The sequence below is a fragment of the Nocardia sp. genome (assembly GCF_025465275.1).
Classification (GTDB): Bacteria; Actinomycetota; Actinomycetes; order Mycobacteriales; family Mycobacteriaceae; genus Nocardia.
Window position 1 is genome coordinate 1 of sequence record NZ_JAODNK010000097.1, and the last position, 57,671, is coordinate 57,671.

50 protein-coding genes and 2 pseudogenes (1 of these 52 running past the window's edge) are annotated in these 57,671 nt (G+C 63.8%); 21 read left to right on the forward strand and 31 right to left on the reverse strand.

Annotation, left to right across the window (positions count from 1 at the left end; all coding sequences use genetic code 11):
• On the forward strand, positions 1-570 hold a 570-nt coding region (locus tag JWN03_RS22905; RefSeq protein ID WP_297618598.1), incomplete at its 5' end, for a GntR family transcriptional regulator.
• Here the strand turns inward: JWN03_RS22905 and JWN03_RS22910 are convergent.
• A complete protein-coding gene (locus JWN03_RS22910; RefSeq protein ID WP_297618791.1) occupies positions 567-1,760 on the reverse strand; it encodes an acyl-CoA dehydrogenase family protein in 1,194 nt (397 codons plus the stop codon). The genes JWN03_RS22905 and JWN03_RS22910 overlap by 4 nt on opposite strands.
• A gap of 208 nt (positions 1,761-1,968) precedes the next feature.
• Between JWN03_RS22910 and JWN03_RS22915 the strand changes: the two genes are divergently transcribed.
• The 4 genes from JWN03_RS22915 to JWN03_RS22930 all read left to right on the forward strand — a co-directional run bounded on the left by JWN03_RS22915 (position 1,969) and on the right by JWN03_RS22930 (position 5,859).
• Positions 1,969-3,186, forward strand: coding sequence for an NAD(P)/FAD-dependent oxidoreductase (locus JWN03_RS22915; protein WP_297618601.1), 1,218 nt, complete (start codon positions 1,969-1,971; stop codon positions 3,184-3,186).
• 95 nt (positions 3,187-3,281) lie between these two features.
• The gene (locus JWN03_RS22920; RefSeq protein ID WP_297618603.1) at positions 3,282-4,187 is read left to right on the forward strand and encodes an AraC family transcriptional regulator; all 906 of its coding nucleotides are present in this window, start codon (positions 3,282-3,284) and stop codon (positions 4,185-4,187) included.
• A gap of 183 nt (positions 4,188-4,370) precedes the next feature.
• Positions 4,371-4,787 (forward strand): nitroreductase/quinone reductase family protein, encoded by a 417-nt coding sequence (locus tag JWN03_RS22925; protein ID WP_297618606.1) that lies wholly within the window; start codon positions 4,371-4,373, stop codon positions 4,785-4,787.
• 43 nt (positions 4,788-4,830) lie between these two features.
• Positions 4,831-5,859, forward strand: a complete 1,029-nt coding sequence (locus JWN03_RS22930) for an aldo/keto reductase (RefSeq protein ID WP_297618608.1) — start codon at positions 4,831-4,833, stop codon at positions 5,857-5,859.
• Positions 5,860-5,928: 69 nt separating this feature from the next.
• On the opposite strand, the gene JWN03_RS22935 is transcribed toward JWN03_RS22930, so the two are convergent.
• Positions 5,929-6,918: a threo-3-hydroxy-L-aspartate ammonia-lyase gene (locus JWN03_RS22935; protein ID WP_297618611.1), complete on the reverse strand. Its 990-nt coding sequence runs from the start codon at positions 6,916-6,918 to the stop codon at positions 5,929-5,931.
• A gap of 142 nt (positions 6,919-7,060) precedes the next feature.
• Between JWN03_RS22935 and JWN03_RS22940 the strand changes: the two genes are divergently transcribed.
• The 4 genes from JWN03_RS22940 to JWN03_RS22955 all read left to right on the forward strand — a co-directional run bounded on the left by JWN03_RS22940 (position 7,061) and on the right by JWN03_RS22955 (position 11,642).
• Positions 7,061-8,125: an enoyl-CoA hydratase/isomerase family protein gene (locus JWN03_RS22940; RefSeq protein WP_297618614.1), complete on the forward strand. Its 1,065-nt coding sequence runs from the start codon at positions 7,061-7,063 to the stop codon at positions 8,123-8,125.
• Positions 8,122-9,420 carry a CoA transferase gene (locus JWN03_RS22945; protein WP_297618616.1) on the forward strand — a complete coding sequence of 433 codons (1,299 nt, stop codon included), beginning with the start codon at positions 8,122-8,124 and terminating at the stop codon, positions 9,418-9,420. Before JWN03_RS22940 ends, JWN03_RS22945 begins: the two co-directional genes overlap by 4 nt.
• Complete coding sequence (locus tag JWN03_RS22950) at positions 9,414-10,805, forward strand: amidohydrolase family protein (protein ID WP_297618618.1); 1,392 nt, start codon at positions 9,414-9,416, stop codon at positions 10,803-10,805. Before JWN03_RS22945 ends, JWN03_RS22950 begins: the two co-directional genes overlap by 7 nt.
• A 120-nt stretch (positions 10,806-10,925) precedes the next feature.
• Complete coding sequence (locus tag JWN03_RS22955) at positions 10,926-11,642, forward strand: TetR/AcrR family transcriptional regulator (protein ID WP_297618620.1); 717 nt, start codon at positions 10,926-10,928, stop codon at positions 11,640-11,642.
• 2 nt (positions 11,643-11,644) lie between these two features.
• Here the strand turns inward: JWN03_RS22955 and JWN03_RS22960 are convergent, their stop codons facing one another.
• Entirely contained in the window at positions 11,645-12,859 is a 1,215-nt protein-coding gene (locus tag JWN03_RS22960) for an acyl-CoA dehydrogenase family protein (RefSeq protein ID WP_297618621.1), read from the reverse strand.
• Positions 12,860-13,001: 142 nt separating this feature from the next.
• Between JWN03_RS22960 and JWN03_RS22965 the strand changes: the two genes are divergently transcribed.
• On the forward strand, positions 13,002-13,469 hold the full coding sequence (locus JWN03_RS22965) for a MaoC family dehydratase (RefSeq protein ID WP_297618623.1): 468 nt from the start codon (positions 13,002-13,004) through the stop codon (positions 13,467-13,469).
• 85 nt (positions 13,470-13,554) lie between these two features.
• On the opposite strand, the gene JWN03_RS22970 is transcribed toward JWN03_RS22965, so the two are convergent.
• From JWN03_RS22970 to JWN03_RS23030, 13 genes are all read right to left on the reverse strand, one after another.
• Positions 13,555-14,295 (reverse strand): ABC transporter ATP-binding protein, encoded by a 741-nt coding sequence (locus tag JWN03_RS22970; protein WP_297618626.1) that lies wholly within the window; start codon positions 14,293-14,295, stop codon positions 13,555-13,557.
• Positions 14,282-16,966 carry an ABC transporter permease subunit gene (locus JWN03_RS22975; protein ID WP_297618629.1) on the reverse strand — a complete coding sequence of 895 codons (2,685 nt, stop codon included), beginning with the start codon at positions 16,964-16,966 and terminating at the stop codon, positions 14,282-14,284. Before JWN03_RS22975 ends, JWN03_RS22970 begins: the two co-directional genes overlap by 14 nt.
• Before the next feature lie 59 nt (positions 16,967-17,025).
• Complete coding sequence (locus tag JWN03_RS22980) at positions 17,026-18,288, reverse strand: ABC transporter substrate-binding protein (protein ID WP_297618632.1); 1,263 nt, start codon at positions 18,286-18,288, stop codon at positions 17,026-17,028.
• A 30-nt stretch (positions 18,289-18,318) separates the two neighbouring features.
• Positions 18,319-18,633: a hypothetical protein gene (locus JWN03_RS22985; protein ID WP_297618635.1), complete on the reverse strand. Its 315-nt coding sequence runs from the start codon at positions 18,631-18,633 to the stop codon at positions 18,319-18,321.
• 20 nt (positions 18,634-18,653) lie between these two features.
• Positions 18,654-20,309 (reverse strand): thiolase C-terminal domain-containing protein, encoded by a 1,656-nt coding sequence (locus JWN03_RS22990; protein ID WP_297618638.1) that lies wholly within the window; start codon positions 20,307-20,309, stop codon positions 18,654-18,656.
• 33 nt (positions 20,310-20,342) lie between these two features.
• On the reverse strand, positions 20,343-21,152 hold the full coding sequence (locus JWN03_RS22995; RefSeq protein WP_297618640.1) for an SDR family NAD(P)-dependent oxidoreductase: 810 nt from the start codon (positions 21,150-21,152) through the stop codon (positions 20,343-20,345).
• Positions 21,153-21,196: 44 nt separating this feature from the next.
• The gene (locus tag JWN03_RS23000) at positions 21,197-21,394 is read right to left on the reverse strand and encodes a ferredoxin (protein ID WP_297618794.1); all 198 of its coding nucleotides are present in this window, start codon (positions 21,392-21,394) and stop codon (positions 21,197-21,199) included.
• A 31-nt stretch (positions 21,395-21,425) separates the two neighbouring features.
• Positions 21,426-22,286, reverse strand: a complete 861-nt coding sequence (locus JWN03_RS23005; protein WP_297618642.1) for a mycofactocin-coupled SDR family oxidoreductase — start codon at positions 22,284-22,286, stop codon at positions 21,426-21,428.
• Between the two features lie 51 nt (positions 22,287-22,337).
• Entirely contained in the window at positions 22,338-23,789 is a 1,452-nt protein-coding gene (locus tag JWN03_RS23010) for an aldehyde dehydrogenase family protein (protein ID WP_297618644.1), read from the reverse strand.
• Positions 23,786-25,027, reverse strand: a complete 1,242-nt coding sequence (locus JWN03_RS23015; protein WP_297618646.1) for a cytochrome P450 — start codon at positions 25,025-25,027, stop codon at positions 23,786-23,788. Before JWN03_RS23015 ends, JWN03_RS23010 begins: the two co-directional genes overlap by 4 nt.
• A 7-nt stretch (positions 25,028-25,034) precedes the next feature.
• A complete protein-coding gene (locus JWN03_RS23020; RefSeq protein WP_297618649.1) occupies positions 25,035-25,922 on the reverse strand; it encodes an NAD(P)-dependent oxidoreductase in 888 nt (295 codons plus the stop codon).
• 344 nt (positions 25,923-26,266) lie between these two features.
• Entirely contained in the window at positions 26,267-27,496 is a 1,230-nt protein-coding gene (locus tag JWN03_RS23025) for a CaiB/BaiF CoA transferase family protein (protein WP_297618652.1), read from the reverse strand.
• A 244-nt stretch (positions 27,497-27,740) separates the two neighbouring features.
• Positions 27,741-28,481: a TetR/AcrR family transcriptional regulator gene (locus JWN03_RS23030; protein ID WP_297618655.1), complete on the reverse strand. Its 741-nt coding sequence runs from the start codon at positions 28,479-28,481 to the stop codon at positions 27,741-27,743.
• Positions 28,482-28,683: 202 nt separating this feature from the next.
• Between JWN03_RS23030 and JWN03_RS23035 the strand changes: the two genes are divergently transcribed.
• On the forward strand, positions 28,684-29,463 hold the full coding sequence (locus tag JWN03_RS23035; protein WP_297618658.1) for an enoyl-CoA hydratase-related protein: 780 nt from the start codon (positions 28,684-28,686) through the stop codon (positions 29,461-29,463).
• 75 nt (positions 29,464-29,538) lie between these two features.
• On the opposite strand, the gene JWN03_RS23040 is transcribed toward JWN03_RS23035, so the two are convergent.
• Together JWN03_RS23040 and JWN03_RS23045 are read right to left on the reverse strand one after the other, a co-directional pair.
• Positions 29,539-30,450, reverse strand: coding sequence for an SDR family NAD(P)-dependent oxidoreductase (locus JWN03_RS23040; protein ID WP_297618660.1), 912 nt, complete (start codon positions 30,448-30,450; stop codon positions 29,539-29,541).
• Between the two features lie 117 nt (positions 30,451-30,567).
• A complete protein-coding gene (locus JWN03_RS23045) occupies positions 30,568-31,821 on the reverse strand; it encodes a CaiB/BaiF CoA transferase family protein (protein ID WP_366914465.1) in 1,254 nt (417 codons plus the stop codon).
• Between the two features lie 343 nt (positions 31,822-32,164).
• Here JWN03_RS23045 and JWN03_RS23050 point away from each other — a divergent pair.
• The 3 genes and pseudogenes from JWN03_RS23050 to JWN03_RS23060 all read left to right on the forward strand — a co-directional run.
• A pseudogene (locus tag JWN03_RS23050) lies at positions 32,165-32,257 on the forward strand (GntR family transcriptional regulator); the annotation flags it as partial.
• Between the two features lie 30 nt (positions 32,258-32,287).
• Complete coding sequence (locus tag JWN03_RS23055; RefSeq protein WP_297618662.1) at positions 32,288-32,773, forward strand: FCD domain-containing protein; 486 nt, start codon at positions 32,288-32,290, stop codon at positions 32,771-32,773.
• Positions 32,774-32,874: 101 nt separating this feature from the next.
• Positions 32,875-34,425, forward strand: a complete 1,551-nt coding sequence (locus JWN03_RS23060; RefSeq protein WP_297618665.1) for a class I adenylate-forming enzyme family protein — start codon at positions 32,875-32,877, stop codon at positions 34,423-34,425.
• Here JWN03_RS23060 and JWN03_RS23065 read toward each other — a convergent pair.
• Together JWN03_RS23065 and JWN03_RS23070 are read right to left on the reverse strand one after the other, a co-directional pair.
• Positions 34,408-35,388, reverse strand: a complete 981-nt coding sequence (locus JWN03_RS23065) for an acyl-CoA dehydrogenase family protein (protein ID WP_297618668.1) — start codon at positions 35,386-35,388, stop codon at positions 34,408-34,410. The two genes, JWN03_RS23060 and JWN03_RS23065, sit on opposite strands and share 18 nt — an antisense overlap.
• 77 nt (positions 35,389-35,465) lie before the next feature.
• Positions 35,466-36,296, reverse strand: a complete 831-nt coding sequence (locus tag JWN03_RS23070) for an enoyl-CoA hydratase/isomerase family protein (protein ID WP_297618671.1) — start codon at positions 36,294-36,296, stop codon at positions 35,466-35,468.
• Between the two features lie 116 nt (positions 36,297-36,412).
• Between JWN03_RS23070 and JWN03_RS23075 the strand changes: the two genes are divergently transcribed.
• Positions 36,413-37,141 carry a hypothetical protein gene (locus JWN03_RS23075; RefSeq protein ID WP_297618674.1) on the forward strand — a complete coding sequence of 243 codons (729 nt, stop codon included), beginning with the start codon at positions 36,413-36,415 and terminating at the stop codon, positions 37,139-37,141.
• Positions 37,142-37,238: 97 nt separating this feature from the next.
• Here the strand turns inward: JWN03_RS23075 and JWN03_RS23080 are convergent, their stop codons facing one another.
• Positions 37,239-38,429 carry an acetyl-CoA acetyltransferase gene (locus tag JWN03_RS23080; protein WP_297618677.1) on the reverse strand — a complete coding sequence of 397 codons (1,191 nt, stop codon included), beginning with the start codon at positions 38,427-38,429 and terminating at the stop codon, positions 37,239-37,241.
• Between the two features lies 1 nt (position 38,430).
• On the reverse strand, positions 38,431-39,825 hold the full coding sequence (locus tag JWN03_RS23085; RefSeq protein ID WP_297618680.1) for an OB-fold domain-containing protein: 1,395 nt from the start codon (positions 39,823-39,825) through the stop codon (positions 38,431-38,433).
• 63 nt (positions 39,826-39,888) lie between these two features.
• On the opposite strand from JWN03_RS23085, the gene JWN03_RS23090 reads away from it, so the two are divergent.
• Complete coding sequence (locus JWN03_RS23090; RefSeq protein WP_297618682.1) at positions 39,889-41,133, forward strand: CaiB/BaiF CoA transferase family protein; 1,245 nt, start codon at positions 39,889-39,891, stop codon at positions 41,131-41,133.
• 105 nt (positions 41,134-41,238) lie between these two features.
• Positions 41,239-42,519, forward strand: a complete 1,281-nt coding sequence (locus JWN03_RS23095) for an amidohydrolase family protein (RefSeq protein ID WP_297618684.1) — start codon at positions 41,239-41,241, stop codon at positions 42,517-42,519.
• 95 nt (positions 42,520-42,614) lie between these two features.
• Here JWN03_RS23095 and JWN03_RS23100 read toward each other — a convergent pair whose 3' ends face one another.
• On the reverse strand, positions 42,615-44,285 hold the full coding sequence (locus JWN03_RS23100) for a GMC oxidoreductase (protein ID WP_297618686.1): 1,671 nt from the start codon (positions 44,283-44,285) through the stop codon (positions 42,615-42,617).
• Positions 44,286-45,295: 1,010 nt separating this feature from the next.
• Here JWN03_RS23100 and JWN03_RS23105 point away from each other — a divergent pair.
• Positions 45,296-45,988 (forward strand): annotated as a pseudogene (locus tag JWN03_RS23105) (SDR family NAD(P)-dependent oxidoreductase).
• 4 nt (positions 45,989-45,992) lie between these two features.
• Here JWN03_RS23105 and JWN03_RS23110 read toward each other — a convergent pair.
• From JWN03_RS23110 to JWN03_RS23135, 6 genes are all read right to left on the reverse strand, one after another.
• Positions 45,993-46,916 (reverse strand): tyrosine-protein phosphatase, encoded by a 924-nt coding sequence (locus tag JWN03_RS23110; protein ID WP_297618688.1) that lies wholly within the window; start codon positions 46,914-46,916, stop codon positions 45,993-45,995.
• A 77-nt stretch (positions 46,917-46,993) separates the two neighbouring features.
• Entirely contained in the window at positions 46,994-48,604 is a 1,611-nt protein-coding gene (locus JWN03_RS23115; RefSeq protein WP_297618691.1) for a GMC oxidoreductase, read from the reverse strand.
• A 175-nt stretch (positions 48,605-48,779) separates the two neighbouring features.
• Positions 48,780-49,877 carry a PucR family transcriptional regulator gene (locus JWN03_RS23120; protein ID WP_297618694.1) on the reverse strand — a complete coding sequence of 366 codons (1,098 nt, stop codon included), beginning with the start codon at positions 49,875-49,877 and terminating at the stop codon, positions 48,780-48,782.
• Positions 49,878-49,893: 16 nt separating this feature from the next.
• Entirely contained in the window at positions 49,894-51,129 is a 1,236-nt protein-coding gene (locus JWN03_RS23125; protein ID WP_297618697.1) for an amidohydrolase family protein, read from the reverse strand.
• A 78-nt stretch (positions 51,130-51,207) separates the two neighbouring features.
• The gene (locus tag JWN03_RS23130; RefSeq protein ID WP_297618700.1) at positions 51,208-52,398 is read right to left on the reverse strand and encodes a CaiB/BaiF CoA transferase family protein; all 1,191 of its coding nucleotides are present in this window, start codon (positions 52,396-52,398) and stop codon (positions 51,208-51,210) included.
• 8 nt (positions 52,399-52,406) lie between these two features.
• Complete coding sequence (locus tag JWN03_RS23135) at positions 52,407-53,174, reverse strand: SDR family NAD(P)-dependent oxidoreductase (RefSeq protein ID WP_297618703.1); 768 nt, start codon at positions 53,172-53,174, stop codon at positions 52,407-52,409.
• Positions 53,175-53,284: 110 nt separating this feature from the next.
• Here JWN03_RS23135 and JWN03_RS23140 point away from each other — a divergent pair, with 110 nt between their 5' ends.
• The gene (locus JWN03_RS23140) at positions 53,285-54,499 is read left to right on the forward strand and encodes an acetyl-CoA C-acetyltransferase (RefSeq protein ID WP_297618706.1); all 1,215 of its coding nucleotides are present in this window, start codon (positions 53,285-53,287) and stop codon (positions 54,497-54,499) included.
• Positions 54,500-54,549: 50 nt separating this feature from the next.
• Here the strand turns inward: JWN03_RS23140 and JWN03_RS23145 are convergent, their stop codons facing one another.
• Positions 54,550-54,969 (reverse strand): nuclear transport factor 2 family protein, encoded by a 420-nt coding sequence (locus JWN03_RS23145; protein WP_297618709.1) that lies wholly within the window; start codon positions 54,967-54,969, stop codon positions 54,550-54,552.
• A gap of 56 nt (positions 54,970-55,025) precedes the next feature.
• On the opposite strand from JWN03_RS23145, the gene JWN03_RS23150 reads away from it, so the two are divergent.
• Complete coding sequence (locus tag JWN03_RS23150; RefSeq protein ID WP_297618712.1) at positions 55,026-56,693, forward strand: FadD3 family acyl-CoA ligase; 1,668 nt, start codon at positions 55,026-55,028, stop codon at positions 56,691-56,693.
• A gap of 2 nt (positions 56,694-56,695) precedes the next feature.
• A complete protein-coding gene (locus JWN03_RS23155) occupies positions 56,696-57,511 on the forward strand; it encodes an enoyl-CoA hydratase/isomerase family protein (RefSeq protein ID WP_297618715.1) in 816 nt (271 codons plus the stop codon).
• Here JWN03_RS23155 and JWN03_RS23160 read toward each other — a convergent pair.
• A protein-coding gene (locus JWN03_RS23160) for a GntR family transcriptional regulator (protein ID WP_297618718.1) crosses the window boundary here: on the reverse strand, positions 57,508-57,671 show its 3' portion. 592 nt of this gene lie beyond the right edge of the window; only the last 164 of its 756 coding nucleotides appear in the window; the start codon falls outside the window, past its right edge; its stop codon occupies positions 57,508-57,510. The genes JWN03_RS23155 and JWN03_RS23160 overlap by 4 nt on opposite strands.

Genomic DNA, 57,671 nt, shown 5'->3' on the forward strand with positions numbered 1-57,671 from the left:
GCCGAAGGCATGGTCTATCGGGTTCCGGGCCGGGGCACCTTCACCCAGACGGCGCACAGCGGCTACGTCCGCCAGGTCGGTTCGATCGATGACCTGATGGGCCTGTCCGAAGACACCCGGATGGCCATCGTGACGCCGCTGACCAGACGGGTCGATCTGATCAATGCCGGCAGGCTGCGGCTGGACTCCGATTCGGTCTACGCGCTGGAGCTCGTACGCACTCACGACGGAACCCGCTTCTGCCTGACGAAGGTCTTCCTCCCGCCGAATCTGGGCAAGCAGTTCATGACCCGGCCCGAGCTGACCACGCTCGGCAGCGAAAGCGATCTGACAGTCATCGGACTGATCGACGCCGCGGTCGACAAGCCCATATCCGAAGCGCGCCAAAGCATTACAGTCGAGGTGGCGGGCCCGCACGAGGCTCAGCATCTGGGCTGCGCGGTCGGGCACCCGCTGCTGCGAATTGATCGCCTCTACCTCGATACCGAAGGGAGCGCGGTTGAGCTGGCCACCAGTCACTTTCTCCCCGAGCACTACTCCTACCGCATCAACCTGCGCCGCGGCGGTTAGATCCGGTAGTCCTCGAGCAGTCGCCGGCCGATGATCATCCGCTGAATGTCGGCGGTTCCTTCGCCGATCAGCAGCATGGGCGCCTCACGGTAGAGACGTTCGATCTCGAATTCCTTGCTGTAGCCATAGCCGCCGTGGATGCGGAACGCAGCCTCGACGACCTCTTTGCAGTACTCTGCCGCAAGGTATTTCGCCATTCCGGCCTCGAGGTCGTTCCGCTGGCCCGCGTCCTTCTTGCGCGCGGCATTGACCACCATCGCGTGCGCTGCCTCGATCTTGGTCGCCATCTCGGCGATCCGGAACAGCACCGCTTGGTGCTCAGAGATCGGCTTGCCGAAGGTTTCTCGCTGCTGGGCGTACTTGATGCCGAGTTCGAACGCCCGGTTGGCCAGCCCGGCAGCTCGCGCGGCGACGTTGACACGTCCGACCTCCACGCCGTCCATCATCTGATAGAAGCCGCGACCTGGAGCGCCGCCGAGGATTTGACCGGCGCCGATCCGGAAATCGTCGAGAAGCATCTCGGTGGTATCCACCCCCTTGTAGCCCATCTTCTCGATCTTGCCCGGGATCGTCAGCCCAGGCGCGACCTCGCCGAACCCGGGCTCCTTCTCGACCAGAAACGTCGTCAGATTCCGGTACGCCGATGCCGAACCTTCGTCGGTTCGCACCAGCGTGGCAACCAGATTGGCCGAAGCGCCGTTCGTCAGCCACATCTTCTGGCCGCTGATCGCATAGCTGCCATCGGCCTGGACAGTCGCGGCGGTCCGGATAGCGGCGACATCGGACCCCAGGCCCGGCTCGGACATGGAGAACGCACCGCGTATCTCGCCCACAGCCATTCCGGGCAGGTATCTCGCCCGCTGTGCCTCGGTGCCGTGCTGCATCAGTAGGTAGGCGACGATGAAATGCGTGTTGATCACCCCCGACACACTCATCCAGCCGCGGGAGATCTCTTCGACGACCAGCGCGTACGTCAGCAGCGACTCACCCAGCCCGCCGTACTGCTCCGGGATCGTCAGGCCGAAGACACCGAGCTTCTTGAGTCCTTCGACAATCTCAGTCGGATAGTGGTCCTGGCGTTCCAGATCGCCGACCACCGGCAAGATCTCCTTGTCGACAAAGCCGCGCACCAGGGCGAGGATCTCCACCTGCACATCACTCAGACCCTCGGTCTGCATGAGTCGACCCATAGCCACGAACTCCAAATCTCTTCGACACACCACCACGCCACAGTATTCACTAAATGTATGTACAAATCCATATTTGTACGCAAAGGAGCGACCGGGCGGCAGCTGCCGGCCCACCGATCCCCGACCCCGCCACGGCCCGCCGACCCGTCCAGCGGTCTGATATTGTGCATATTATATACTATGTACTGGCAAGTGAAAGGTAGCTCGGATGGACAGCGTCGTCGTAGTCGGTGCCGGCCTCGGCGGAGTGAGTACCGCCAAGGCCCTACGAACCAAGGGGTTCCGCGGAACCCTGACGCTGCTGGGCGACGAATCGGAGGCGCCGTACGACCGGCCGCCGCTGTCCAAGGACGTCCTGCTCGGCACCATCGACCACCAGCCGCTGGCGCTGGATGCGGAGCGATTCGGCATAGATCTGCGGGCCGGAGTCGAGGCTGTCGGCCTCGCTCGGGCCGGCGACCGGTGGGCGGTGCGATGCGGGAACGGCGAGGAGATTCGAGCGGACCGCGTTGTCATAGCCACCGGCGCTCATCCGATAAAGCTGCGGGCGCTCGACGCCCATCCGAACGTCTATTCGCTGCGCACGCTGCAGGACGCACACGGACTGCGTGGCGTCCTGCGCCGGCCGATGGACGTGGTGGTGATCGGCGCAGGGTGGATCGGCGCGGAGGTTGCTTCGGCGGCGGCGGCGATCGGCTGCACGGTACACGTGGTCGACCGGGAAACCGCGCCGCAGTCCGGCACATTCGGAAGTGAGGTCGGCCGGCGATTCCTGCCGTGGTACGGCGAAGCGGGAGTGGAGCTGCTCCTTGGACGTCAGGTCGTGAACACCGGCGCACGGCACATCGAATTGGACGACGGCACAGTGGTACCCGCCGAAGTAATCGTCAGTGGAGTAGGGGTAGCACCCAGCACCAGCTGGCTGAATTCGGCCTCGATCGAGCTGGATCGCCGGGGCGCCGTACTAGTCGACCGCTACCTGGAAAGTATTTCGGCCCCTGGGGTTTACGCGGTCGGCGACTGCGCCAGCTATCCCACAGACCGATATTCGACCCGTCTGCGGCCGGAGCATTGGACCAACGCTCAGCAATCCGGTGCGGCCGCGGCGGCGAACACGCTCGGACATGCGACAGCGTACGACCCTGTCCCGTACTTCTGGTCCAAGCAGTTCGGCAGAATGCTGCAGTACGTCGGCCATCACGACCACCAGGACACCCTGGTCTGGCGAAGCGATCCAGCGAATCCCGATTGGTCCGCCTATTGGGTGCGGCGGGGCCAGCCCACTGCCTTTCTCGCTGTCAATCGTCCACGCGAGGTAGTCGACGTACGGCGACTACTTGCACAGAGTGCGCCATTCGACCTGGCTCGACTGGCCGATGAGGCAAATCCGGTGGCCACGTGCGTTCCCGAGCCGAGCGCTCGATGATCTAGTCAGGAAGCTCACTTTCACGGAACTCGCGACTCCTTGCACGATACTCTCGCTGCGGGTGATAATCCCGAATCTTGTGTTGCAATGGGGACATGTCTCTCGACGAGCTTCGCGGGCTGTTGGAACGGCATGCACGGCCCGATTTGAGCACGGCCATCGACGGCGTCCGCATCTGCAAAGTCGCCCATACCGCTGCGCCGGAGTCCTCGATGTCCGGCACGGTGCTGGCGCTCGTCGCCCAGGGTGGCAAACGTCTCGCGCTGGGGGACCACGTGTACGAATATCGCGCCGGTCAATATCTCGTCGCCTCGGTCGACCTCCCGGTGACGGGGCATGTCATCGAGGCCGCCCCCGACCATCCCACGCTCGGTTTCGGGATGACCCTGGAACCTGCCGCCGTCGCGGAGCTGCTGTTGCAGGCCGGGCCGGGGGATCTCCCGAGATCCCCGGGCACCACAGGGCCGGGAATCTCAGTCAGTGACGCCCCGGACGAGTTACTCGACGCGATCGCGCGGCTGCTGCGCCTGCTCGACCGGCCACGGGACCGCAAGGCGCTGGTCCCGCTGGTCAAGCGAGAGATCCTGTGGCGGTTGATGACTGGGGAACAAGGTGAGGTCGTCCGTCAGCTCGGCCTCGCGGACAGCAGCCAGAGCCACATCCGACGTGCGGTGCGGTGGATCCAGGAGAATTACACCCGGCCGTTCCGCGTCGAGGAAGTCGCACAGCTTTCGGGGATGAGTGTTTCGGCGTTCCACCGGAACTTCCAGGCGGTGACGGCGATGAGCCCGATCCAGTTCCAGAAACATATCCGGCTGCAGGCGGCGAGATTGCTGCTGGCAACCAACCCGAACGACGTCACCGGCGTCGGCAATCGCGTCGGATACGACAGTCCATCCCAGTTCAGCCGGGAGTACCGGCGCCTATTCGGTGCTCCGCCCAGCCTCGATGCGGTGCGCATGCGTGGTGGAGCCGGTCCGGCTGCTGCGGCGCTGCCCTGAAAGTTGCTTTGGCCGAGCAGGATTGTGCAACGAGACAAGACGATCTTTCTAGCCGCGGATTCGCAGTGCTGTTTGTATGGAGATACCGAAACGTGGAGGGAGAGTTATGAAGTACCGCACGCTGGACCGACCCGGAATCGAGAACGGCGACCTGCTCTCGACGACGACACGGCAGGCCGGGCTGTGACCGTGGATGACGCCGTCGCGCGCGCCCTCGCCATCGGACCGGACTCCTCCGCGGGCGAACACACCATCGACATCACCACGCTGGGCGCACGCACCGGCGTCCCGCGCCGCATCGAGATCTGGTTCCACCGCGTCGAGGGCCGCTGGTATCTGACCGGCATGCCCGTACCCCGCAACTGGTATGCGAACCTACGCGCCCACCCACGGTTCATCGTTCATCTCAAACACGGGGTCACGGCCGACATGCCGGCGACGGCGATGCCGGTCGACGAACCGACCCGGCGGCGGGTGATCACCGCCGTCGTCGACCTGCAAAACCGGCCCGAGATCGCGGCCCGGGTCAGCCGGCGCCAGAACCTCGATGACTGGCTCGCGCACAGCCCGCTGGTCGAGATCGTGTTCGACGACGTGTAGCTGGGTTCCCGACCACCACCGAACGCATCCGAGGAGGAGAACCATGAAGTACCGCCCACTGGGCCGGACCGGAATCCAGGTCAGCCCATATTGCTTGGGCACCATGATGTTCGGGGCCGTGGGGAACCCCGATCACGACGACTCAATCCGGATCATCCACAGGGCCCTGGACGCAGGAATCAATTTCATCGACACCGCCGACGTGTACTCCCACGGCGAATCCGAGGAGATCGTGGGCAAGGCGCTCGCGGGTCGCCGCGATGATGTCGTGCTCGCCAGCAAGATGCATTACCCGATGGGCGAGGATCCGAATCACCGGGGCAATTCACGGCGCTGGATCATCACAGCAGTCGAAAACTCCCTGCGCCGCCTACAGACCGATCACCTCGACCTCTACCAGGTTCATCGCCCCGACCCGACGGTCGATGTGGAAGAGACACTCTCAGCCCTGTCCGATCTGATCCACAGTGGCAAGGTGCGCGCGATTGGTACGTCGTCCTTCCCTGCCTCGGAGATCGTGGAAGCGCAGTGGGTCGCCGAACGGCGCGGCCTCGAGCGCTTCCGGACCGAGCAACCGCCGTACTCGATCCTCAACCGGAGCATCGAACGTGAGGTACTGCCGATCTGTCAGCGCTACGGGATGGGCACGCTGGTCTGGAGCCCATTGGGCCAGGGCATGCTCACCGGCCGACACCGTAGGGGCCGACAGAGTGACACTCATCGATCCGGCGGCATGCCCCAACACTTCAACGACGAGCGCAAACTCGACGTGGTCGAGCAGCTCATCCCACTCGCCGAGAAGGCTGGCTTGCCGATGACCCACCTCGCGATGGCGTTCGCGATCGCCCACCCCGTAGTTACCTCGGCGATCGTCGGACCGCGCACGATGGAGCAGCTCGACGACCTGATGGCCGGCGCCGAGGTCACCCTGGACGACGAGGTCCTCGACCGGATCGACGAGATCGCCGAGCCCGGTACCGATACCGGCCCGAACGACGTGGCCTATACACCGCCTGCCGTCTCGACCGTAAGCCTGCGTCGACGACCACCCGCCGAGCGCTCCGCCGCCTGAACCACGGCTCGAGGAGCCCATCGCGTGAAGATCGAACGCGTCGGGTCGGCCGTTAGGTCGGGTCGGCCGTTAGACGGTCTCGAAGTCGGCGGCCCCTTCGATGAGCCGGCAGAAGGAGGCGCTACTGATATTGCCTCCTGAGATAACCAGGCCCACTCGTTTACCCCGCAGCCGCACTTGTCCTGAAAGCAAGGCCGCCACGGGTCCCGCACCGGTCGGCTCGACTACCAGCTTCATCCGGTCGAACAAGAAGCGCATCGCGGCCACCATGTCCGCGTCACTGACAAGAACGATCTCGTCGACGAGCCGTTGATTCACGCTGAACGTCAATTCGCCGGGTATCTCGGCGGCTTGGGCGTCGGCGATGGTGTGCGGCACCGGGATCCGCACTCGATGCCCCGCTTGCATGGACAGCGCTGTGTCGTTGCCGTCGACCGGCTCGACACCGATCATCGCCACGCCGGGCGACAGCACTGTCGCGGCGGTGGCGCAGCCGGCCATCAAACCTCCGCCGCCGATCGGCACGATCAGCGCATCGAGCGGACCGGTCTCCTCGAGGAGTTCCAGTGCCACGGTGCCCTGACCCGCCATCACCGCCGGATGCTCATACGGAGGTATCGCCACCCTCCCACGTCCGCGGGCCAGCGTCTCACCGAGCACCGTTCGATCCTCGGCGTAACGGTCGTAGGTGATGGCTTCGGCTCCATAGCCTTTCGTCGCCGCAAGCTTGGCCGCGGGCGCGTCGTCAGGCATGAGGATCGCCGCCTCGGTGCCGAGCATCCGTGCCGCGAGCGCGACGGCTTGGGCGTGATTACCCGATGACCACGCCACGACGCCTCGGGCTCGCTGTTCGGCGGTCAGCTGGGCGATGGCGTTGTAGGCCCCTCGAAACTTGAATGCACCGACACGTTGAAAGTTCTCGCATTTCAGAAAGACGGTGGCGCCGGTCCGCTCGTCGAGAGTGCGGGAGGTGAACACCGGCGTGCGGTGTGCCACCCCTGCGAGCCGTGCGGCCGAGGCTCGGATGTCGTCGAGGGTGATCACCGGATCGGAGGGCATTCCCGAATTCTCACACGTGCACCCGGCTACATCACGGCTTGCACGGCGCGTGGCGCACCGGTGGATGCGGCCAATGCCTGCATGTATAGTACTTACAATGTAGAGGTCGGTGTCCGCAGATCCGAATGGAGGCACAGGACCCATGTCACCAACGCTGGCATTCGAGCCGGATCTGAAGATCGCACCGACCGGACAGCCGGACCAGCCGATGGTGCTCATCCCACTCGATGATCTGATCGGTCGGCCTCCGGAGTACATCGACACTGCGGCCGAGCTACTACGCCGAAGCCTTCCCCTCACCGTCGGCATCCTGCACTCCCCCGCACCTCAGCAACTGCAACCAGTTCTGGACGCGTTGACCTGCAGCCTCACCGCGGCGCCGAACTCGGGAAACCGACGCCTCGTGCATGTGCCCGACGTAGATGCCGCAGTGTCTACCCTGGGTAAGGCCGTCGACAGGTCGCCGCGAGCATCAGTCGCCTGCGGGCAACTGCTTCGGCAGACCAGCGCATTGGATACCGCGGGAGCCTTGGCCGCAGAGGCGGCCGTGTACTCGATGCTGTTGGGCGGCACCGAATTCCACCGTTGGCTCGCAGAGCGCGGCACACCGCGCACCAGAGTGGCACCGAACCGGCCACTGGTCCGGCTGACCCGCGCCGACGACCATCTCTCGATTGTGCTGGACCATCCGGAACGACGGAACGCCTTGAGTTTTCGGCTGCGGGAGGAGCTTCTGGAAGCGCTCAAGTTCGCCGCAGCCGACCCGACTGTCTCCGATCTCGAGATCAGCGGGACCGGTCCCTCCTTCTGCAGCGGTGGGGACCTCGACGAATTCGGCACTGCGAGTGACATTGTGGCGGCATACCTGGTTCGCTTGGCCCGCGCACCGTGGCGGGTCCTCGAACAGCTGTCGAGCCGGGCGATCATCCAAGTGCACGGTGGCTGCATCGGAGCTGGTGCGGAGCTGGCGTCGTTCGGCGGCAAGGTAATCGCGGCGCCGGACACCTTCTTCGAATTCCCCGAGGTGCATATGGGGCTCGTGCCGGGTGCGGGTGGGACCGTGGGGGTTCCGCGCCGGATCGGCCGATGGCGTGCGGCATGGCTGCTGCTGACCGGAGAGCGCCTCGATGCGCCCGCCGCCCTGGACTGGGGGCTCGTCGACGCGATCGCTGTCAGCCAATTCGAAACGAGTGGTAATCCAGCGTGACGAATGAGGCGGCCGATGCGGTCGTGCGGAGCTGGACATCGGCATTCGGGACCATGGCGCCGGTCGGCCCATCCCCCGCGCTGCCGGACTGCGCTGCGCTCGCCTGGGCGGCCTCCGGTGGCATGGCGTTGACCGGGCATCCTGATCAGGCCCCATCGCTCTCCCCCGCTGCTGCCCTCGGACTCCTGTTCGCGGTCGGACGCGCATTGTCCGCGTGCACCGGCCGGATAGGTGCGGAGGTACGAATCGACCCCGCCGAGATCCTTTTCGGCAGAGCGGGTTTGCTCGGATATCGGCGCGCGGGACGGGTGTCCGCAGGCGGTCATACCCGGCTGCTGGCCGCGCATGACGGTTGGTGTGCGATCACAATCAGTCGGCCGGACGATATCGAACTGGTTCCCGCCATCGTCGAGTCGGACGCTGTCACCGACCCCTGGATTGCATTGGGCGCGAGGGCCGATCGATGGTCGGCAAGCCAGCTGGTGAACCGAGCGCAGTTGCTCGGCTTGCCGAGTGCGGTACTCCCGGCACGTCCGCTGCCCGGCATCCCCTGGCACCTCAGCCGGATTGCCGAAAGTGCCGGATCTCCAAGCCTTTCGGGTGCCCGAGTTGTCGATCTGTCGGCAATGTGGGCAGGTCCGCTGTGCGCACGGCTACTCAGCGCGGCAGGCGCCGACATCATCAAAGTGGAGAGCACGCACCGACCCGACGGTGCGCGGCAAGGCGATCCGCGCTTCTACGAGTGGCTGCATGCCGGGCATGCCGGCCGCACACTGGATTTCCGTAGCCGGCATGGCCGCCGTACTCTGGCCGAACTGATCGACAGTGCGGATGTGGTCATCGAAGCCTCGCGGCCACGCGCACTACGGCAACTCGGCCTCGCACCCGGAACCCGGCCGCATCGGGCAGGGCAAGTGTGGCTCAGTATCACCGGTTACGGGCGTGATGTGCCGGATCGCGTGGCCTTCGGCGACGACGCCGCGGTTTCGGGTGGACTTGTCGGCCGGGACGAGGCGGGCGCGCCGGTATTCTGCGGTGACGCGATAGCCGACCCCTTGACGGGAGTGTGCGCCGCCCTCGCGGTCTCCGCGGCCGTCCTGGCCGGTGGCGGACAACTCATCGACCTGTCCATGTCCCGGACGGCCGCTGCCTTCGCCGCCGCCCCTGCCGTGAAACATGGTCCGCACCAAGTCCATCGGGTCGGTCCCGATTGGCTGGTCGACTGCCCGCATCTCGGGACCACTCAGCAGGTGCTCGGGCCACCCGTCCTGCGAGAGAACCTGAACCTGTGTTGATCCGCGACGCCGACGTGCTCGGCCGAGGCCGATGCGACGTCCGAATCACCGGCGGCCGAATCGCCGACTGCGGGCCTGGGCTGGACCCGCTGCCGGGGGAAGATGAACTGAGCGCGCGGGGTGGTTGGTTATTGCCCGGTCTCCATGATCATCACATCCATCTGCGCGCATTGGCTGCGCAGGATGGATCGGTGCGGCTCGGCCCACCCGAAGTCGGTGATCCCGAGACATTGATCGCCGTACTACGCCAGGTTGATCGAGCACTCGATCCTGGGAGCTGGATCCGTGCGGTCGGCTATCACGAATCCGTTTTCGGTGAACTCGACCGCTGGGCGCTGGATCGGGTGCTACCCAATAGGCCTGTGCGAGTACAACATCGATCGGGAGCACTCTGGATTCTCAATTCGCGTGCGGCCGCACTGGTCTCACTCGACGACTGCGACCTGCCCGGCGTGGAGCGTGACGACGCGGGACAGCCCACCGGCCGACTGTGGCGACTGGATTCCTGGCTGGCCGAGCGACTGCCGCGGCGCTCTGTCAGCCTGTCCGCGATCAGCGCTCGCGCTCTTCGCATGGGAATCGTCGGATTCACCGATGCCACACCGGAATTGCCTGATGAGAGCATCAGCGATCTCGCCGAGGCGGTGCGACGGGGCGAGATATCGCAACGCCTCGTGTGCATGGCCCCCGCCAAGGCCCGGGACCCGGAAGTCGCCCGCTTCACACTGGGCCCGATCAAGATCATCCTCGATGATGAAACACTACCGGGCATATACGACTTCGCGGCGGATATCACCGCCGCGCATGCGGCAGGGAGGCCGGTCGCGGTGCACTGCGTCACTCGAACGCAGCTCGCACTCACCCAATCGGCGCTGGATATCGCCGGAATCGCCCCTGGTGATCGAATCGAGCATGCCGCGATCGTTCCAGAGGAATCGATTCCCTGGTTGCGTGAGCACGGAGTGCAGGTGGTCACCCAGCCGCATTTCGTCACCGAGCGTGGTGCGCAATACCGGCGCGACGTTCCCGCATATGAGCATTCCGACCTCTGGCGGCTGCGGTCGCTGCTCGACGGCGGTGTCGCGGTAGCGGCCGGCACCGATGCCCCGTTCGGAAACACCGATCCATGGGCGGCTATTCGAGCTGCAGTGCACCGACCGAGTTGGCTGCCTGTAAACGATTGCGTCCCTGCGGGTCGCGCCCTGGCGCTATTCCTCGGCAAGCCGATGGCTCCCGGCGTACCGCGGACGATTGCTCCCGGTCACGCCGCCGATATGACGCTACTTCGGGTCCCGCGGGCCGAGGCGCTGCGCAATCCGACGGCAGAACTTGTCGCCGCGACCTGGGTCGACGGGGAGCTGGCCTACCTGACCAGCAGATACTAGGGACCGCCATGCTGCACCGCGGCTGAAAGTGTTGCAGCACTGCAATTCTCGGCACGACACGATCCCGGTGAGCGAGCAGCGCTCGCCCACGCCCCGGGGGAGGCAGTAGTGTATATCCTCATGCAGGCGAAGGAAAGCCCGGCAATCGGCCAGGAGTCCGATGACCGTAATCGCGGGCGAAGTCGACACGAGGAGAGCACCGTCAACATGGCAGCACGGGACAAGAACGGCACCCGGCAGCATGTCGTTGAAGCGGCCATTCGATGCATCCTGGAAAAGGGCTTTTACCGGGCAAGTTCGAATGCGATCGCGGAGCGGGCCGGCCTCACATGGGGAGTGATCCAGTATCACTTCGGCAACCGGGAGAATCTGATGCTCGCGGTACTCGAGGAGGGCAGTCGCCGACTCGCGGGCGAGCTCATATCCGCCAAAATCACCGGTCCCACACTGACCGAACGGATGGAGGAATTCTTCGACATCCTCGCCGAGTACTACGCCTCCCCCGACTACCTGGCCTTCATTCAAGTGCTGGTCAATCTCGGCCACGATCCGAGCACGTCCGATCGGACCCGGCAAACGCTGGCCGAACTGAATGATCAGGCGAATCCGGAGTTGAAACGACTACTGTCCCAAGTCTTCGCGGGCACCGGGACCAGGCAACGCGACCTGAGGACGCTGGTATTTCACGCGCTACGCGGTCTGTCGATCAGCCACGTGATGCTGACAACGGTCGAACCCTATATTTATGCGAACGCGCAACGTGAATTCCTCGCCGAGCGCAAACTGCTGGCTCGAGCGCTAACGCTGCTCGTCGAGAATCCGGACGGCAAGAAATAGCGTCAGCCAGCGGTAATCCGCGGCTCTTTCGGCAGGCCGAGCGCTCGCTCGGCAAGAATGTTCTTCTGGATCTGCGAGGTGCCCGCGGCGATGGTGTAGGCCAGCGTGGTGATTCTGTCCTCCACCAGGTGCCCGGTATCGACACCGGGCACTCGGGAGGGTCCACCGATCGACAACCCCTGCCGGCCCAGCACCGAGGCGGCGAGATCGCCTATGCGCTGCCTGTTTTCAGTGAAACCCAGCTTGAATACCGAGGCTCCCTGAACGGGAACCTGTCCCGCGGACGCCTCCGAGACGTTCTTGCGGATCAATGCCCACAATCCGTGCAATTCGGCGGAGAGCCTGCCGACGTCACGACGCAGTCCGGCGTCGTCCCACAGCGTGCCGCCACCCTGCACCGGCGTCGATTGCGCGATCTTGACGATGTCCGCCAGCATATTTCGTGACTCGACCGTCTCTCCGATGAATGCGGTGCCTCGTTCGAATGAGAACGTCACCATCGCGATCCGCCAGCCGTCGTTTTCCGCGCCTACTCGATTGGCGACCGGAATTCGAACGTCATCGAGCACGAGTTCACAAAACTCCGAACTACCGGATGCTGTTCGCAAGGGCCGAACTTGGACCCCCGGCGTATCCATCGGCATGATCAACCAGGTCAAACCCTGATGTTTCGGCGCCGTGGGATCGGTCCGCACCAGGAGTTCGCAGTAGTCGGCTATCTGCGCCATCGACGTCCAGATCTTGCGTCCGTTGACGACATAATGGTCACCGTCCACTACCGCCGACGTTCGCAGCGAGGCGAGGTCGGATCCGGCATCAGGCTCGGAGAACCCCTGACACCACACTTCATCTCCACGCAAGATGCGTGGAAGATGCTGTGCCCGTTGCTCTTCCGTTCCCACCACACTGAGCGTCGGGCCGGCATGGAGTAGGCCGACGAAGTTGGCGCCCACGTAGGGAGCGCGCGCCACCGCGGTCTCCTCCAGATAGATCAACTGTTCGGTCGGCGTAGCGCCGACGCCGCCATGATCCGCGGGCCAATCGACTCCGGCGTACCCGGCGTCGAACAGCATTCGCTGCCAGGCCGTGTCGTACCGACGCCGCGCCGGCCAGTCATCGCGGTCAGGGGTGGGCGGCAAAGCGGGTATCGCCTCAGCAAGCCAGCCACGCAGCCGATCCCGAAAAGCCAGTTCGGACTCATCGAAGCGCAGATCCACACGGGCTCCTCATTGTCGCAACATGGTTCGACCGAGACACGATCGAAGGTACACCGTGTGGAGAAGCTCCTGATACATCAGAGTGTTCCTCACGGAGACAATGTATTATATATAACATATCAAATCGGGAGAATGGGAACCTATGAGAATCATCAACGGACTTGCCGAGCTCGAGGCAGCGGCCGGTGAACACCTCGGCTACAGCGAATACCAGTCAGTGACCCAGGACGACATTAACAAGTTCGCAGAGATCACCGCCGACCACCAATGGATCCATGTCGATGTCGAACGGGCGGCCTCCGGCCCCTTCGGCAGCACCATCGCGCACGGCCTCTTGACCCTCTCTCTCGGCCCGCATCTTGCCTACACCATCTATCGAATCGATGGAATGAAGATGGGCGTCAACTACGGGTACGACAAGATCCGGTTCCCCTCACCCGTTCCAGTGAATAGCAAGATACGTCTCGGCGCCACGCTATCGTCGGTCCAGGCCGTTCCCGGCGGAGTGCAGGTCGGCATCACCTTCGTCTGGGAAATCGCCGACAAGCCGAAGCCTGCCTGTGTCGCGGAAATGCTGCTTCGGTACGCGACCGAGGAACAACCTGCCTGACACGCTCTGCAACGCAACAGAACCCCGGTCCGGAGCAGATCGGAATCATCTCCGGACGGGGGTTCCAGCACCACACGGCTGCCGTTCAGCCGAGATAGGCGGTTCGCACCACCGGATCTGCGCGGATCTGCGCGGGCGGGGCATCGGCGATGACCTTGCCGAGGTCGAGGACGACCACACGTTCACAGATGTCCATCACGAAGGGAACGTCGTGCTCAACGAGCAGCACGGTCGTATTCAGCGAGCGAACAACGTCGGCGAAGAGCGCGGTCTGACCTACGTCGAGGCCGGATGTCGGCTCGTCCAGCAGCAGGACCGCCGGGTCATCCGCTATGGCACGCGCAAGTTCCACCATGCGACGCTGGCCGATCGGAAGATCGGCAGCGTAGGCGTTGGCGAGGTCGGCCACACCGCACCGGTCCAAGGCAATAGCGGCCCGTCCACGGCGCTCACTTTCCAGGCGCCGCCGGGCGGGCCAGCCGAGCATGTCGGCGGTCAGGCCGCCGCCTCCCCCACGCCATTCGATGGCAGCCAGCACATTGTCGAGAACGCTTAGCCGACCGAAGACCTGGGGGCGTTGAAAGGTCCGCCGCAGACCGAGGCGGGACCTGCGGACGGCACTGATCCTGGTTACGTCCCGGCCGTCCAACCGGACGGCACCGGAACTAGGCCTCCGCAGACCGCTGAGCACATCGAACAGTGTCGTTTTTCCGGCGCCGTTGGGGCCGATGACTCCGCAGATCGTTCCCTTGTGCACCGTGAAGCTGACTCCGCTGAGCGCCTGTATGCCGCCGAATCGCACGCTCACATCGTCAATACTGATCACCGTTCGGCTCCGTTTCCGCTAGACCCAGATACGCGGAGGCGAGGCGCTCACCGTCGAACTCCGCACGAGGACCCGACCACATCACCCGTCCCAGGCTCATGAACGCCACGCTGTCGGCTATCGAAAGCACCTCGGTGGCCTTCTCCTCGACGACGACCAGAGCGACGCCGCGTGACCGCAACTCGCCGAACAGGCCGAAGACCTGCTCGACCACCCGCGGAGCCAGTCCGAGGGACGGCTCGTCCGCGATCAGCACCCGAGGGGGCCGGACCAGTGCGGGAGCCAGGGCCAGGATCTGTTGCTCGCCACCGGACATCGTGCCCGCCGGTATCATCCTGCGCTCCGCCAGCCGAGGCAAGCGGTCGTAGACCTGCTCCCGATCATCGCGTCGCGGCAACCAAATGGTCAGGTTCTCCTCGACGGTCAGCGCGGGAAAGACGCCTCTGCCTTCCGGGGCCAGGAAGACTCCCGCGCGCGCCCGCCGGTGCGCTGACCAGGAGCTGACATCGTCACCGTCGAGCGTGACCGCGCCGCTGGTAGGACGGACCGTACCCGCCAGCACGCCACAGATGGTCGACTTCCCCGCACCGTTCGCACCGAGCAAGGCCACAACCGAGCCCGCCGGCACGGCGAGGTCGACTCCGCGCAGCACGGTCGTGTCTCCGTACCCGGCCACAATGCCGTCGAGCCGCAGCAGTGCGGCCGATCCGGTCTGTGGCGCTGGCGCGCGCCGTTCAGCGGTGACGGCGATGGTCGGGCGCTCGCGGTGACGCTGCTGGTACCGGCGCTCGGCAAACTGTGCCAGCACCCCGTCCGGGTGCCTGGCCAGCAGCACGCCGCCGAGCCCGAACAGCGCCGAGCCCAGCTGCTGCGATTCGGTGAATATTGCCAGGAGCTGCGGTAACAGCACGACCATGAGCCCAGCGAGAACCGCACCACCGATGCGTCGCACGCCCTGCAAGACCACGACGGCAAGCCAGATGAACCCCGAGAAGGCCGGAAGGTCGGTCACCGTGATCTGGCCGGCGAACGTCCCATACAGCACGCCGCCGATGCCGGCAATGCCCGCGGACAGCGCGAACAGCGTCAGCTTGGCCCGGGTTGGTGAGATTCCGACCGAGAGCGCCGCTGTCGGCGCTGACCGTACGGCCAGGATCGCCCGTCCTGAACTGGATCGCTCGAGGTTGCGCACCAGCACCATGACTAGGCCGATCAGAGCCAGCAACAGGACAATCTGAACTCTGGGATCCGCGGTGTCCGCGAAGCCCAGCGACAGCGGGGGAAGAACCCAGCCCGCGGTTCCATTGCTGAAGGAGTTGATCTGGAAGAGCATCTGATCTGCGAGCAGAGCCAGCGCGAAGGTGGCCAGCGCGAGCACCCTGCCGCCCAGCCGCAGCGCGGGCAGTGCGACGAGCACTCCCGCTGCCACCGAGGCAAGTACGCCGAGTACGAGTGCGAACGCGAACGGTAGGCCGCTGTGGAGGGCGTAACCGACCGTCAGCGCGGCAATGGCGGCGAACGACGCCTGAGCGAGATTGACCATTCCGCCGATGCCGGTGACCACGACGAACGAGCAGAAGATCAAGCCGAGCACGAGCCCCTTGGCAACCAGCCCCGTCCAGTACAGGTCACCGAGCGTGAAGACCCAAATCAGCAGGCCCACAACACCGGCCGCCCACGGCAGCGTTCGTCGTAGCCGCGGCAGGTCGGCGAGATAGTCGGGTAGGGGCGGGTCCTCCGCGATCGATCCGGCGATCCGCTCCTTCGACCTGTTGAACAACAGCAGGCCGACGAACAACAGGATCGCCGGAACAGCGCTGCGCAGTCCGGTGATCTGTGCGGCGAAGTCGGCGTAACCCGCCACGAGATTCTGGATTACGCCGAGGGCCAGGCCGGCGGCGAACGTCACGGGAATGGACCGCAATCGTCCGAAGACCGCCGCCGTCGCCGACGCGAAGAGCAGCAGGGTGAACGATGGGGAGTCGACACCGAGGGCCGGAATTGCCAGCACACCGGCGAGCCCTGCGAGTGTGGAGCTGAGCATCCAGGCCTGAGCCGAGGCCGCGTCGGCATCGATGCCGCGCAGCGTGGCCAGCGTCCGCCGGTCGACGGTGGCGCGCATCCGCAGACCGAGCGGTGTGTGACGCATGACCAGCCAGAGCGCCACGACAGCCAAGACGGCGAACACGAACGTCGTGATCTGGTCGGAGTCCAGCGTGAGCCAGGAGAACGGATGCCAACTATCGGCAGGGCTGGGGCCGAGGCCGCGGGCACTCATGCCCTCGGTCACGTGCGCCACACCCACACCGGCCTCGATCAGCAGGTCGATGACCCACAGGCCCAGCGCCGGCAGCGCGATGCTGAGCCCGATCGTCGCGACGATCTGCGCGGTCTCGCCCGATGTCGCGAGCCCCCGGAACATCATGCGGTGCAACACATAACCGAGCAGCGGAGCCATCAGACCGATCGTCACGAAGCCGGCGATCCAGACCGGCCAGTGAGCGCCCGCGGTGAGCTCGTAGAAGAGCAGTGCGCACAGAAAACCGATGGCCCCATGGGCGAAGTTGAATACACCGGTCGCCGAATAGGAAAGCGTGAGACCGGACGCCATCACGGCGAACACCGCGCCGGTCACCAGGCCGCTGAGAACGTAGCCGATCAGCTCCGTCATGCAGGTACTCCAAGAGCTTCATACCCGGCGGTTCGGGCGGGGCGGGTGGTACGGGTGGGTCACTTGCTGAAGCACTCGAGCGGCCGTGCCACGACGAACTTGCCACCCTGGACCTTGACCAGAGCGGCGCAGCCGCTCGGCTCGGTTTTGTTCATCGGGAAGGTCAGCTTGCCGAGACCCGGGTTCTCATAGGCCAGGCTGTTGGCCGTCGTAATGAAGGAGGCCGGAGTGACGTCCTTACCTGCTTTCGCCAATGCCGCCAGGAAGATGTCCGCCGACCAGTAGCCCATCGCGGTGTTCTGCGTGAACTGATGGCCGGGATCGATCTTCCGAACGTCCGCCATCATCTTCTGTACCTCAGGGATATCCGACTCGAACGGAGCGAACTGCGGGACCGAGTACACGCCCTCGAGCACCTGGGCTCCCTGCGGATCCGCAAGCAACCGAGGGTCGTAGCTGGACGCGTCGGCGATCATGCCCTTGAAGCCGGCCTTCTTCAGCGCCGCGTACAGACCGAGGTTCGTCTTTCCGGACATAATCGAAACAACTACATCCGGCGGGCCGTCATTATTCGACTTCATGATCTTGTTGATGTACGGGAGCCAGTCCTGCGGGGGCGCTGTTGCAGGAACAGACGACGAGGCACCGACAACGTTGAATCCACTGGCGGCGAAGCCTTTCTGGAAGGTCTCGACGCCGTGCGCGCTCTCGGAACTATCGAAGCCCTGAATCCAGGCCGTGTTTCCCTTGGACTCCCCGTTCGACCCGCCGAGCTCCGAGGCGACCTGGTGTGCGAAGAACGCACGGTTCCACCAAGTCGACTCCGGGACATCATCTTTGGGCGCGAGGCAGCCACTCCAGCCGAAGGACACCGTCGAGGTGCACCAGGTCTCGTTCGACGCCCAGCCGAACCGTGCCACTCCCGCGCGCTCGGCCACCTCGGCCGACCCCGCCGCGGGCGCGATCCACGGCACGATCGCGAAGACCTTGTCGTGCTGTACCAGCTTCTTGACCGCGGCGTCAGCGGTTGCGGGGTTGAAGCCGTCGTCTTCGGCCCCGATGAACTCGATCTTGCGGCCATTCACGCCGCCTTCGTCGTTGGCCCGTTGGATGCGAGCCTTGACTCCGATCTCCGCGGAAGCGGTGTTGTAGCCGGTCGGGCTCGTTTTGGTGACCAGTCCGCCGATCTTGATCGTGTCCCCGAGGACAGCATTCCGGGAGTCGGACGAATTCTTGATGTCCCCGGCGCAGGCCGCCGATGCCGCCACCAGCACCACAGCCGTGAACAGTGCTGCGGCCCTGGCGATCTCGAATCTTTGCATGCAACGCTCCACGTTCGCTTGGGATGGATCTCAGTCCGACGCGGGCAATGGTCGCGGGCCCTTCACCGACAGCGGCTTCTCCCCGATCGACAGGGTCGATGGACCGGCGACGGCACACAGCACTTCGATGGCGTCATCGCTATCGGCGTAACGTTTGCCCAGGAGCGTCGGATCGTCGTACCCGGCTTCCGGCGGCGTCTTCTCGGTCGGTGTGGCGCCGGCCGGCAGCATAGGACGGCCGCCGCACCTCAGATCGAGATCCTTGCTCGTCGCTCGCACGACGATGATCTCCGTATCGCAGACGGCGGACCGCAGCCGCATTCCGGTCTTGACTTCGAGTGTCATTCTTCCAAGCTCCTTGTGTGTTATGTGTCGCGAACAAGCAGCAGCGCGCTGGAGGGCGTAAGCCCTCCGCTGGACACCACCGCCACCTCCGCGCCCGCGACCTGTCGCTCGCCGGCCTGATGGCGAAGTTGAACAACGGCTTCCTGCAACAGCCCGAACCCGTGGGTACGGCCGTGCGATAACTGCCCGCCGTGTGTGTTGAGCGGCAACTCGCCATCGAGCGCGATCCGCTTTCCACCCTCCAGAAACGCGGGTGCTTCACCGATACCGCAGAATCCGAGCGCCTCGAGCCACGACAGGCAGTTGAAGGTGAACCCGTCGTACAGTTCGGCGAGATCCACGTCCGAAGGGCGCAGATCGGTTCTGGTCCACATGTGCGCGGCCGGACCGAGCACCTGCGGCTCGTGCGACAGCGTGCTCTGATCCCAACTCACCCGCTCCACGATCTGGGTCCCCGCGGCTTCGAAGCGGATTGCGGGATGCCGCAGATCGCGAGCGGTCTCAGTGGCCGACACAACCACCGCGATTGCGCCATCACACGGGACATCGCAGTCGTAGAGCCCGAAGGGACTGCTCACCATCCGAGCCGACAGGTAGTCGTCCATGGTGAGTGGCGTCCGGTAGATCGCGTCCGGATTCAGCGCCGCGTTCTTGCGCGCATTGAGTGCGATCCAGCCGAAGGTTTCGCGGGTCGCGCCGAATCGGTGCATGTAGTGCGACGCACCCAGGGCGAGTGTGTTCGCGGCCGAGAACGAGCCTGCGGGAGCCGTATAGGTCATGGGTCCGCCGACCCGCTGGCTTCCAGGCAGCCGCCGCCGACCGGTGCGGAGCAGCTCGGCGTACGTGGCCTCCCACACCGTTCGGAAGCAGAGCACATGGCGGCAGAGTCCGGCGGAGATCGCCTGCATCGCGGCGATGACCGACCCGCCGGGGCCCGGTTGCTCCGGTCCGCCGTTGTACCAGACCGGCTGGAGCCGCAGCGCCTCCTCGACCGCGAGGAGACCGCCCTCGCTGAATCCGACACCCACGCCTGCGCCTGGATACGTTGCGAGACCGTCGATATCGGATAATTCGAGTCCCGCGTCCGCCACGGCGGCCTTACACGCTGCTACCGCCAGCGACAACGGATCGGCCATCAGCCGGCGTCCGATCGGGCTACTGCCGACACCGCTGATCACCGAGTTGTGCTCGTACCGACGAGCACTCACGGGTTTTCGAACAGCGGCGCGAACCTCGGCGACCGATTCGTCGACCTCGGGGAGCTCGCTGTCGGGCACCGCGCCCGTCGGCGTGAAGACGGGTACCCAGACGTCGTCACGATGTTCGAACGACACAGCGACTTCCTGGCCGATCTCGAGCGAATCCAGTTCGGCGCCTACGATTTGCGTGGTGACGCGAACCCTGGAGTCCTCGGCGATCGCCACCACCGCGATCGCGTACGGGCACTCCAGATCGGGCTGCCAGGCCTGATAGTTGATCGTCAGCCCGACGATCGTACCCCGGCCGCTCACCGCCGTGATCCCGAGTTGTCCGCTGCGACAGCGATGGCATGCCACGCTGGGTGGATGCACGAGGCTCCCGCAGTCCGAGCAGTTCTGGAATCGCAGCACGCCGTCAGCGCCCGATGTCCAGTAGAACTCCGACCGTAGATCAACCTCGGGTAGTGGGAACGCCATTGTCTACCTCACATTTACGACCGTTACGGCGAATCAAAAGTCGGAGCCACCATCTACGTTGATGTCCGCACCGGTCATGTACGTATTGATCCGCGATCCGACAAAAGCGATAACGGGCCCGATTTCGGCGGGGTCGCCTGCTCGTCCGAGCCAGGCAGGGTGTCCAAAATCTTCGGCGATCACCCGCATCGCATCGTTCAGGTCATTCGGGTCGATCCCACGCTCCTCGGGCAAATTCTCGAGGTAGCCCTTCATACCCGCTGAAAGGAACGATCCGGGCGACACCGTGTTTACCAGAATCCCGTCGGGAGCCAGCGTGACCGACAGGTTCTTGGTGAGACTGGTCAGCGCCGACTTGGCCGCTGTATAAGCGACAAGTTCCGGGGACTGCCGATGTGTCGAGTGCGCGGACACATTGACGATCCTCGCCCATTCGGCTCGCCGCAACAGTGGCAACGCCTCACGAACGCACCGGACCGCTCCCAGCGTTCCGACATCGAAAGTAGCCGTCCATTCAGCATCGTCGATATCGGCGAACCGTCCGATACCGATCCCCACCGGACCTGCGGCATTGACCAGGACATTGAGCGCACCCCACCGTTCACGCACCTCCGCGAAGGCCGCACCGACCTGGTTCAGATCGGTGATATCGGCGCCGAGCACCACGGCCTCACGTGCGCCGAGCGCAACCAGCGCCTCGACGGTCTCCTCGAGGTCACCCTTGTTCCTGGCGAGGACGGCCACCCGCGCACCTTCACGGGCCATCACCTCCGCCGCCGCTCGCCCCATCCCCTTCGAGCCACCGTTGACGACCACCGCCGCCCCGCTCAACCCCAGATCCATATTGCCTCATCCACTTACTTGTCAATTGCGCCGCGTGGCATCGATCAGATGGCCGAATGAATGGTGAGCGCCCGCTCCGGGCACGCATCTGCACCCTCGACCGCCTGAGCCTCCAGATCGGCCGGAATATCACCACTCATCGGGCAGCAATGGCCTTGCTCATCCAGCTGGTAAACATCCGGTCCGATCGCGTTGCACAATGTGTGCCCCATACACAGATCCGAATTGACACTAACCCGCACGATCAATCACTCCTTACGTTGAGTTGCCACCTCACGGGTGGAATCCATGAAGTTTGAGGTAGGCGCCGGCATCAACGCGCATTTGCATACCGGTGACGAATCGGGATTCCTCGGAAGCGAGGTACACGATCGCGTTGCTGATATCTTCAGGCTCGATATGCGGCACCGGCATGGCCTGCTGCGACGGGAACGCCAGCTCGGCATCCTCGCGGGTGGGGTTGTCCAGGTCCGGTCGGAACGTCCGGTACATCACGTCGTTCTGCAACATGGTGGTGTTGACGTTCGTGGGGTGGACCGCGTTCGCGCGGATTTCCCGGGGCGCCAGAACCCGGGCCAATTCGTGGATGTAGTCCGCCAGCGCGCGCTTCGCGAAGCTGTATCCGGCGCCGCCGGGATCCGCGCCCGGGGTCGGCTCGATGGTCCGGGCCATGAAGGCGGCGACCGATCCGGTGGCGATTACCGACGCGCCCTTCGAAAGATGCGGCAGCGCAACCTGAATCGCGTTGATCGTGCCGATCAGGTTGACGTCGATGACATCCGACCAGGCCTGCAGGGGCGGCTCGCCCCGCATCGTGAAGATGCCGGCTTGCGCGACAACGACGTCGAGCCGACCCAGCTCGCGGATGCCCTCCTCGAGGGCGGTCCGCAGCTCGGCCGGCGCGCGAACGTCCGCCTCCCGCGTCACGATCTTGCGGCCCTGTTCCTCGACGAGGCGCGCGGTCTCTTTGAGATCTTCCGGCCCGGCGAGGTCATATGCGACGGTCCCGATGTTCTTGCAGATATCCACCGCGATGATGTCAGCGCCCTCGGCCGCCAGTCGGACAGCGTGGCTACGTCCCTGGCCACGACCTGCCCCGGTGACGAAGGCGACTTTGCCTGCTACACGTCCCATTCCAGACTCCTTACGTGCTGTGGGTGGGAACAACGAATGATTTTGTGCCGCTTACGGATAGGCGATGGCTTTGAGCTCGAGGAAGTCCTCGAGACCCTCGGTTCCCCATTCCCGCCCGAGTCCGCTCTGCTTGTACCCGCCGAATGGTGTCGAAGCGTGGAACCATTGCGCACCATTGACGCCTACGGTGCCGGTCCGCAACCGCCGGGCGACGGCCATTGCGCGCTCGATATCGCGGCTGAATACCGCACCGGAGAGCCCGAAGATCGTGCCGTTGGCGATCCGGACCGCATCGTCCTCGTCGTCGTACGGCAGCACCACCAGCGCCGGGCCGAAGATCTCCTCCTGCGCGACGCGTGCCTCGGGCGCGACGTCGGTGATGATGGTGGGTTCTACGAAGAAACCGCGCTCGAACCGATCGGACCTGCGGCCACCCGTCACGATTCGGCCCTCGCTCGCACCGAGTTCGAAATAGCCGAGCACCCGCTCGAGCTGGCGTTCACTGATCAACGGGCCCATCAGGTTCGCGGGGTCCTGCGGATCACCCCACGGCATTGCCGCCATCGCAGCCTTCGCGATCTCCAACGCTGCTCCGAGCTGACTTCTGGGGACCAGAAGGCGCGAGTTCAGCGCGCAGCCCTGCCCAGCGTGACTGCATATCGCGCCGACAATGCCGGGCACGACCTGCTTGAGGTCGGCGTCATCGAGCACGATCGCCGCCGATTTTCCGCCGAGCTCGAGCGTGACGCGCTTGACCGTCGGCGCGGCGCCTGCCATGATCCGCCGACCGGTCTCCGTCGAACCCGTGAAGGTCACCGCGTCGACCGCCGGATGCGTCACCATCGCTTCAGCCACGCTCGTCTGATCGGTCGTCAAGATATTGATCACGCCGGGCGGAAACGCGGTGTGCTCGGCGATGAGTTCGGCGAGCATCGTGCCGCTGAAGGGCGTATCGGGCGCGGGCTTCAAAACTACGGTGCACCCGGCGGCCAATGCCGCGCTCATCTTGCACAGATTCAGGTAGAGCGGGTAATTCCACGGCGTGATCGCGGAGACCACGCCTGCGGCCTCGCGGCGAATCACTCGCTGACTGGCCGGTCCATGGGGACCGGCGGGCATCGGCCGCTCGAACGAATAGGTGTCGAGCAGATCGATGTAATGGCCGACTGATTCGACCGCAACGTCGAGCTGGGTCATTCGGGTCAGCAAGACCGGTGTGCCGGTCTCCGCGACGACCGCGGGCCGAAGCATCTCCAGATTCTTGCGCAGAATCTCCTGGAGCTGACTCAGGCACTCCTGCCGCAGGGCGGTGTCCGTCGACCAGTTGGTCGTATCGAACGCCCGGCGCGCGGCCAGGATCGCTCGCTCGACGTCGTTGCTATCGGCATTGGGTACCGATCCGATGACCTCTTCGGTCGCGGGATTGATGTTGTCGAATACCGCTCCGTCAGAGGCGGCGACAAGCTCGCCGTCGATGAGCATGTGATGCGTAGTCTCGGTCACTGCGAAACTCCTGAAGTGCTGGCGGTATTCGCCGATCCAACGCGTTTGCCCGGCGTGAATCGCACCGGAAGACTGCGTGGCGCATACACACTGGCCGCATCGGTGAACCGGACCGGCTCCTCGTCGAGCATGACGAAGTCCGGAATCCGTTGCAGGATCTGGGTCATCAGCACTTTGAACATGCTGCGAGCGAGATTGGACCCAAGGCAGCGGTGCTGCCCTACACCAAACGCCATGTGCCGGTTGGGATGACGATCCAGCTCGATTTTGTCAGGGTGATCGAAGACCTTCGGATCACGGTTTCCCGAAGCCCACAACAGCAGCACGCGATCGCCTTCCTTCAGCTGCTGACCGTGGAATTCGGCATCCCGGCTGACGGTGCGCGCCAGCCCCTGTGTCGGCGACCCGTGCCGGAGGAATTCCTCCGTCGCGGTGCCCATCAGGTCCGGATCATCGAGCAACTGCTGCTTGAGCTGAGGCTGCTTCGACATCTCCACCAGAGCATTGCCGGCGAGCCCACTGGTGGTGTCCATACCGCCGAAGAGCAGTAGCAGCACGTAGCCGAACTTCTCCTCCGGAGTGAGCTCGCGGCCATCGACTTTCCCGTTCAGGATGCTGCCGACCATATCGTCGGCCGTGCCCAGCTCCTGGCGGCGCATGATCTCGGAAATGATCGCGTCGCGCATCTTCGGGCGCACGGACTCGGGATCCTCACCGCCTTCGGGACCGTGAATCAGTGTGTGCACGTATACAACCCACTCTGGCCAGCGGCTCTCGTCGAAGTTCAGCAGCCGGAGAATCACCCGCGCGGGCAGCGGGGTGGTGAGTTCCTTGATCAGGTCTGCTTCCCCCCGCTCGATGAAGGTATCGATGAGTTCATCCGCGATGACCCGCATCGCCGGCTCGAGGCCGTTGACGACCCCCGGCGACAGGTACCGCGAGGTGAGTGCCCGCATCTGCCCGGTCAGCGGCGGATCCGTCTGAATCGGCGGCATCTCGGCCAGGTATCCCGCGTCGAGCTCCGGATCCCGGATACCCGCACCGGCTCGGGAGTAGAACAATTCGTCGTCGCGAGTCGCTTCGAATACCGAGTCGTAGTCGGTCAGCAACCAGTGGCCACCGTGCTCGGGGGACCAGGCGACCGGGCAGCGAGAGCGCAGATCGTCGTAGATTTCGTAGTTGCGTCGGCAGAACTCCTCACCGTGAACGTCCAGTGAGATCTCCGGTCGGCCATCCATTTTCGTGTCACACCCTTCGATTCGAACCTGGAGATTTGATTGCGTCAGGTTCGGGATCAGTTCGGTCGAGCGTCGGCACCGAACCGGAGCCGACATCGAACTGGCGAGTAAAATTGATCGCGGTATTCAGCAGCGGCGATTCCGCATCGGCAGTTCCGAGAGCGTCCAGCAGCAAGCGGACGTCCTTGTCCATCGTGACGGTGAATTGCGAGCGGGCAAGGGTCTCGATCGACCCGAAGGCGGCAAAGAGTTCCGACGCATAGCTGCGGGCGCTACCCACTTTGAACACGTCGAACAGTCCGTCGCCGACTCCGTGCTCTTGCCCGAGCCGAATCGCATCGGCGACCAGCGCGACTTGCGCAGCCAGTAGCGCATTATTGAGCAGCTTCGCCAGCTGCGCCGTGCCGACTTTCGGGAAGCGAGCGATTCGACCCGCGTAGCAGCTGATAATGGGGATCGCCCGCTCCGCCGCTGGTGCCGGGCCCGCCAGTAGGACCAGCAATTCGCCGGCTTCGGCTGCGAGGGGCCCGCCACTGACCGGCGCATCCAGAATCGTGATCCGGTGCTGTTCAGCATGTTCGGCGATTCTTTCGATCTCCCGCGGTGACACGGTGCTGTGCACCGTGATCACACCTCCGGGCGCCATTCCTTCGATCACTCCCGCGGTACCGAAGAGCACCTCTTCGACACCGGCCGCGTCGAAAACGCATATCCCGATCACGTCGCAAGCGGCACCGAGATCGGCCGGTGTCTTCGCGACGTCAGCTCCCCATTCGGAGGCTGCGGTAGCGACAGATTCACGTCGGGCCCAAATTGTCGTCGATATACCCCCACTTGCGATTCGGCGCGCCATGGGTAGGCCCTGATTACCGAGACCGATGAATCCAGCTCTCACACTGACGCCCTTGAACTACATGAGGAGGCGGTCACCGACCCGATGAGGGTCGAACTTCCGCGCCGTGAACTAACAATTCGGATCATAGCAACTACTATGCTTCCTGGGTACAGGAATACCAAAGAAGGTCGAGACCCAGTAATTGAAAAGATCGAAAGCGGTGACTCCGAAGATCAGGAACTCGCCGTCACGCTCGTCGGGCAGCCCCGAGGGCTCGTCACCATCGATGGTCGTCTGCGACATCGCCACGGTCTCCGATCACCTGCCAAGTAATATTACATATATTATACAATGTTGTTGTTGGGTGAACAAGGCCACGCGCCTCTCTGTCACAGACCTGAGCCCTACGTGACCGCGTTCGCGAGCCGAAGATCGAGAATGGATTGCTCGTCATGCCCGAGCCCCTGCAGAATTTCCTCGGTGTGCTCAGCGAACTCGGGACCGCGGGTCGGGGTAGCGGGCACTTCGTCGAACTGCACTGGGGCGGTGACCAATTCGCGCGTCTGCCCATCGACGTCCGTCAGTTGCGCGATGAACCCGTTCGCACGGAGCTGGACATCCTGCCCGACCTCGACGCTGTCTTGGACCGGCGCCCACTGACCATCGAAGGTCTTCAGCCGCTCACTCCATTCAGACAGCGGCCTGCGCGCAATCTCCTGCGCGACCAACGCTGCCGCGGCAGCGTGGTTCTCCATCAAGCCGCTGCCCGAGTCGAATCGCGCGTCCTGCGCGAGCTCGGGACGCTCGATGTACTTACAGAACTCCGGCCAGTAGCGGCCGGGCTGCATCATGTTCAGGTTGAGGTAGCGGCCATCGGATGTCCGGAAAATCCCAACCAGCGGGTTCCGGACTCGCCCGCCACTGTGCTCCGGCGGCGCCGGGTCCCAGGGCTCACCACTCACCAGGGAAAGATCAACGGCGAGCCCGTTCGCCCACGCACCCACGCTCAGCAGCGAGACGTCGACAACCGAGGGTTCGCCGGTGTTCTTCCTAGCGAACAGTGCCGCCGCGATACCACCCGCGATGGTCATCCCACCGATGGAATCACCGAACGCGGGCCCGGGCATCCCGAGGATACCGCCTAGCTCAGGAGCCGAAATACCCGCAGCGCCACCTGCTCGGCACCAGAAGGTCGGCTGATCGTATCCGCCCTTGTCCGCCTCCGGCCCCCGCACTCCGAGTGCGGTGCCACGGACATAGATGATGTCCGGATTGACAGCACGAATGTCCTCGACGTCGATATGCAGCCGCGCACGCGCATCCGGCAGGAAATTCGTCACGAACACATCGCTCTGCCGCACGATATCGTGCAGCACCGCAAGGGCTTCCGGCTTCTCTAGCGCCAGCCCGATACTGCGTTTGCCTCGATTGGCATGCTCCATCAAAGGAGCGAAGTTGCCGCCGGCGGCAACGGGACCGAGGTACGCGAACCCGCGCTGAGCGTCTCCGGTCTCGGCGTGCTCGACCTTGATCACGTCCGCGCCCCAGTCCGCGAGCACTGCACCCGCCGCTGGCACGTAGGTGAACTGAGCCACCTCGACGACCCGAACACCCTGCATTGGCCGACCCGGCATTGGACCTCCCAAGTCGATAGGAATCTGAACGCAAAGAACTGTAAGCCAGCACAGATTAATGAGCAAGCATCTCAAGAAACTGAACGACAGTTCATATAGTGTCTCACCGTAGATCAGCCCAGGTCACCGACCTGCAAGAATATATACTTTATATGCTTTATCGATCAGGTCCCTCACACGAAGGAGTGCAGTGTCGACACCGTTCCAACTGTGGACCGGGAGGTGATGGCCCGGCTAGGCACGGTCAGCGGGCGGCTGACCTGGCAAAGGTTTGAGCGATCACGCCCAGGAATTCGTCCACGTCGAAATCCTCTGCGTCATCACTGATTTCGGGATCCATCGCGTGGAAGGCGGTGACCAGGGCCGAGAACAGGCGAGCGAGCGCACGTGGGTCGCCGGCACACAGTACCCCCGCATCTTGCCCTTCGGCGATGAGGGTCGCTTCGAGATCGATCGCCTCGCGGTAAGCGTCCTGGAACTCTTCCGGCAATGTCGTTTCCTGCCCGACGCCGACGGTCAGCACACGGGTCATCAGCCGTCCCCACGCCGGATACCGGCGGAAATGCACGATCTGCAGCCGGGCCATCGCCGTCAATCGCTGATCCGGCGAACCATCCTCCTCGGCGATCCGTCGCATGTCGGCGATCTGACCGCGCCCACGCCGCATCAATACCTCGGCGTAGAGACTGTCCTTGCTGTCGAACAGGGAGTAGATGGTCCCTACCGAGAACTCGCACCGCTCCCCCACGTCCTTCAAACCCGTGTCGTGATACCCACGTTCACTGAACAACTGCTCCGCGGTGTCGAGGATCTGTTCCCGGCTCAGTTCGATCCGCAATTGCCGGCGAGCCTCGCGAGGACTCGGCACTTCGACGGCGCCCCCAGGTTTCCCGGCTGAATCCTGGATCTCTTTCGGTTCTCGTGCCCGCGCCATCGCCACCCTCAACTGTCTCGCCCCGTGCCACACCTGGGTCGGTATGGGCATGTCGGTGGAAGTCTAATGCAGCCGAGTACAGGAAGTAGACCAGCCGTTCGATCTATGAGAGCCGAAGTACACTGATTCGAACCTTCGATCTAGGATATGAATACATATTTCATTGTCTGAACTATGGTTCAATCGACTGAGGGCGGCATGATGATCGTCTGGCATTCAGGTCAGGTCGGGGCCGCGCGTTTGAGGAGTCCATATGACCGCATCCGATTCGAATTCCCACGCCGACAGCGTCGTTCGCCGCAGAGTCGAAGACGGAATCGGCATCGTCACCCTGTCGGATCCCGCGCACCGGAACGCACTCAGCAAGCGGCTCAGCGATGACTTGGCCGCCGCCGTCGAAGAAGTGATCACGGCGGGCGCCGCCGTTCTAGTCCTCGATGCGGAAGCGCCCGTGTTCAGCTCTGGCGGTTCGCTGGACGGTCTGGTCGACCGCAGGCATGACCTTTCGGAGATGTACGCCGGATATCTCACGCTGGCCGAGGCGACCATCCCGACGATCGCGGCCGTCTGCGGTCCAGCGATCGGTGCCGGAGTCAATCTGGCGTTGGCTTGCGACGTTGTACTTGCCGGCGAAAGCGCCCGATTCGATCCGAAATTCCTGGATGTGGGCATCCACCCCGGTGGCGGGCACCTGTGGCAATTGAGCAGGCGAATCGGCAAACAGGGCGCTGCCGCGCTCGTGCTGTGCGGTGATGTCCTCACCGGTTCCGAGGCCGCGGCGTGCGGTCTGGCCTGGCGTTGCGTTCCCGACGATGAATTGACCGGTCTCGCAATGCGATTCGCAAGACGGGTCGTGGGAAGGTCGCCCGATCTGATCCGGCGGACAAAACAAACACTGCGACAGTCCACCGGATTCACCGAGATGGGTCCGGCGCTGGACCTCGAACTCAAGGCACAGCAGTGGTCGGTTGAACAACCCTATTTCCACACCCGGGTACGCGAGGTACAGGACCGTATCGCGCGGGCCCGATAGACATGAGAACGGGGCAGCCCCAGCACCATGGGCTGCCCCGTCTCCGTGCAGACGAACTTGCGGTTCAGGGAAGTGTCAACGCAAGCCCGGCGCACGGGTGTGGAAGATGTCCGTGGCCAGCTTCATCCCCAGCGTGTCGGCGTCCCAGCGTTCCCCACCACTGCTGATCGTGTCTTTCTCGCACCAGCCGCCCATCAGATAGATCTTGTCGTGAATGGCACGAATCACCTGCCCGGTCACGTGTTGCGCCTGGTCGCTGGCAAGCCATGCCACCAGCGGAGAACTGCCTGCCGGGTCCATCGGGTGATACTCCCCCGGCGCCAGATCGTCCGCCTCGAATGCCTTCTCGCCGGTGGCTGACGTGGCGGTCAATCGGGTCATGCCGCCCGGGCCGACGGCGTTCACGGTTACTCCGTATTTGTAGAGTTCCAGGCTCGATGTCAGCGTCAGACCCACAATCGCGGCTTTGGCGGTCGCATAATTCGACTGCCCGAAGTTCCCGCTGAGGCCTGCGCCGGACGTCGTATTGATGATTCGCCCGGTAAAGGTCTCGCCGCTCTGCGCACGCTCGCGCCAATGATTCGCGGCCGCATGCGTCATCAACCAGGTGCCACGGACGTGCACTCGCATCACCGCGTCGAAATCTGCGACGGGCATGTTCCAGATGACCCTGTCCCGGACGATGCCGGCATTGTTCACCACCACGTCGACTCGTCCGAATTCAGCGCGTGCGCGTTCGAAGAGGTGTGGCACCTGCTCCTCATCAGCGATGTCGGAGTACTCGGCAATCGCCATGCCGCCGTTCTTGCGGATCAGTTCGACAACCTCGTCCGCGTCCCGCCCCGTTCCCTCGCCCCGCACCGACGTGCCGAGGTCATTGACCACGACGGTCGCACCGTGCCGCGCCAACTCGAGCGCATGGCCGCGGCCGATGCCGTGTGCGGCGCCGGTCACGATCGCGACTTTGTTCTCGAGCAATCGGGCCATGAATACCTCCTGATGGACGCCACCCGCGAAATCCCGACGCGCATGGTCAATTATATAGTGTATATATTACTGTCCGCTGCATGGCCCACGTTCGGGCCATGCAGCGGACGCGCGGATCTACTCCGAACCGAGCGCCCCGCGACTACGCAGGGTCGCGATCCGATCAGCGTCGTACCCCAGCACCTCACGCAAAACCGACTCGCTGTGCGCACCCAATTCAGGCGCGGGATCCGATGTGACCGGCGGCTTGTGCCCGACTTCCCGCACCGGAAAGGGCAGCTGTTCGGCCACGAGGTCCGACGCCGGCTTCCACGGCATGCGGTCGACGAACTGAGGATCCTCGGCAATGGACTCCGCAGTGTTGACCGGTCCGATCGGAACGTCGTGGGCGAGGCCGAGCTCCACCCATTCGGCCGTCGTCCGCTGCTCGAAGATCGTCGTCAACTCACGTCGCAGCGCCAGGTTGCCTCTGGCATGGTCGGCCAGGTTCGCCCCCGGATTGGCGTCGAAGAGGTCATCGCGTTCGACAGCGGAGCAGAAGTTCTTCCAGAACTTCCGCTCCGAAGCCATGAACAGCACATGACCGTCGCTGGACGGATAGAACTGATACCGCACGCCATCCGCCATACCACCGGTTCCCGGCGGCCTGCGTTCGTATCCGTCCGTCGGATTACCCGTCACCTCTGTCCCTGGACGTCGGTAGGCCCGAGAGGTTTCGCTGCGCAGCCAATCGAACGCAGCAGCCGAATCCGACTGCGCCACTTCGAGATGGCAGCCCTGCCCGGTTCGTTGCGCCTGCACCACACCTGCCAGCAGAGCCGCCGTTCCATATAGTGGCCCCGCGGTGATCCCGATCGATGTGTGATCCGGGATGGACGGCATCCCGTCAACCCCGGCAACCGGTGCGACCGTTCCCGCCCAGGCGTCGTAGGCGATGCCATGGCTGGGGAGATCCCGATAGGGGCCGGTCAATCCGTAGCCGGACACGCTGAGCATCACGATATGGGGATTCACCTCGCGCAGCCGCTCGTAACCGAGCCCGCGGCGCGCGAGCCCGCCGGGACGCATCGCTTCGATCACCACATCTGCCACCGCGACCAATTCGAGAAACGTCTCCCGGCCCGCCTCGTTGGTCAGATCGAGCACAATGCTGCGTTTTCCTCGGTTGACATGCAGGTGCAGCAGCGACGTCCCCTCGACGATGGGCCAGCTCATATGCCGGACATAGTCCCCTCCGGGCGGCTCGACCTTGATCACGTCCGCGCCGAGGTCCGCCAAGGGCGTGGATACGGCCGCCGGACCCAGCATCGAACACTCCACCACACGCAGCCCGGACAACAGCCCCGCGGGCCTCGGCTCGCCTTGCACCACTCCAAACCTCCGCAAATCTGATACCTACACGTATTATATAATATATAACACATACTCTTGGGCACTGCGCGACAACACGAACCGCTCCGCCACGTGGGGGTCGACGCAAACCGGGCAGGAACCAGCACGACACTCACTGCTCGCAGCCACTCATCGGCGGCGCATCGTATACTTTGTTTCTAATATGACCAGCATTGATTCACTACCGCTATAGGAGACTGTCATCGCCAGCTCGGTTTCAGCTTCAGCTCAACCGCTGCCTTTCGAGGATCATGAGACGCCCTCCGGAGGACTGTCGCGCCCGACCAGCTCACAGCAGGTCGCCGAATACATTCGGCGGCTGATCTTCGAGAACAAGCTCAAGGTCGGCGATCGTATCCGCCAAGACGAGATCGCGGCCGAACTGCGCGTCAGCCGTGTGCCCGTTCGCGAAGCGGTGATCGCCCTCGATCGCGAGGGCTGGGTGGTGATCGAACCACACCGCGGCGCCTTCGTCGTCGGACTCGATGAGAACTCGACCCGCGACCACTACGAACTCATGGGCCGCGTATACGGTTTCGGCGCTCGCCGTGCCGCGGAACGCGCGGCGCCGGAGCGGATCACCGAGCTGGGCAACCTGCATCGCCGGATTCAGGACACCGCGGATCCGGGCGAGTTCAGCCAACTCAATATGGAGTTCCTGCACCGGTTGATCCTGCTCGCCGGATCACGGCGCATCAGTGCGACCGTGCGCCTGATGGCGGTGAGCATCGTGCCCGGCAACTTCTTCGCCGAAGTCCCCGACGCCATGCGAATTCACAAGAAGGGCCTCCGTGCCATCATTCGGGCGCTCAAGGCGAACGACGGGGAGACCGCGGAGCAAGAGTTCATCAAGATGCTCCAACAGGAGGCCGAGAAGGTTGTCGCCCTCTTGATCTCGCGCGGCATCATCGAGCGGTCCGAAACAAGCTGAACCGCATCGCCTCTTTCGCGAAATAGCAAGCCCTCGACCAGAAGATTATATAATCTATAATCTGAATCGGGGGGCGGCGAGCGAAAGAGATGGACAACTCGATGGATCTACGTGGTGGCGCGGCGAACCTGGCGGAACTCTTCGAGTCCGGCGTCGCCACAGAGCCTGATCTGCCCGCCCTGGTACAGGATGGACTGTCCACCAGTTTCGGCGAATGGTGGGCCGATTCGTCGCTCGTCGCCAGCGGCCTCACCGAGTTGGGTGTGCACGCGGGCGATCTGGTCCTGCTCCTGCTCCCGTCAGGCCGGGACTTCATCACCTGCTACTTGGCCGCGCTGCGTGTGGGCGCGACCGTCAGCGCCGTCAATCCGCGCCTGGGTCCCACCGAAATCGCGCACATCGTCGATCGCTCGCGGCCATCGGTCATCGTTACCGACACCTGCGAGCGCGTCCGGGATCTCGCGCAATGCCCTGTTCGTACACCGGACAGCATCCATGGGAACCCGGGCGCGGCCCCCTCGATCGAGGGTTGGGCACCCGTCTCGCCTGACTCCGCGGCGGTCGTGGTCTGGACCACCGGGTCGACCGGCAAGCCCAAAGGCGCATGGTTCGATCACACAACTCTGGCCTTCATCGCGAACAATATGGGCCCGCTCAGCCGGCCCTACGATCGCAAACTGTTCCCCATCCCCTTCGCTCACGCGGCTTACATGACCAGGATCTACGACCAACTGCTGCATCGTTCGACGCTGGTCCTGACTCCCGCGGAATGGACAGCGGACAGTATGCTGAATGTGCTTGCGGCGGAGCGGATCACGGTGGGCCAGGGCGTGCCGACTCAATGGGAGAAACTCATCGCACTCCCCCGGCTCGCGGACACCGACCTCTCGCACCTGCGGCTGGTCTCCACCGGAGCGAGCCGAGTACCGGCCACACTGGTCGAGGCCCTGCACGAACGCCTGCGGTGTCCGGTAGTTGTCCGGTACGCGAGTACCGAGGTGCCCCTGGCGTTCGGCACTCGGGTCGGCGATCCGATGGAGACGATCACCTCGACGGTAGGCAGACCGTTGGGTGCCGCCGAGGTCGAGATCCGCGGTGGTGACGGACGCGTGCTGCCCGCGGGAGAGATCGGCCGGGTATTCCTGCGGTCTCATGCCCAGATGCGCGGCTATTGGCGCGACTCCGAACGCACGGCGGAGACGATAAGCCCTGAGGGATGGCTTGCCACCAGCGACTTGGGCCGCCTCGATACCGCGGGCAATCTTTCGATAGTCGGCCGGGCCGACGACGCCTACATTCGCGGCGGATACAACATCTACCCGTCTGAGATCGAGACTGTCCTGGCAGCGCATCCAGCGGTCGCTCGTGCGGCCGTCGTGGGCACGTCGGCTCCGGTAATCGGGGAGATCGGCGTCGCGTTCATCGTTCTCGAAGACCAACGGCACCACGCTGTCACAGAGACGGATCTGCGGACGTGGTGCCGGGATCGGATCGCCGACTACAAGGTGCCGGACAGTGTGGTGTTCGTCGAGGACCTACCGGTCAATGCGACGTACAAGGTCGATGTCGGCCGCTTGCGGGCCATGGCCGCGACGCTCACCGCCGAGCGCCGGAGGTCAGCAACCGCCGACCGGTCACTGCTCGGGCGCTGACATCGCGGCCGCCAAGCGCAAAGCGTGCTCGTCGCCGGAGCCGTAACTCGTCGCGAGCAACCAAGCGCGCTTTAGATACAGATGTGCGAGCACTTCCCAGGTGAAGCCCATCCCACCGTGCACCTGGATGCCGCATCGCCCGCCCTCGGTCGCGGCCTTGTCCGCAAGGACCTTGGCCGCCGACACGGCCGGAGCCGCGTCGAGTACGCCGGAATCGTCGGTCGCCAGTGCCGCGACGAGCACAGCCGCTCGGGCCACGTCGGTCTTCACCAGCCACTCCGCGAGCAGGTGCTTGACCGCTTGGAAGGAGCCGATTACCCGGCCGAACTGCACCCGTTCGGTCGCATATCGGACGGCGAGGTCCAGGCCACCCTGCGCCAGGCCGACCTGCAGCGCACCGGTCAGCACCGTGCCGTCCGACCGCCACCGCACCGCGTCGGCCGGCGATCCGATGCGCACCCCCCACCGGTCCGGAATCGTCACCGAGGACAGCGGCGTCAAGGGATCCAGCGGCGTATCGACCTGAGTCGCAACGCAATCCGCGGTAGGCAGCAGAAACAGGCCCGCATTGTCGACGATGACCAGATGCGTCGCTGCTTCGAAGTGCTCGGCGACGGCAACCCGATCCCTGGTGTCGACCGCGGTGACGACCGCCTTGCCCAGCCCCGCATCCGGTAGCAGGCGGGCCGCCAGCAGGGTGGCGACCAGCGGTCCCGGCACCAAAGCTTTGCCGAGCTCCTCGAAGAGGACAACGGCGTCCGGCAGCCCCAGCCCCATGCCGCCGTCTTCCTCGGGCAGCATTACGCCGAACACGCCCATATCGGCCAAGGCCACCCAATTCGCACTGTCGAGCGCGGGCGAGTTACTGGCCTCCCGCAGGCGGTCGGGTGTCCACACCTTCCGCAGGATGTCGCGCAGTGCGGCCTGCAGGCTCTGCTGGTCGGCACTCAAAGTGAGGTCCATCGAGGCTCCTTGCCCAAGTGGTACGTTCTCGATCCAACCGGCGGGCACGTTGCCGCCATATTATGGTCAATTCGCGGCTATCTGCCCCGGAACACCGGCGAACGCCGCTCGACAAATGCGCGCAGGCCTTCCTGCCCGTCGGCACTGGTCATATTGATCTCGGCCGCCCACGCCTCCTCCGCGAACGCGGTGGCCCGATCGACGTCGAGGGCGCGGTTGATCAACTGCTTTCCCAGAGCGAGCGCGATGGTAGGCCCCGAGGCCAATCGGGTAGCCCATTCCGACGCGACGTCGGTGAGCTTTTCGGCCGGTACGACCTCGCTGACCAAGCCGATCCGATGCGCCTCGGCCACCGGCACGTCGTCACCGAAGTAGATCAGCTTCTTGGCCATCTGCGGTCCGACCAGTCGGGTGAGCAGGTAGGCACCGCCTCCGTCGACGACCAGTCCTCGACGAACGAAGACCTCGACGAACTTCGCCGACTCCGCCGCGATGACCAGATCGCACGCGAACGCAAGATGGCAACCGATCCCGGCCGCGGTGCCGTTCACCGCCGCGATGACCGGCTTCTCACAATCCAGCACAGCCGAGATGAGCCGCTGGGCACCGCCGGAGATGGCTCGGGCGATCGAACCGGGAGTCCGTTCGGAACCGTTGTCAGCAGACGAATCCCCGTTGCCTGCAGCCAGATCGGCGCCGGTGCAGAAGTGTCGATCGCCGGCTCCGGTGAGTACGACCGCGCGAATGTCCGGATCGGCGGTGGCCTCCGCCATCCACGCGATCAGCTCCTCCCGCTGGCCGGCGGTAATCGCGTTCCCCGCTTTGGGGCGATTCAATGTCAGCCACAGGACGCCATTGTCGGCGTCGACATCCGCACGGAGGTCAGCCGATCGGGACTGGTCGGTCAACGACCACACCACCTCTCATTCGAGCACCCGCGATTCGACGCAGGTACTAACCATCTTAAAGATAGTATAAATTATGTAATCTACATTCAGTAGCACTCACGGAAAGCGGAGCGAAGTTGAACGACAAGGTCTACATCCACGAGTTCATCGACATCACCAAGCAGAACCGTGCGCGCTACATGCACCACATCACGGCGAACTGGAGTCCGATCGGCCAGGACGAGCGGCATCAGCTCTGCTACGGCGTGTGGGGCGTCGTCGGATCCACCGGCAGATGGCCCCAGGTGGTCAATATTTGGGAGGAGGACGGTTTCGCCGGCTTGGCCGACTCCTTCCGTATCGAACTGAACAACACCACCCTGCAGGATCCGTCGCTCGAAAAATGGTGGTCGGCCGCGGCGGACCTGCGAGCCGGTGGCGTCGACCGGCTGCTGGTACCCCACCCGGACACCCTGCCGATCGAGGAGCTGTGCGCCGCGGGCACCACCGGTGAGGTGTACGCGCACGAACTGGTCACCGTGGCGCCGGGAACCTGCCGAGACTTCCTGACGGCGGCGGTATCCGAGGCCAAACGGGCACACGATCAGTACGGATGGCAGCTCGTGGGAGCCTGGTGGACCGCCCTCGGCAATCAGGACGAATGCCTACTCCTGTGGGCGATCCCCAGCTGGGAGTCCTGGGCCGGGGTGGAGGACGATCTCCGTACCCACCGCGACGTCCTCCTCCCCGACAGCAGTGCGGCGATCCGTGGCCGGCAGCGCATCCTGCTGATGGATTCGCCGTTGAGCCCGCTCCGCACCGGCCGTCAGCCGTCCCGGGCGGACCGAACCGATTGGACCGATTAGCCGCAAGGGCTGAAACATAATCCGGAGGAAATTCAGGCCTCCGCGCACAGCGCCCGGGGGCGTCTGTGGAGGCGGAGGCGCTGGACCTCTCGATTGATCAGGCCGTGCCGAGGATGCTGACGAAGCTGACCATCTCCCCCGGATAACCGCCGAGATTGTGCGTCAGAGCGAGGGACCGGGACCCGAACGTCGATATCCGGCGCTCTTCCGGTGCTTCACCTCGCAACTGCAACCAGACCTCGAAGACCATTCGCAGACCGGTGGCGCCGACCGGATGGCCGAAGGACTTCAGACCGCCGTCCGGGTTGACCGGTAGCTCGCCGTCGAGATCGAAGGCGCCCTCCATAATTCGCTTCCAGGCGGTGCCACGGTCCGCCAGCCCGAGGTCCTCGATGAGTACGAGTTCCGTCGGCGTGAAGCAGTCGTGCACTTCCGCCATCGCCAACTCGTCGCGGGGCGACTCGATTCCCGCCTGGGCGTACGCCTGCCGGGCAGCCGCCACCACTTCCGGAAACGTGGTGTAGTCGTACTCCGGGTCCATCAGACCCGATCCGTCACCCGAAACCAGCGCCAATGCCTTGATGACGATCGGATTGTCGGTGTAGAGATGTGCGTCCTCGGCACGCACCACGATCGCGGCCGCGGCCCCGTCGGCCACACCTGCACAATCGAATACCGATAGCTGTCCGGCGACCGCGGGCATGGCGCACAACTGCTCGACCGACATTTCCTTGCGGAACTGCGCACGAGGATTACGGGCGCCGTTCGAGTGGTTCTTGGAGGCGATTCGTGCCAGCACGGTACGCATGTCCGCTTCGCTGACTCCGTACGCACCGCCGTAGGCGGGCACGACCATGGAGAACATCGCCGCGGCCGTCAGCGTGCGCTGGGTTCCGTCGTTGGGGATAGGAAAGGCGTTCAGCCCCTGATAACCCGAGTCCTTGACCTTCTCGACTCCGACGGCCATCGCGATATCGCAGGCACCGCTGGCCACCGCGTACGCCGCCTGCCGCAGTGCTTCCGACCCGGTAGCGCAGTAGTTCTCTACCCGGGTGACCGCCTTGTCCTTCAGTTGCAGCGGCCGGGACAGCGTCAAGCCGCTCATTCCCGACTGCGCGGTACCGAGCCAATAGGCGTCGACGTCCTCCTTGGTGACTCCCGCCGACTGGAATGCGGCGCCGGTGGCCTCGAGAAGCAACTCATCGACGCCCTTGTCCCAGTGCTCGCCGAAACGGGTGCACCCCATTCCGATGATGGCGACTCGATCCTTGATGCCATGTGAAGCCATTTCAATCCTCTTCTGCTATCGCATACCGCACCGGCCGGGCCTTCCAGAAATAGTTGTGCACGCCTTCGGCCGTGAACAGGCGGCGGAAGGTCATCTCGACCCGGCCACCGATCCGGAGTTCGCTCTCCTGGACATCGGTCAGTTCGACCGGCAGTCGCCCGCCGCCGTCGAAGTCGATCACCGCGAACACCACCGGCGGGCTGGGCGAGTAGGCGAGACGATCGACGGTGAAGGTGACGATCGTGCCCACCGCCGCGGCCATCGGCGCACGCGACACATCCATCGGGGATGGAGGCAGGCGCACCAGATCGTCACTGCCCACCGATCCGACGAGTCCGAACTTCCATTCGGTATTGCGCCACGCGGCCGTCGCGGACGGGCGGGCCGGTTCCGGACGACGCGGCGGCTCTACCGGAAGCATCCCGCGCCAGGCCAGGTATCTGCCGTAGGTAATAGGTGCCCCGGCCGCCATTTGATCCGCCAGAGACCGCCGGATCCGGTATGACTGCAGGGCGCCGGTCGTTCGGAACACCGCCACGTCGGCGCCGTCTGCCAGACTCAAAAGGACTACGACCCGGTCGGATTCGAGCTTCTCGAGTTCGGCTGCCAGCAGCAGTCCCGGCTGGGCAGCGCCGACATTGCCGACGCGATCCTCCAGCCGATCCGCCAGCCGATCCCCGCTGATTCCGGCGGCTCGCGCGACCGCCTGCGCCGTCCGCTGGTGTGGCCCGGCAACGATGAGCGCGGACACCGCATCCGGAGCGATACCGGCCTCGTCAAACGCCACTTTGAGGGCCTCGGTCCCCAGCGCGGTGTATCGAGCGAGGCCGAAGCGCTCTTCCCACATACTCGACGTCGCCGCGCCGAGCGGACGCCAGCGATCCAAGAACTCTTCGGTCAGCGATGTCCAGGTAAGTAGTTCGGCGAGCACCGGTCCGTCCGCATCGGATCCGACGAGCAGGGCCGCGGCGCCATCACCCCCCGATGATTCCTCCGCACCGCCCGGCAGGCCGGTACGCAGATCGGCTGCCACCACCAGTGCCGACTCGGACCCGTGCAGTCCGGCACGCAGCGCACCCATTGCCGAACGCACCGATCCGATCGCATCGAACGCGGCGGTGCCGCGGTCCAACCGGAGCGCGGCGTGCACCGCAGTGGCGTTCGTCTTGTCCAGGTAGGCAGGCTCGGTCGTCGAGAACCAGAGCGCACGAGGTCGCACCGTCCCCCCGGCCAACGCTACGCGAGCCGCTTCGACGCCCATGGTTGTGCTGTTCTCGTCGTATCCGGCAACCGTCCGTACCCCCTTGCCACCGCCGGATCCGGCTACTGCCGCGATCGCGCCTCGATCCAGACGCCAGTGGGGCAGATAGCTACCCCATCCCAGTAATCCACGCATGCGTTCATGCTAGCAAACGATTACATAAAATATGTAATGTACAAACCTGATACCCTCGGGAGCGTGACCACGGCAAATGCAACCGACAACCCGCCACCAAGCACCCCAAAACCCCTAGAGGGCGTGCGGATCCTGGCACTGGAACAGATGCAGGCGCTCCCCTACGCCACTCAACTCCTCGCCCGCCTCGGGGCGGATGTCGTCAAGATAGAGCCGCCCATGGGCGGTGACTCCGGACGCGCATCCTTGCCGGCCATGACGGACCCCAGTGGACGCCGAGTGGGAGCGACCTACCTGCGCAACAACTTCGGCAAACGCAGCATCTGCGTGGACCTCAAAAGCCCTCGTGGCGTAGAGCTGATCAAACGCCTCGCACCCGGGTTCGATGTGGTGGCAGAGAATTCGAAGCCCGGCACCATGACTCGCCTGGGCGTCGGATACGAAGACATCGCGGCGGTCCATCCAGCGGTGATCTACGCATCGGTATCCGGGTTCGGCAACACCGTCCCCACCCCGTATCGCGAGTGGCCGGCCTTCGCCCCCATCGTCGAGGCGATGTCGGGCATCTACGAGATGAAACGCGACGGTGACCACCCCCCATTCGTGGCGCCGGTCGGCGCACTCGGCGATATCGGCGCCGCGCTGTTCGCGACCATCGGAATCCAAGCGGCGCTTCGTTATCGCGACCTCACCGGCCGCGGACAGTACGTCGACATCGCGATGTACGACTCCGTGGTAGCGATGACCGATATCGTGACCAACTTCTGGTCGATGGGACTTCGGAACGGCAACCTCGGCCCGCTGATCATGAATGGATTTCGGGCCGCCGACGGCTGGTTCGTGCTCCAGGTCGGACGTGAAGCTCACTTCGCCAAGCTCGCCCAATTGATCGGGCGCCCCGAGTGGCTCACCGACCCACGGCTCGCCACTCGGCAGGGCTGGGTGGACCATCTCGAAGATATCGTGCGCCCAGCGGTGGAGCAGTGGGCTGGCGGAAAAACCAAGCTCGAAGCCTGCCGGACACTCGGGGCGGCCGGATTGGCTGCGGGTCCGTGTTTCACCGATGAAGAAGTCGTCGCGGACCCACACCTGTCGGCCCGGTCGATGCTGACGGAACTACCCCGCACCGACGGGATATCCCAGCCGATTCTGGTGCCGGGCAACCCGGTTCGATTGACCGCGATGGCCAATGACACCGAGCGACGGCCGCCGTGGCTCGGAGAACACACCACTGCCGTGCTGACCGACGAATTGAGTCTCACCGCCGACGAACTGGCCGCGCTACGGTCCGACGGAATTATCGCTTGAACCACTCACCCCAGAAAACATAGCGTCTACTATAATTAGCGCGGCAGGTGCCATCCAGCCACCAAGAGATGGGTCAGCGCTGACCCTGCAGGATCGAGGAACATCATGAAACCCGAAGACATGATCATGGTCAGCGTTGACGACCATGTTGTGGAACCACCCACCCTGTTCGACAAACACCTTCCGCAGAAGTACCGCGATCGAGCACCCGCCGTCGTCAAATTGGATAACGGAATGGATGTCTGGAAGTTCGGTGATGCGGTAATCCCGAACATCGGCCTCAACGCCGTCGCCGGTCGGCCCAAAGAGGAGTACGGCGTCGAGCCGACCACGTTCGATGAGATTCGCCCGGGCACCTACGACATCCATGAGCGCATCAAGGACATGAACTCCGGCGGCATGCTGGCCTCGATGAACTTCCCCTCCTTCCCGGGATTCAGCGGACGCCAGTTCGCGGCCGCCGGGGACAAGGACCTGGCCCTCGCCGTCCTGCGCGCCTACAACGACTGGCATATCGATGAATGGGCCGGAACGTATCCGGGCCGGATCATTCCGATGGCGCTACCGATTCTCTGGGACGCAGAACTGTGCGCCGCGGAGATCCGGCGGATCGCCAAGAAGGGCTGCCACTCGCTCACCTTCACCGAAAACCCGGCCAAACTCGGGTATCCCAGCTTCCACGACTCCTACTGGGATCCGGTGTGGAAGGCAGCGTGCGATGAGAATGTGGTCATCTCCATCCACCTCGGGTCCTCCGGCGAGCTGGTGGTCACCGCTCCGGATGCGCCGATCGACGTGATGATCACGCTACAGCCGATGAATGTGTGTCAGGCCGCCGCGGACCTCATCTGGTCTCGGGTCCCAAAGAACTTCCCCGATATCAAGTTCGCCCTGTCCGAGGGCGGCACCGGCTGGATTCCGTATTTCCTGGATCGGCTCGACCGCACCTATGACATGCACCATCTGTGGACCGGCCAGGACTTCAAGGGCAAGCTGCCCAGCGAAGTGTTCCGGGAGCACTTCCTGACCTGCTTCATCTCCGACCCGGTCGGTCTGACCCTGCGTCACCTGATCGGCATCGACAATATCGCCTGGGAATGCGATTACCCGCACTCCGACTCGTCCTGGCCCAACGCCCCGGAAGAGCTCGCGGCAGTTGCCGACGGCGTCTCCGACAGTGACCTGAATAAGATCACCTACGAGAACGCGCTCCGGTGGTATTCCTTCGACCCGTTCGCGCATCGCCCGCGCGAGAAGTGCACCGTCGGCGCCCTGCGCGCGGAGAACCCCGACCACGACATCTCGATCAAGGCGCGCGGAACCAAGCATGCCGTCGATCCGGCCGGTGTGCGAATGGACAGCGTGGTCGGCACCGCCACAGCCTGATCCTGTCCGGACACGGCATTGCCCCCTGCACCGAATCGGTGCAGGGGGCAATGCCGTGCACAGCGACCGTCCGAACAATGCGAGTTCGGCGCGGCTCAGAAGACGGATCCGACGTCCTTCTTCAAGATGTCGTCCATGCTTCGCTCGGCCAGCGCCGCGATCGTGAACGAGGGATTGCACGCGCCGGTGCTGCCCGGAATGAAGGAACCGTCGATCACGTAGAGGCCCTTCTGCCCCTGGACGCGACCGAAGTAGTCGCAGACCGCACCCATCGTCGCCCCGCCGAGAGCGTGCCAGGTCACATTGTCGGTGGCATTCTCGTCGATGACCGCGGCACCCGGCTTGTTATTGAAGATCTTGTCGACCTGGGTGCGAATCCTGGTGACCAGGTCCGAGTCGTAGGAGTCGCTCCACTGCACGATGGCGTCGTCCTGGCCGGAGTCGTATTTGAACGAACCCAGCGGTTTGACCGAGCCGTAGCCGATGATGGTCGCCATGCCAGTGGGCACGAGAATGTTCACAGTGCCGTGCACGATGGTGAACGGGCCGGCCGGGTCGTCCCAGAACTTGACACCGATGTTTGCGGGCCCACCCTGCTGTCCCCAGTCCTTTCCGAGGGCCTCATGGACCAGATAGATCCGGTCGCCGTTGGTTCCCCAGTTCTTGCCGACGGCGTCAGGCAGATTGGAGATCAGGTTCTTGTTCTTAGCCTTGACCAGCAACCGGGTGGTGCCGGCTGATCCTGCCCCGAGGAAGAGCGCATCGGCGATGAACTGCTTGTTCTCCTGAACATTTCCAGCGGTGTCGATGCGATCTGCTTTCACCAACCATTTCCCGTCCTTCGTCCGCGAAATATCACGAACGATATGTTGCGTTACTACTGCGCACTTCCCGGTATCCATCGCGGATTTGAGCCACGTGACATCGACAGTGCGTTTGCCGCCGTTATTCACGCCGTACACGATGTCACTGTTGGTGTATGCGGGTTTAGCTTTGCCGTTCAGCTCCATCCGCGCGAAATTCCAGTCGATGGGCAGCGGGATCTTCCAAGGCTGATAACCGGCGTCAGTGATGGCTTGGGCCACGACGCGACTACTTTGGTACGCATCGTTTTTCCAGAGATCATCGGGCAGCACGTTGGGCTGCAGGACCTGCGCAACACGCGGGTAGTAAATGCTGTTCATCGGCCCGTAGTCGATACCTGGAATATCGCGGGTAAAGTTGGCTTCGGAGGGCTGAATCGTCATTCCGTGATAGTTCAACGACCCGCCACCGACCGCAGCGGCACACATGATGTCGATGCCGTTGCCTTTGACGCGTTCAATGATCCCTGTGTACTTGTCGAACACCGCAGGGACGCCGCTGGTCGTGGTGTTCGACAGCCACGAGGACCGCTTGTCGGGGTTCGCGGCGTGCGAGAAGGTCTCGGCGTTCGGCCCGGTCTTCCACCATATTCCGCGTTCGATCACCAATGTCTCGATGCCGGCCTGTGCCAGCCGATTGGCTGTCACGCCGCCGCCGAAACCGCTGCCGATAATGATGGCGCGGTGGTGCTCGGGGGCAGCAGCAGTCTGAGCCCGCACCGGAGCGGCCTTGGAAATGAGGGTCACGCCGGCGGCCGCAGCGAGCGTTCCTTGCAGGAAACCTCGCCTGGAGGGGGTAGGAAGTCTTCTGTCACCAGCACTCTGTTCCCCCACAGCTTGGTTCATACTTTCAATTGTCAAAGGAAGTCCTAAGGGAGTAGAATTTTGGCTCGCTGCAGACAATTGGGTTCAACGGCATCAATGATCAGAAGTTCGGTCGGTGTTCGTGCCTTCTGCCCATTTCCGTCGCCGAGATTTCGAGGTGCTGCATACGGCGAGCAGACACGATGTTCTTTTCTCCACGCAGTCAGATCGACGGAGAATGAATCAGGATCCACTAATCGCGGGTCGAGGTCCTGGCCTGGTATACAAACGGGACATCGGAGATTGGTTTCGAACTCAGGCTAGTGACCCACCTTCCTGTCGCAGCATTGCGCATCGGTGCACATAGTAGGTGCTATTTACAGAGTGATCAACAGCGCTATGACGCCGAACAGGCATTCAGCGCGGCGTTTTATCACTGATCACATGGGTGGCGTTTATGGTGTTGAGGCGACCCGAGGGAACCGCAAGCATCGCCAGATCCGAGAAACCGGCCAGTCAGGCAGTGTCTCCGTGAAGAATTGACGGTAGGTGGCTCATGCCTGATCGAGGTGCTGTGTGCTGAGAGCCGTCAACGCGAGTGGGGGACGCGGTTGTTGTCACAGAGCAACGCCCCGTGGATTACCTTCCGCTCCGGTCCGGCCTCGAGAGAGGATCGGGCCGACTCGCGTTCAGCGAGGACTACGCGTGGTCTGGCTACAGTAGTCAAAATCGTCGTTGCGGTCGGCGCGGCGGCTTCGGCTCGATCATCGATACCTGATATAGCGGTCGACCTGCACGGATCGGTGTCCGGCCGCGACTACACCGTCGCCCGTTCTCAGCTGCTCAGAACCCCAGCGCGCTGACCGGCCGCGGCTGCGAGTCCGGATCACCCATGATTCGTTCGGTCCAATTGCTCAGCGACACAGCCTCATTCGCCGCAAATGCCGCACCATCGGGTTCGAACAACGTCCCGTCCTGGCAATATCGCGCTGGTCACCGGCGGCAACCGCGGGATCGGCCGGGAAATTTGCAGGCAGCTGGCCTGATACGGGTTCACCGTGCTGCTGACTGCGCGGTCCGACGAAGCCGGGAAGACCGCGGCCGCAGAGGTGGGGGCGATCCCGTTGCTCGATGTCACCGACAACGCCGGTGTCGTGGCGGCGGCCGAGGAAGCGGAACGCCCGCACGGTCGACTGGATGTCCTGATCAACAATGCCGCGATCACCTACGACACCTCGCAGCGCGCGCCGACCTCGGACCTGGCGGTCGTACACGAGGCGGCGGAAACCAACCTCTACGGCCCCTAGCGCATGGTCCATGCCTTCTTGCCGTTGCTGCGCAAGAGTTCCCATCCCCGCATCGTGAACGTCTCCAGCGAAGCCGCCTCCCTCACCGGTATGGGCGGCGGCACCCCCGCCTACAACACGACCAAGGTGGCGCTCAACGTGCTCACCCGCATGCTGGCCGCCGAGCTGCGCTCCGACCGCATCCTGGTCAACTCCATCTGTCCGGGCTGGGTAGCCACCGATATGGGCGCCCCCGGAGGGGCGCTCCGCCGCAGAGGGTGCGGCCGGAATCGTCTGGGCCGCAACCCTGCCCGACTCCGGCCCCACCGGAGGCTTCTTCCGCGACGGACACCCGCTGCCCTGGTGACAAGTTTTCGCAATCGCAGGCGCGGGCCGCACCGGTCGGCAAGCCGTCGATCTGCTCCGCAACCTCGGTCACAAGGTGGTCGTCGGCCTGGCCCGGTTGGCAACAGCCCGTTGATCTTCCGCCGCCCCGCGCTGGCATGCAGTAGGTAAACGGCTATCGGTTGAGCAGCTTCGCCTTCAACGCGTTCACGGTCGCGTCGTCGATATCCAGGCCCTTCGACAAGAACGCATCGAACGAACCGAAGCTCTGTTCCACCTGATCGAAGGACCCATCCAGGTAGGAGCGGTCCACTCCCAGCACCGGTTCGAACAGCGACGGGTCGGTCACCTTCCCGCTGGCGACCATGGCCTTCAACGTCGCGTCGTTCTCGACCTTCAGATTTTCATTGGAGGCCAGGTAGTCCTGGTAGATCCGCCACTTCGGGACGCCCAGCGCGCTCATGAGAATGGCGGTCATCCAGCCCGTGCGGTCCTTACCGGCGGTGCAGTGGTAGAGGATCGACCCCGACGAGTTCGCGATCATCTTGAACGCGGTGCCGAACTGCTGGCGCGCGATCGGATCGATGATCATCCAACGGTAGTAGCCGACCATGAACTGCGCAGCCTTGCCGTCACCCAGCAGCTGCTGCTGTGCGGCCGGCCCACCCTGCACTGCCTTGGCGAGGAACAGGTAGAAGTCATTGTTCGGGTCGTAGACGGGCAGCGACTCCTCCGGGATGGAGTCCGGCAGCTTGTCCGGATTTTGGCCGCGCTCAGCGGGACTGCGGAAGTCGATGGATTTGGTAATGCCCGCCGACACCAGCTTCTGCTGGTCGCCCGCGTCGAGCTTGTTCAACGCATCGGACCGGAAGACCTGCCCCGATGCGAGCTTGCCGCCAGCGCCCCAGGTCAGAAAGCCGCCGATATCACGAGCGTTGGGGGCGTTGGTCAGTTCGAGCGATTCCTCCTTCGGCGGCGACTGCAATACCGGGATGTCTATGTCTGCCAGTGCGGCGGGTGTGAGCGCTGCGGGGAATGCTGCGATGAGCGCTACGGCCAGGCCGGCCACGGTGCCGCGAACGGCGCGCGAAATCGTCATTATGGTATTCCTCGAGTTCGTTGCCCCGGACCAGAACGGTGCTGGCCCGGGATTTGTTGATATGCAGCACGTGGGGGTCAGAAGACCGAGCCCAGGTCCTTCTTCAGAATGTCGTCCATGCACCGCTCCGCCAGGGCGGCGATCGTGAACGAGGGATTGCACGCACCGGTACTGCCGGGAATCAAGGCACCGTCTACGACGTAGAGGCCATGCTGTTGGAGCACCCGCCCGAAGTTGTCGCACACCGAGCCGAGCGTCGCACCACCTAGGGCATGCCAGGTCAGCGAACCCGTGTCGTTCGTATCGATGACCGCCGCGCCGAGTTTGTTGTTGAAGATCAGATCGACCTTCTCGCGAATCCGCTTGACGAGGGCGGCGTCATAATCGTTGGACCACTGCAACACCGCGTCGTCCTTACCTGAGTCATAGGTGAACACCCCCTTGGGCTTCAGCGAGCCGTAGCCGATAATGCTCGCCATTCCGGCGATGGTCGGCAAAGGCGCTGTGCCATGGACGATGGTGATCGGTCCTTCCTTGTCATCCCAGAACTTCACACCGATATTTGCGGGGCCACCCTGCTGCCCCCAATCCTTACCGAAGGTTTCGTGCACGAGATAGATCCGGTCACCGTTGCTGCCCCAGTTCTTGCCTACGCCGTCGGGCAGGTTGCTAATCAGCTTCTTGGCTTTTGCCTTGACGAGCAGCCGCGTGGTGCCCGCCGATCCTCCGGCCAGGAAGACCGCGTCGGCGACGATCTCCTTGTGTTCGAGAACATTTCCACCGGTATCGATGCGATCCGCTTTGATACTCCACTTTCCAGCAGCGGTGCGGGCAATATCGCGAACGATGTGCAGGGGCGCCACCGTCGCATGCCCGCTGTCCACCGCCGATTTGATCCACGTCACGTCGACACTGCGTTTTCCGCCGTTGTTAACGCCGTAGGTGATATCACTGTTGGTGTATGCCGGTTTCGCTTGACCCCTGAGCTCCATCCGCGCGAATTCCCAGTCAATGGGTAGCGGTATATGAAAGGGCTGAAATCCAGCGTCCTTGATCATGCCCGCGACGACGCGACTGCTCTGATAGGCGTCATTATTCCACAGATCATCCGGAAGCACCGTCGGCTGCAATACCTTCGCGACGCGGGGGTAGAAGATATCGTTCATCGGACCGTAGTCGATACCGGGGATATCTCTGACGAAATTCGCCTCGGTCGGCTGCAGAGTCATGCCGTGGTAGTTGAGCGATCCGCCGCCGACAGCAGCACCACACATGATATCCATGCCGTTGCCCTTGACGCGTTCAATAATTCCCGTGTACTTGTCGAAGAGGGCCGGGACACCGCTCGCGGTTGTATTGTCGAGCCAAGTAGAACGTTTATCCGGATTCAGTGTATGGGAGAAAGTCTCGGCATTAGGACCGGTCTTCCACCATATTCCGCGCTCCAGAACGAGGACGTCGACACCGGCGGCCGCCAGCCGACTCGCCGCGACGCCGCCGCCGAACCCGCTACCGATCACCACGACTCGTCGCCGATCGACCGGTGCTGTGTCGGCACGCACCGGACCAGCCTGGGCGATCAAAGTCAACGACGCCGCAGCAGCAACCGCGCCCCCGAGGAATCCGCGGCGCGATGGAGCGGAAACTTTCGCTTCCTGATCGTCGCCGAATTTCCCAGCCTTGTTCACAGTACTATTTTCCATAGAGACATCCCGTGTGGTTTCGAGCGATCGTACCCGCATTGAAGAAAGGGCACGTCCACACGCGCGCCGTTGCGTCCAGGTACGGCAGTAATTAGGTAGATAGACGAAATATCCACACATTTTCACTGCAGTGCCATAGTAGATGCTATATATCTCTATTTCAAGAGGCGAATGTATTCGTCTCTGCACCGATGTAGGTGCGGGCGATGAGCGCCAAACGCAGGTGAAACAAGCCAGATATCGCCGCAGAATCGATGCCGGTGAGCCGTCCGATCCGCTTTATTCGATAGTCGACGGTATTAGCATGAATGTGCAGCGTATGCGCGGTGCGCTTACGGTTGAAACCGGTTCCGATGTGACATTCCAACGTCTCCAGCAACTCCGGATGAGCGTCGAGGGGATCGAGGATCGACACGAGCGCCTCACGCCCCGGACCGGGGCGGGTGGCCTGGTATTCGAGGACCAGATCGTTGAAGCGGTAGAGGGCCGGCGCACGCTTGAGCCGATGTGCCACGTCCAGCAACTCATGGGCGTGCTTGGCAGCCTCGGGTATCTGAGCGAGGACGGCCGGCACAACGGCCGCGATGATCGGGGCACCCGCAGCCTGCGACAGCCGGTCGACCAGGACTTCGAGATCCGCATCCGCGAATTCCTCGGTCGGGGCGAGCAGCGTCGTATCATCGGCACCCAGGTCGGCCAATACCGTCTCGCTGTATTGGACCGTGAGAAGTGCCTGGATACGCCCCAGCCGTCGATGTGCGGCTGCCGAGCCGTCCACCATCGTAGGCGACTCGCCTGGATTTTCCGGAATCGACAGCGCCACAACCGAATACCGCGAGGCCACATCGATACCGCATTCGCGGGAGAAGAGCGCTGTCGCATGCCCGGCCAGCAGCGCCGAGGTCAGCGCCCGAACGCTGGCCCGGCGGTCCCGGACCGTCACCTGCAGCTCACGCAAATAGGCGCGCGCGATCGCGCCATTGATGATCTCGAGCAGCTCCGTACGGGCCGGAACGCCGGCGATGAGATCATCGTAATCCGCTGCGGTGACGTTGGGCACGACCAGATCTATACCGACATCGATGCCCAAATGGATCACATAGAGGACGGTGTCGATCGGCACGCCTTCCCGGGCACAGTCGAAAGCGGCCGAAGCCAATCGCGCGGTCTTCTCGGGGATGTCCTCGCCGTCCAGCATGGTGACGGCGATCTCCTGGCAGTCCTGCGCAGCCGCGAGGAGGTCACCGTGACGAATCATGAGGGAGAGCAGCCTGTCAGATAGGGAACGAAAGCCCGAGCAGCTTGATCGCGTTTCCCCTGGCGATCTTATTGATTGCGGTCTGTTCCAAATGACCGAACTGCATTGCCGCCGCCTCTCGAGAATGCGGCCAGGTCCCGTCCTGATGCGGATAGTCAGTCTCGAACAGCACGTTGTCCAACCCGACTTTGTCGAGCAGCTCCACACCGACGGAGTCTTTGAAGAAACAGCTCGATATCTGGCGGTAGTAGTAGGTCGAGGGCAGTTCGGGGCAGTTCAGCTGACCGTTCGCCCAGCCTCGGTGGGTCTCCCAAACATCGTCCATGCGCTCCAGCACGTAGGGAATCCACCCGATCTGCGCCTCGGCGTACAGCAGCTTCAAATTCGGGAATCGGTGCAGCACACCGGAAAACAGGAAGTCGGTCATGCTCGCGACACTGTTACCGAAGATGATGGTCGCGCCGACCGCGCCGGGGGCGTCGGCCGATGTCTGGGGCGTTTTGGTGCCGGAGCCGATGTGCATCGACAGGACTGTGCCCGTGTCCTCGCACGCGGCGAAGAACGGATCCCAGTACCCCGAATGCAGACTCGGCAGGTCCAGATATGCCGGCAATTCACTGAAGGCGACGGCTCGGACACCGCGCGCCGCGTTCCGCCGAAGCTCGGCAACAGCCAGATCAACGTCCCACAGCGGTACCAGGCACAGCGGAATCAGCCGACCTTCGCTGGGACCGCACCACTCCTCGACCATCCAATCGTTGTAGGCCTCGACACACAGTTTCGCCAGCTCCCGGTCCTTTCCCCAGAGAAAGATCTGCCCGCAGAAACGCACGTAGTTCGGAAAGCACATCTGCGCCTGCACGCCGTTGCGATCCATATCGAGGAGCCGCTCGGACGGAATCCAACAGCCGGGCCGCATATCCGGATAGTCGATTCCTTCATTGGTGACTTCATCGGCAGGAACACCCGCTGCGGCGATGTACCGCTTGATCTGGGTGCGGCTGTTTTCATAGACCCACCAGGCCACATCGGGGCCTTCGGTGCCCGGCACCTCGACATACCTGCCGTCGACCAGGGTGACTTCACCGCCGGGCGCCCGCTCGATCCTCGGCCCGATATCGCGCAGCCGAGCAGGGAGTCGTTTGCTCCACAGATCCGGCGGCTCGACGACGTGGGCATCGACGTCGATCAACGGCGGGATCAATGCCAACCGCTCTTCGAGCGCATCGGCCCGAGCAAGGTTCTCCGTCATCTCTAGCCTCCAGGGTCATAAAACATCTTTGATATAGTATACAGTTTGAGTCTAATCGGTACCCCCGACGGATACCCATCATTCAGCCGCGCCGGCCACCCCTGCGGCCTCCATTGCTTCGATCTCCTCCGTGCCGAAACCCAGTTCGCGCAGCACGGCCGTCGTGTGCTCACCGAGGGCAGGGACCGGGTCCAGCCGCCAGTCCCAGCCCAGCACCTCGGGCGGGGGAAGCAGTCCGAGAACAGCACCGACGGGAGAGGCGATCTCTTCCCAGCGCCCCCGCTCCACCAACTGTGGATGGTCGAGTACATCGGTCGGCGAGTTCAGTCGAGCGTGGCCGATCCCGGCCGCGTCTGCGGCCTTCCGGCAGGAGTCCAATGCCCGCTCGCCGACCCACGCACCGATGACGGCATCGAGTTCGGCGCGCCGTTTCACCCGGTCTGCGTTGGACGCGAACCGCGGATCCTCCGCAAGATCGGGACGCCGCAACACATCCAGAGCGAGCCGCCGCCACTCTCGATCGTTCGTCGTACCCAAGACGAGGACCTGACCGTCGCTGGTCCGATACGCCCCGTACGGTGACACCATCGGCGAGCTGAGTCCGTTCGGCTGGACATCGGCGCCCCCGTAACGGGCCTGATTCAACGCGAAGCCCATCCACTCGGCCACGACATCGAACAGGCCCACGGAGATCTCCGCGCCCTCGCCGGTGCGCTCTCGGACAAACAGGGCGGTCAGCACGCTCGACAACGCATACATACCCGCACCGATATCGGCGATGGGTATACCCGGTTTAGCCGGTTGTTCGGGAGTGCCGGTGATAGCGCACGACCCGGCCTCCGCTTGAACGAGCAGATCATAGGCCCGCGCGTCGGAGTAGGGCCCGCCGCGGCCGAATCCGGAGATATCCACGGTGATTAAGCGCGGATTCACGGCTCGCAACTCCGCCATATCCACTCCGATTCGACCGGCGGCGCCTGGAGCAAGATTCTGAACCAAGATGTCGGCCCGGTCGATCAGCCGGGCCAGCACCTCCTGGCCACGCGGCTGCTTCAGGTCCAGCGCGACCGACTCCTTGTTCCGGTTGGCCCAGACGAAGTGGGCGCCCATTCCGCGTACGACGTCGTCGTAGTCTCGAGCGAAGTCGCCACCGATTCGGTTCTCCACCTTGATGACCCGAGCGCCGAGATCACCCAGATGCCGAGTACAGATCGGCGCGGACACGGCCTGTTCGATCGCGACGACGACAAGTCCCGACAAAGGTTGCATCAGCGGCCCTATCGCGGAGCGAAGCGTTGGCCGCCATCGAGCCTGATGGTTTGGCCGTTGAGCATCGGATTGCGGACGATGGCCTCGACCAGCCAGGCGTATTCCTGTGGTCTTCCGGCGCGCTTCGGAAACGCGGCGTCCTTGGTCAGAGTGGAGATGAGTTCATCCGAGGCCGCTTCCAGCAATCCGGTAGCGAAGAGACTGGGCGCAATGGCCAGCACCCGAATACCCAAGCCACCGAGGTCCCTCGCCATGGTGAGGCTCATTCCCGCAATACCGGCCTTGGCCGCCGTGTAAGCGACCTGTCCGATCTGTCCTTCGAAGGCGGCGATCGACGAGGTGTTGATGAGGACGCCTCGCTCCCCGTCCTCGTCCGGCTCGTTCTTGCTCATGTGCCAGGCCTGCAACCGGTTGAGGTTGAAAGTTCCGATCAGGTTGAGCTCGATGAGCTTTCGAAACTCGGCCAGCGGTAGCGGCCCGTCCTTGCCGATGATGCGCTTGCTGACCCCGCCGCCCGCAGTGTTCACCGCGACATGCATACCGCCGTGGTCCCGGACGACCGCCTGCAGCGCCTCGTCGGTGCCCGCCTCATCGGTGATGTCGCACGGGTGGAAGGTGGCGCCCCCGACCAAGGAATCCGTCACCTCTTTACCTTGACTGCCCGGCAGATCCAGGATGGCCACTGTGGCTCCTCGGTCGGCCAACAATTCGGCCGTGGCCCGGCCCATGCCTGAACCGCCGCCTACGACCACGGCAATCTTGTTGCTTACATCCATTCCGCCGAAACCTTCCACCTCTACGCGGCCCAGGCCAGCCGATCGCCCGCCCAATATATAATGTATATTCCCTTCTGCCAAGAGTCCGAGACCAACCGGGAGTCCAGCCCATGCGTGAAGCCGTTATTTGTGAGCCGATTCGGACACCGGTGGGTGGTTACGGTGGCGCCCTGCGGGACGTGACTCCCCCAGATCTCGCCGCTACCGTCCTCCGCGAATTAGCCAAAAGGACCGGGATCTCCTCAGCGGACATCAACGAAGTCCTACTGGGACAGTGTTATCCAAACTCCGATGCCCCGGCCATCGGCCGCGTCGCGGCGCTCGACGCGGGATTCGACGTCAGCGTCGCCGGTATGCAGATGGATCGTCGATGCGGTTCGGGCCTGCAAGCCGTACTGAACGCTGCGATGCAAATCCAGACCGGCGTCAGTGATCTGATCATCGCCGGCGGGGTGGAGAGCATGAGCTCGGCACCGCTCTACTCCACGAGTATGCGCTGGGGTGTTCGAGGCGGCGGCGTCACTCTCCACGACGCGTTGGCACAGGGACGAGTTACAGCCGGCGGCCGTCACCATCCGGTGCCCGGCGGAATGCTCGAAACCGCCGAGAATTTGCGCGCCGCGTACGGGATCTCACGGTTGGCGCAAGATGAACTGGCATTGCGATCCCACCAGCGCGCTACCGCAGCCCAGCAGGCGGGCGTATTCGACGAGGAGATCGTTCCAGTTACTGTTCGAACGCGGCGAGGGGAGGTAGTGGTTAAGTCCGACGAGCATCCTCGAGCCGACAGCTCCCTGGACGCATTGGTCAGGCTTCGCCCGATCCTTGTCGACACGGACCCGGATGCGACCGTTACCGCAGGCAACGCAAGTGGCCAAAACGACGGCGCCGCAGCCTGTATCGTGACACACCCGGCGAGGGCCGAACAGCTCGGCCTGCGACCGATTGCGCGGCTGGTTTCCTGGGCGGTGGCCGGCGTACCCCCGCGCACCATGGGTATCGGCCCGGTACCATCCACGGCAGCGGCTCTCGACCGCGCCGGGCTGAAACTTGCCGATATCGATCTGATCGAGATCAATGAAGCATTTGCCGCCCAGGTCCTCGCGTGCACGACCGAGTGGGGCTTGTCCGATACGGACTGGGAACGGATCAATGTGCACGGATCCGGCATTTCCCTGGGGCACCCGGTCGGCGCAACGGGCTGCCGGATCCTGACCACACTCCTGCGTGAGCTCGATCGCCGAAGCGGCAGGTACGGGCTGGAAACGATGTGCATCGGCGGTGGGCAGGGACTGACCGCGGTATTCGAACACCTACCGGCATAGCGGGATTCCTACGCCCGGCCCCTCCCCCGCGCAACCGCGCATGGAGGGGATCAGCCGGGGGTGATCAGCCTGCGGCTCAGCCGCCAACCGTCCGCAGTCCGGAGGAACGAGTCACGGTATTTGCCCATCGAGCGCAATTCCGGCTCGACGTCTGTGTTGCCGTAGAAGAGCCAGTAAGACTCCGCGGCAGCGTGATCCCCCTCGACCTGGACTGCCACGGTGGTGATTACGTGCCGAGTTCCGCTTCCGGGCCCGGTCGTCCCGGCATTCCTCCTCGATACCGCCGCGGCGAGGATCTCGCCCCGCCCTCGGCGCACCGCGGCCCCCGGCATCTCCCACAGAGCATCGACCGTGAATCGCGACCCGTAGAGCTCGAGCGGACCGTCATCGGAATGGTGCGCAATCTGTGCGACGACGTTCCGAATCTCCAACTCGTCCGCAATCCGCCGGGTGTTGTCCAAGTCAGGCACGCGATCTCTCCTGGGGGCCGTAGACTTTCAGGTCGTTAGTACTATATATATAATATATGCAAGATGAGACAGGGCTACTTCCCTCCGGAGAGGCCGCGGACCCCCGCGGAGACCTGCGCTGGGGCACTATCGGCGGAATGCTCACCGATGTCGCGCTTCGACTGACAGACGGCGAGGCAATCGTGGACGGCGACGTCCGACTGAGCTATGCCGAACTCGATTCCCTCGTGTGGCGAGCCACCCGCGCCTTCCTTGCCCTCGGCGTCGAAAAGGGTGATCGGGTGGCGATCTGGGCGCCGAATTCCTGGCACTGGGTTGTCGCCGCGCTGGGCATTCAACGTGCCGGTGGGGTGCTCGTCCCCCTGAATACGCGCTTCCTCGCCGAGGAGGCAACGTACATTCTGCGCAAGAGCGAAGCGCGGATCCTTTGCGTGGTAGGCGAATTCCTCGGGCGGGACTATCCGCTCTTCCTGCGGACCGCTGCGGGCGCCCTCGGCAAGAACCACCCCTACGCGCTGCTACCGCAACTGGAACACGCGGTCGCCTTCGACTCCGAGCCGCGCCGCGGCGTGCACACCTGGAATGAGTTCCTCGCGTCCGGCGATGCGATTACCCCGGCCGACGCGGAGCGGCGAGCGGCCGAGGTCGGTCCGGAGGATCTCTCGGACATGCTGTTCACCTCGGGCACAACGGGAAAGCCGAAGGGCGCCATGTGCACTCATCAGCAGACGCTGCGCGCCTACACCGTGTGGTCGGAGATGGTCGGATTGCGGGAGCAAGACCGATACCTGGTCGTCAATCCGTTCTTTCATGGATTCGGATATAAGGCAGGCTGGCTGGCCTCCCTCATTTCCGGCGCGACAATCCTGCCCGAGAAGACGCTCGATGTAGCGCACGTACTGGATATGGTCCGCCGGGAACGCGTCACCGTTCTTCCCGGAACCCCGACGCTGTACCAAACCATGCTCGAGCATCCGGATTTCACCACCGATGGTGTATCCAGCCTGCGCCTGGCGGTGACGGGCGCCGCCAGCGTTCCGCCGAATCTGCTCTATCGCATCAAGGAGAGCCTCGGCTTTTCGCACATCGTCACCGGTTACGGCCTGACCGAGTCCTGCGCGATCGTCTCCATGTGCCGGCATGACGACCCGCTGGAGACGGTCGCCACGACTTGCGGGCGTCCACTACCGCATCTTTCCGTCATAGCGGCAGACTCGGAAGGCAAGCCGCTTCCGCCGGGCGATCAGGGCGAGATCCTGGTGCGCGGTTATACCGTCATGAAGGGCTACTTCGGGGAAGACGCCGAGACAGCGGCCACCATCGACAAGAACGGCTGGCTACACACCGGCGACATCGGCACGATCGACGAGAACGGGCGCATCAGAATCACCGACCGCATCAAGGATATGTACATCGTCGGTGGATTCAACGCCTACCCGGCGGAGATCGAGAAGATCCTGGACAGCCATCCCGCCGTCGCGCAGTCCGCGGTGATCGGCATTCCCGACGAACGGATGGGGGAAGTCGGCGCCGCATTCATTGTCCTCAGGCGAGGTTCCGAACTCGGCGAAGAAGAGTTGATCGCTTGGGCGCGGCAGAAGATGGCCAATTACAAGGTGCCCCGCATGGTCTATATCAGGACCGAACTGCCAACCAATGCGGCCGGCAAGGTGGTCAAAGGTGTTCTGCGCGAGCAGGCCCGCGAGTTGAGCCCAGGAGTGTGACGATGAATCGGTACGAATCGGTGGACGGTCTCGACGTCACCGTCGATAGCAACGTGCTGCGGCTGACCCTCAACGACCCGGAGCGGCGCAATGCGCTGACCGACACCTCGGTCGCCGGGTTCATCCGATCGCTCGAGACAGCAGCGACCGATGACAGCTTGCGCGCCATTCTGCTGACGAGCACGGGCAAAGACTTTTGCAGTGGTTTCGATATCGTCGCGCGCAACGCGCGCGCCGAGACCGACGAGCGGCCCCGCACGGGCAGTATTCAGCGTCGGCTGCCGACGCAGGCGAACCGGCTCATCCCCTTGCTCCTGGAGATTCAGCTTCCTGTGGTCTGCGCCATTCGGGGATGGGCCGTGGGCATCGGCGCACAACTGGCGCTGGCCGCCGATTTCACTGTCGCCGCGGTCGATTCGGTCTTCTGGTACCCGTTCCTACGCCGCGGATTCACACCCGACTCCGCGAGCACGTGGCTACTCCCCCGGACCGTAGGAATGGCCCGGGCCCGCGAACTGCTCATGCTCGACCGAAAGTTTTCCGGCATCGAGGCGGTCGAATGGGGAATCGCCCACACCACAGCCGAATCCGAGAAGGTAGAGGTCGTGGCCGACGATCTGGTAGCTCGCCTCGCCGGCGGACCCACCGTGGCGCTCGGGCTCACGAAGCGGCTACTGAACTCCGCCTCGGAACAAGACCTGTACCAGCACTTGACAACTGAGGCCTACGCGATGGAACTCAGTTCCCGCAGTCCCGATTTCCGTGAGGGCTTACGCGCTTTCATCGACCGTCGCAGCCCTACATTCGAAGGCCGCTAATCGGCGGATTCGCCGATCACTCCGCGTGCGGACAGCAGGGCGACCACCTTTTCGGATTCCTGCTGAAGCATTTTCACGAATTCCAGCTCGGCCGTCTCGCCGTCGTTCGCCTTCAGCGCGCGCATCACCGCACGCAACCCGCGCTTCTGGAGTCGAATGG

Coding starts and splice junctions, on each gene's coding strand:
- JWN03_RS22910 (WP_297618791.1), bottom strand. CDS start 1,760: ATGGGTCGACTCATGCAGACCGAGGGTCTGAGTGATGTGCAGGTGGAG.
- JWN03_RS22915 (WP_297618601.1), top strand. CDS start 1,969: ATGGACAGCGTCGTCGTAGTCGGTGCCGGCCTCGGCGGAGTGAGTACC.
- JWN03_RS22920 (WP_297618603.1), top strand. CDS start 3,282: ATGTCTCTCGACGAGCTTCGCGGGCTGTTGGAACGGCATGCACGGCCC.
- JWN03_RS22930 (WP_297618608.1), top strand. CDS start 4,831: ATGAAGTACCGCCCACTGGGCCGGACCGGAATCCAGGTCAGCCCATAT.
- JWN03_RS22935 (WP_297618611.1), bottom strand. CDS start 6,918: ATGCCCTCCGATCCGGTGATCACCCTCGACGACATCCGAGCCTCGGCC.
- JWN03_RS22940 (WP_297618614.1), top strand. CDS start 7,061: ATGTCACCAACGCTGGCATTCGAGCCGGATCTGAAGATCGCACCGACC.
- JWN03_RS22955 (WP_297618620.1), top strand. CDS start 10,926: ATGCAGGCGAAGGAAAGCCCGGCAATCGGCCAGGAGTCCGATGACCGT.
- JWN03_RS22965 (WP_297618623.1), top strand. CDS start 13,002: ATGAGAATCATCAACGGACTTGCCGAGCTCGAGGCAGCGGCCGGTGAA.
- JWN03_RS22975 (WP_297618629.1), bottom strand. CDS start 16,966: ATGACGGAGCTGATCGGCTACGTTCTCAGCGGCCTGGTGACCGGCGCG.
- JWN03_RS22980 (WP_297618632.1), bottom strand. CDS start 18,288: ATGCAAAGATTCGAGATCGCCAGGGCCGCAGCACTGTTCACGGCTGTG.
- JWN03_RS22985 (WP_297618635.1), bottom strand. CDS start 18,633: ATGACACTCGAAGTCAAGACCGGAATGCGGCTGCGGTCCGCCGTCTGC.
- JWN03_RS22990 (WP_297618638.1), bottom strand. CDS start 20,309: ATGGCGTTCCCACTACCCGAGGTTGATCTACGGTCGGAGTTCTACTGG.
- JWN03_RS22995 (WP_297618640.1), bottom strand. CDS start 21,152: ATGGATCTGGGGTTGAGCGGGGCGGCGGTGGTCGTCAACGGTGGCTCG.
- JWN03_RS23005 (WP_297618642.1), bottom strand. CDS start 22,286: ATGGGACGTGTAGCAGGCAAAGTCGCCTTCGTCACCGGGGCAGGTCGT.
- JWN03_RS23015 (WP_297618646.1), bottom strand. CDS start 25,027: ATGGATGGCCGACCGGAGATCTCACTGGACGTTCACGGTGAGGAGTTC.
- JWN03_RS23025 (WP_297618652.1), bottom strand. CDS start 27,496: ATGCCGGGTCGGCCAATGCAGGGTGTTCGGGTCGTCGAGGTGGCTCAG.
- JWN03_RS23030 (WP_297618655.1), bottom strand. CDS start 28,481: ATGCCCATACCGACCCAGGTGTGGCACGGGGCGAGACAGTTGAGGGTG.
- JWN03_RS23035 (WP_297618658.1), top strand. CDS start 28,684: ATGACCGCATCCGATTCGAATTCCCACGCCGACAGCGTCGTTCGCCGC.
- JWN03_RS23040 (WP_297618660.1), bottom strand. CDS start 30,450: ATGGCCCGATTGCTCGAGAACAAAGTCGCGATCGTGACCGGCGCCGCA.
- JWN03_RS23060 (WP_297618665.1), top strand. CDS start 32,875: ATGGATCTACGTGGTGGCGCGGCGAACCTGGCGGAACTCTTCGAGTCC.
- JWN03_RS23065 (WP_297618668.1), bottom strand. CDS start 35,388: ATGGACCTCACTTTGAGTGCCGACCAGCAGAGCCTGCAGGCCGCACTG.
- JWN03_RS23080 (WP_297618677.1), bottom strand. CDS start 38,429: ATGGCTTCACATGGCATCAAGGATCGAGTCGCCATCATCGGAATGGGG.
- JWN03_RS23085 (WP_297618680.1), bottom strand. CDS start 39,825: ATGCGTGGATTACTGGGATGGGGTAGCTATCTGCCCCACTGGCGTCTG.
- JWN03_RS23095 (WP_297618684.1), top strand. CDS start 41,239: ATGAAACCCGAAGACATGATCATGGTCAGCGTTGACGACCATGTTGTG.
- JWN03_RS23110 (WP_297618688.1), bottom strand. CDS start 46,916: ATGACGATTTCGCGCGCCGTTCGCGGCACCGTGGCCGGCCTGGCCGTA.
- JWN03_RS23120 (WP_297618694.1), bottom strand. CDS start 49,877: ATGATTCGTCACGGTGACCTCCTCGCGGCTGCGCAGGACTGCCAGGAG.
- JWN03_RS23125 (WP_297618697.1), bottom strand. CDS start 51,129: ATGACGGAGAACCTTGCTCGGGCCGATGCGCTCGAAGAGCGGTTGGCA.
- JWN03_RS23130 (WP_297618700.1), bottom strand. CDS start 52,398: ATGCAACCTTTGTCGGGACTTGTCGTCGTCGCGATCGAACAGGCCGTG.
- JWN03_RS23135 (WP_297618703.1), bottom strand. CDS start 53,174: ATGGATGTAAGCAACAAGATTGCCGTGGTCGTAGGCGGCGGTTCAGGC.
- JWN03_RS23140 (WP_297618706.1), top strand. CDS start 53,285: ATGCGTGAAGCCGTTATTTGTGAGCCGATTCGGACACCGGTGGGTGGT.
- JWN03_RS23150 (WP_297618712.1), top strand. CDS start 55,026: ATGCAAGATGAGACAGGGCTACTTCCCTCCGGAGAGGCCGCGGACCCC.
- JWN03_RS23155 (WP_297618715.1), top strand. CDS start 56,696: ATGAATCGGTACGAATCGGTGGACGGTCTCGACGTCACCGTCGATAGC.